We start from the raw sequence: 56,363 nt of genomic DNA, 5'->3' as shown, positions 1-56,363 counted from the left end.
CAGGCGGTTAACAAACAAAAAGGGCCCCGATAAAAATCGGGGCCCTGAATTCTTTTTCAAATACACAGACGATTAATTATTTGCCAACCTGGTGGCCGATAATCCCGCCGACTGCCGCGCCGCCCAGCGTCCCCAGGGTGCTGCCGTCAGTTAATACTGCACCGCCCAGTGCGCCTGCGCCAGCGCCAATAGCTGTGTTACGATCGCGTTTGGACCAGTTTGAACATGCGCTCAGTGACATTACTAAAGTGGCAGCGATTACTGCTGCAGTGATTTTTTTGTTCATTGAAGTCATCGTATTTTCTCCTGAATATTCGATTCACGGAAAAAGCCTATTTAAATTATAGCCGCTGGCCAGAGATAAAAACGGCTTATGTCGTGAAGCATGTTGCGCAGGTTGTAGAACTGTTACTTAGTCACGCAAGTGATAGTTACTTCCTGTTATATCGCTAACATTAATTCTACGTTTTTATCGTATATTCGACAGGTAAAAAGTCCTAATTGGACACTAGGAAAAATCTCATAGCGGAGTGAGGAGCGCAATACGAGGAATGGATGTTTTGTGGGAGAAAGAGTCCTCACACTAACCCTCTCCCATAGGGAGAGGGAACCGACTGAGCCTGTTTCAATATGTGTGCGGTTTACTCCCTCTCCCTGTGGGAGAGGGTCGGGGTGAGAGGCCCCTACGACCTCTTAACAATATCCACCTTCAGCCCGGATCGCTCAAGTTGAGTCTGCTGTTCTGCCGCCAGCCCATCATCGGTGATCACCCGGCTAAACTTCGTCATCGGCCCAAGCGGATATGCATGAGTAACGCCAAACTTGCTGCTGTCACTCAATGCAATCGCTTCACACTGTTTTTCCAGAACGGCATTCACCACGTCAGCACGCATCATGTCGCGGCCCGTAAAGCCCGTTGCAGCCTGCCAGCCGTCAATACCGATAAACGCTTTACTGAAATGAACCTGCTGGATGTACTGGCGCGTCAGTGGGCCTACCATGCTTTCGCTTTTCTTCTGATAGATACCGCCAAGCAGGATAACTTCCGCCGGCATCTCTTTCAGCAGGTGAGCAATATAACTGCTTACAGTAATAATCGTGATATCCGATTGCTCTGCCAGCGTCCGCGCCAGCAGGGCATTACTGCTGCCATTTTCGATGAACACGGTTTCGCCTGGCAGCACCAGTGAGGCGGCAAAGCTTGCCAGCTCGCGCTTAAGCGCAAAGTTATTCATCATGCGGGTTTCTACGTCTTCGCTGTCCAGCGGAACCGCAAAGCCGTGGGTGCGGCGCAGATAGCTCTCTTTCTCGAGCAGGTTCAAATCCTGACGGATGGTGACCTCAGAGACGCCGGTCATTTTAGCCAGGTCGGCGACGCTCATACGGCCTTTATCGATAACCATCTGCAGGATGGATTGTTGTCGGGCATTCATAATTAATTACGTATCAAAAGTCGGGGCGAAAACGCGCTGGCGCCTTTACGCGAAGTGAGCGGTGTCAGATTTCCCACGGGGATTTTGGCTGACCTGTTTGTGTAGCTTGTTGATCGGCAATTTGTGCCAGCAGTTCAGCTTTAAGAATTTCCAGGTTATTGATTGCAGAGTGGTAATCACCCGCCACCAGGATATCGAGAACGGTATCAATACGTTGAGCAACCTGATGCGCATCAAGATTAGACATGGTGTAACCCTGTTTAGAAATTTGAATGAAATCAATGATGCTAAAAATAGCGGCAAAAGAGAAGAGAAAAAAATGGCAGACGATACAACATTAAGTGAAAAGCGGCTTCGTTTAACGAAACCGCTTTTTTATCAGGCTTAAACCGCCGGACGGGCGATAACGCTGCGGGTTTCCATGCGCACTTCTGCGATGGTCACATCGATAACGTCAGTCACTTTGTAAGCGACTTCGCCTTTGATCTGTACGGTACCGTTTTCCTGGCTGCAAACCATTTCGTCACGCACGGCGTGGAGGAACGGCGCCGGAATAAAGGCCACGGCACCATTGTCGACCAGACGCACGCGCATACCGCCACGGCTGATATCGATAATTTCTGCCGCGAAACGTGTCTCTTTACCCGCCTGCGGGTTCAGATAGCGCGCATACAGCCAGTCTGCGACGTCACGTTCCGCCATGCGGTTCAGGCGACGGCGTTCTGCCATTTGGACTGTAACATCATCCTGCGGGCGCGCAGCATTTTCACCTTTGATGATCGCTTTCAGCAGGCGATGGTTAAGCATGTCGCCGTACTTACGAATCGGTGAAGTCCAGGTCGCGTAGGCTTCAAGCCCCAGGCCAAAGTGCGGGCCGGGTTCGATGCTGATCTCAGCGAAAGACTGGAAGCGACGGATGCGGCTATCCAGAAAACCTGACGGCTGTGCATCCAGCTCACGACGCAGCTTACAGAAGCCATTCAGGGTCAGAACTTCTTCCGGATCCACATGAACGTCGTGCGTTTTCAGCAATGCTGCCAGCGCTTCCGTATTTGCCGGATCAAAACCGGTATGCACGTTATAAATACCGAAACCAAGCTTGTCGCGAAGCACGCGTGCCGCGCAGATGTTAGCCGCAATCATTGACTCTTCAACGATACGGTTAGCGATACGGCGTGGTTCGGCAACGATATCCAGCACTTCGCCTTTTTCACCCAGCACAAAGCGGTAGTCCGGGCGGTCTTTAAACACCAGCGCGTGGGTTTTCCGCCATTCGCTGCGCAGTTGACACACACGTTCCAACAACGTGATTTGACGCGCGATATTCTCGCTGTCAGGTTTCCAGTCGCCGGTTTTTTCCAGCCAGTTGGAAACATCGTCGTAGGCCAGCTTAGCTTTCGATTCAATGGTAGCCGCGAAGAACTCGATATTATCTTCAATCGCACCATCGTCGGCCAGCGTCATACGGCAGGCGAGAACCGGGCGAACCACATTGGCACGCAGCGAGCAGAGGTCGTCGGACAGTTCACGCGGCAGCATCGGGATGTTAAAGCCCGGCAGATAGTTGGTAAACGCGCGCACTTTGGCGATGTTATCAAGCTTGCTGCCTGCGACAATCCATGCGGTTGGGTCGGCAATCGCCACGGTTAAATTCAGCTTGCCGTCGGCGGCCTCTTCCACATACAGCGCATCATCCATATCTTCGGTGCTGGCGCTATCGATGGTGACAAAGTCGAGGGCGGTAAGGTCGCGACGTTCCAGCCCTTCATCCTGCATCTCCGTTGCCACGCCGTCCGGCGCTTCTTTTTCCAGATTATGACGGGCGAGAGTCACCCACCACGGCACGAAGTGATCGTCGCCGAAGGTGATGAACTGGGTCAGTTCTGCGTAGAAGGTGCGATCGCCTTTCAGCGGGTGGCGGCGCATTTCTGCCACGGCCCAGTCGCCTTCTTTGAAATCGTGATCCACGCCGCGCTCGGCGCGACAAGGAATGGAATCTTTGATTAAAGGATGATCGGGAACGATAGAGAGGCGATCGTCTTTACGGTGCACACGTCCGACAAAGCGGGTCAGGAATGGCTCAACCAGTTCTTCCGGTTCGGCGCTTTCTTTATCTTTTTCAGAATGAATCACAGCGATAATACGATCGCCATGCATCACTTTTTTCATCTGCGGCGGCGGAATAAAGTAGCTTTTCTGCGCATCGACCTCGAGGAAACCGAAACCTTTTTCCGTGCCTTTGACAACCCCTTCCGCACGCGGCGTCTGGGAGTGAAGTTGCTGTTTTAGCTGCGCGAGCAGCGGGTTATCCTGAAGCATAATGATGTATTTTCTTGGCCAAAAGAGCGGCTGACAGTTTTACGCGATTCTCACTGTTGCGGCAAGCGCTCTTTCATCCTTTTACGCAGGTTGCCGCTCGCTTCTCAGCGCGATTCGTAAGCGATTTAACCAGCCAAATAGCGCGCTCCAGGCGAGTAGCGTCGTACTCTCTTGCGCACTCAAGCCGTTTTCCGTGAGTGACGCAAATTGCGCGGGGCTAAAACGGTCCGGCGCGCGGGTCAACAGACCAATAGCCTGGGTCACGGCCTGTTCGCGCGGATACTGATGGCACCATGCTTGCACAGCGCGATCGCCATTACGGATAGCCTCGGGGAGACCGCTGGCACCTTGCCATTGTGCGCTGTAGTAATTAAAGCAGCTCACGCTGCCGTTAATGCGGGCAGGCACCAGCGCCGCTAGAGTTTGCAGGGGCGGATTTACCGGGAGCGTTGCGATCAACTGTCCAAGACCATCCAGTATCGTTTCCTCGTGTGCTAACAGCGGGGTTAATGCGGCGAGTGTCGGTTGGGACTGCCAGCGCAGCAGCGATTGCGCCTGGGTTTTAGTTGCATAACGCGCATCGACGGGGGGCAAATCGCTCAGCCATTCACTCTCGGTCGCCACGAACACTTCTGCGGCGGCATCTTCTTGTGTCGGCATGCCGGGAATCCAGCGTACCGGCTGCCCCAGTTGCGCCTGGAAAATCGCCACTACGCGTGCCTGGAAGCCGACAAAACCCACAATCTGATTAATCAAAATAATGTCATAGGAGGTTAACCCGACATCGTCGAGCTGCTGTCGTGCCAGAGGGGTTATTACGGAGGGAGAACTGGCAAGCTGGCGAGCGTACTGGGTAATTTGAGCAAGACGATGGTTACTTTCGCGCGAGGAATCAGGGCCAGGAAGGGGGGCCAGACGGGCGGCATAGTGATTACAGAGCCGTTGTACACCGCACACCTGTGCGACCGTTAGCGCGCTACTCAGACGGTCGTAGGCACTGAATGTCCGTAAGCGGCTGATGGCGACTTCATCCGGAAACAGTGCTCGTGCCAGATTACGGCAGGCGCTTAGCCATGACGAACAGTCGTGTTGCAGCGATTCAGGCAGCGATAACCCCAGTAAAAAGCGATCTTCAACGTGGGCGGCTTCAGGCACAAGGGGCAGAACATCACTGTGTTGCGATCGGGACTGGGTCTCATGATACCAGTGGCTTTTACCGTAAGCGCGGCGTTGCTCCATGGGCATTCCTTGAAAGGTAAGTGGCGAACCGATGCAAGAATGAGAGGCAACACCGGATCGTTATGGATAAATATCCTGGCGTAAGCGCGCGATAGGAGAAAATACTGTTCGGTGCTAATTAATAACTTACTGGAATAACAGAAGGAAAAACGGGGGAGGGAATACCCTTCCGCGAGCGCGGAAGGGCAAAGAACTTATTTCAGTTCCAGTTCGTTCATTGCAGCGATGCTGAAGCCGCCATCAACGTGAACCACTTCACCGGAGATACCGGCAGAGAGGTTGGAGCACAGGAATGCAGCAGAGTTACCCACATCTTCAATGGTAACGGTACGACGAATCGGGGTAACCGCTTCGCAGTGCGCCAGCATTTTACGGAAATCTTTGATACCGGATGCGGCCAGCGTACGGATCGGGCCCGCAGAGATGGCGTTAACACGGATACCTTCCGGGCCCATAGCGTTAGCCATGTAGCGGACGTTAGCTTCCAGAGACGCTTTAGCCAGACCCATCACGTTGTAGTTAGGAATCGCGCGCTCTGCACCCAGGTAGGAGAGGGTCAGCAGGGCAGAGTCCGGGTTCAGCATGCTGCGGCAGGCTTTCGCCATTGCAACGAAGCTGTATGCGCTGATGTCGTGCGCAATTTTGAAGCCTTCGCGGGTCACCGCGTTCACATAGTCGCCGTCTAACTGGTCTGCCGGCGCGAAGCCGATGGAGTGAACGAAACCGTCAAATTTCGGCCATACTTTCGCCAGTTCAGTGAACAGGGATTCGATGCTTTCATCTTCAGCCACGTCACACGGCAGCACGATGCTGGAGTTCAGTTGTGCGGCAAACTCTTCTACGCGGCCTTTCAGTTTCTCGTTCTGATAGGTGAACGCCAGTTCAGCCCCTTCACGGTGCATCGCTTGCGCAATACCGTATGCGATGGACAGTTTGCTGGCAACGCCAGTGACCAGAATGCGCTTACCGGAAAGAAAACCCATAGCTTTTAATCCTTATATTCATTGTTATGGCGACCTGCCTGAAAACGGCGAGCCGTCGTTAAATCGCGGCGATTCTAGCATGAGTCGCCGGGAGAGTTAATCCGACCACTTCATCTCTGTCGGATTGGACATGAAATCTTTGCTAACGGCGGTGAACAATTATCTGTCTTTACGCCACGCGTCTGCTGTTAATGCCTCACCAAAATGGCCCGCAATCAAACGTTTAGTCAGATCATGCAGCGGTGCCGCCAGCACATCAGCAGTACTGCCGCGTTCGACCACTTCACCCTGATGCATGACCAGCACCTGGTCGCTGATATGCTTCATCATGCCCAAATGCTGAGTGACATAGATATACGAAATACCCTGTTTCTCCTGCAATTCCAGCATCAGGTTGACCAGCTGTGAGCGCATCGACATATCGAGTGACGCCAGCGCTTCATCGCAAACAATCACTTTGGGACGCAGAATCAACGCGCGCGCAAGCCCAAGACGTTGCTTCTGACCGGGTGCCAGCATATGCGGATAATAGCTGACGTGATCTGGCAGCAGCCCGACCATACGCAGCGTTTCGATAATCCGTTTTTGCCGCTCCTCCGCTTCAAGCTCTGTATTCAGGCGCAGCGGAAAATCGAGAATTTGCGAGATTCGTTGACGCGGATTCAGCGACGTTGACGGATCCTGAAAAATCATACGAATACGCTGGCTACGGAACGAGTAATCGCCATAGTGAAGAGGATGATCGTCAATCAACAGCTCACCCGTGGTCGGTTCAATCATACCTGCAAGCATTTTGGCCAGCGTTGATTTCCCAGAACCGTTTTCACCGATGATCGCCAGCGTCTGTTTTTCACGCAATGTAAAGCTGAGCGGTTTGACCGCCTGAAGCGTCTGACGGTGAAACCAGCCAGTACGATAGCGGAACGTTTTACTCAGATTGCGCACTTCAAGTAATGTCTCGACCACGTCACTCTCTCTCCATATTCAGCGGAAAATGACAGGCGAAAAGATGGTTTTTCGCGCCGGTCAAACGCGGCGTTTCAATGCATTCTCGCTGTGCATAAGGGCAACGCGGCCCAAGACGGCAACCAATCGGTAACTGCTCCAGCAGGGGAATCGCGCCTGGCATGGTGTTCAGGCGGCTTTTATGCGGCATAGGGCTTCCAAAATCAGGGATCGCGCGAATTAACGCCTGCGTATACGGATGATGAGGAATGGTCACCAGATCTTCGCTCGGTGCCGTTTCTACCGTTTGCCCGCAGTACATAACGTTGATTTTATCCGCCCATTTGGTGAGCATCTGCAAATCATGTGAAATCAACAGAATGGTGGTGTTGTTGTTCTGGTTGAGGCGCGTCAGCAGACGGAAAATCTGTGCCTGGGTGGTCGGTTCCATGGCGTTCGTTGGCTCATCGGCAATCAACAAACGCGGCTGGTTCGCCAGGGCGATGGCAATCATCACTTTCTGGCATTCACCTTCCGTAAGTTCATACGGGAAACTGCGCATCGCATCTTTATGATCTTTAATTCCCACACGGTGCAGCAGTTCGATGACACGGCGCTTGCGCCAGCCAAAACGCTGCCACCAACGGCCTTTGTAGGTCCAGCCGGGGATGTTCTGCTTCAACTGCTTGCCAACGCGTTCTGACGGATCAAGACAGGATTGCGGTTCCTGGAAAATCATCGACACGTTATGGCCGACCAGCTTGCGACGCTCTCGGTTAGAGAGGCGCAGCAGGTCGATATCATCAAAGCGCATGCGGTCTGCGGTGACGCGCCAGTTATCTTTATTGACGCCACAAATGGCTTTAGCGATCAGGCTTTTCCCTGAACCGGATTCGCCAACCAGCCCACGAATTTCACCTTCAGCGAGCGTCATGCTGACGCGGTCGACGGCCTTTACCCAGCCTTCGTTGGTTTTCAGTTCAATGGTTAAATTACGAATATCCAGTAATGGCATTACTCCACCCCCGCGTTAATGGCACGACGAATACCGTCGCCAAGCAGGTTAACCAGCAGCACGCTAATCATTATCGCAGCACCTGGCAGCATCACCGTCCACGGCGCAACGTAGATCAGTTCCAGCGCATCGCCAAGCATCGCGCCCCATTCCGGAGACGGCAACTGTGCGCCAAGGTCAAGAAAACCAAGCGCGGCAATATCCAGAATCGCCATCGACAGCGCGCGGGTGATTTCCGTTACCAGCCCCGCTGCGATATTCGGCAAAATAGCGAACCACAAAATATTCAGTGTTGATGCGCCATCCAGACGGGCAGCTACCACATAATCACGCTCGAGTTCATCATGCACCATACTGTAAATAGAACGTACCATGCGCGGCAGCAATGCCAGCCAGACGGCAAACATCGCATGCGATAGATGCGGGCCGGCGAAGGCGACGACGATGATCGCCAGCAGCAGCGACGGAATTGAGAGCAGGGTGTCGAGAATGTGGTTCAGCATGGCGGAACGCAGGCCATGCGTCGACCCGGCGAGAACGCCGAGTACCAGCCCGCACAGTGTGGCAGCTAATGTCACCACAAAGGCACCGCCCACGGTCGGCGCAGCACCGCTCAGCAAGCGGCTTAGCACGTCGCGGCCGAGATCGTCCGTGCCAAGGAAGAAGGAGACTTCACCATAGCGCGACCACGACGGTGGCAGCAGTTGATAACCGAGAAATTGCTGATCGATACCATAGGGCGCGAACCAGCTTCCGAATACGCACAGCAGCACCAGCCCGCCACAGCCATAAAGACCAATCATCGCGGTGGTGTCACCGTAGAATTTACGCCACACGGTGCGCAACGCACCGGGCGGGCGCTTCTCGATGTAGACGCTATCGTAAGGCATACCATTCCTTATGTTTCAGAGGGTTAGCCATTGCACCCAAAATATCAGAGACGACGTTTACCATAATGACCAGCGAGCCAATGACCATCACACCCGCAGAAATCGCCGCGTAATCTTGCTGGCGGATAGCGTTAATCATCCAGCGTCCCAGCCCCGGCCAGCTAAAGACCATTTCGGTGATCATCGCAAGCGTTAGCATAGTGGAAAACTGTAGCCCTAAACGCGGGATCACCGGCGGCAGTGCGTTATGCAGAACATGGCGACGCAAGATTGTTAAGCGGGAGACACCGCGCGTCGCGGCCGCTTTCACGTAGTTGGAATCAAACACCGCAATGGTGCTTAAACGCATCAGACGCACGACCTCGGTGGTGGGCGCGACGGCCAGAGTCAGTACCGGCAGTACCATATGACGCAGCGCGCTGGCAATCATCTCTTCGCGCCATGGCGAATCAGAGAGCCAGGCGTCAATCAGCGCGAACCCGGTCACGCTTTTGACCTGATAAAGCAGATCAAAACGTCCGGATACGGGCAGCCATCCGAGTGTCAGCGAGAAGAAAAGCGTGAACAGCAGGGCAAGCCAGAACACCGGCACAGAGAAACCGACCAACGCCAACGCGCTGATTAATTTGTCCTGCCATTTATTGCGCGTGATGCCGGCGACCATCCCAACGGGAATACCCACCAGAAGAGCAAAGCCAAAGGCGAGAAGGCACAACTCCATCGTTGCCGGGAAAACATCTTTTAATTGCTCGGAGATAAGCTGGCCGTTGATGCTGGAAACGCCGAAATCCCAGTGCAGCACGCCGTTAAACCAGAACACCAGCGCATTCCAGAACGATGCGCCCTGCAATGGCGCATGCGGCGTGAAGTAGCTGAGGCTAAAACCCACCAGCCCAAGAAAGAAGAGCGTCACCAGCAAAAGCAGTAAACGACGAAGGGTAAAAATGATCATGGCTTTTTCACCTTATCTTCTTTCTCGCGCGATACCCCAGCAAACGAGGCGTTGCCGAACGGGCTCAGCACCAGGCCTTTAATATCATAGCGATAGGCCTGTAAACGCAGTGATGAGGCCAGCGGTAACACAGGCAATTCGCGTGCCAGAATCTGCTGGGCTTCGTCGTAGGCATCGATGCGCGATGCCAACTGTTGTGAGGCCAGCGCTTTACGCAGCACGTCATCGAATTCGCGGTTACACCAATGGGCAAAGTTGGTTTGCGAGGAGATGGCCGCGCAGCTCAATAACGGGCGGAAGAAACTGTCTGGATCGTTACTGTCCGTCGCCCAACCGGACAACGTCAGATCATGATTCATATCCATCAGGCGCGCCTCCTGGAAACGGCCTTCAACCGGCACTATCACCACTTTAACGCCAACCTGCGCCATATCCGCCTGAATCAGTTCGGCGGTTTTTAACGGACTCGGGTTCCATGCCTGCGAACTGGTCGGCACCCACAACTGAAGCGTGAGGTTTTCTGCGCCCAGGGATTTCAGCAACTGACGTGATTTTTCTGGATTGTATTCGGTAATTTTAGCCTCGTTATCATAAGCCCAGGAGGCGCGAGGCAAAATGGAAGCCGCTGTTTCCGCAGTACCGTAATAGATAGACTGCATCAGACGCTGGTTATTAATCGACAGGGCCAGCGCGTGGCGAATCTCAGGATTATTCAACGGCGGTTTATCGGTATTGAACGCCAGATAAGCGATGTTCATCCCCGGACGCAGCGTCAGGCGCAAGCGTGGATCGTCACGTAAGATGGTTAACTGGCTGGCGGCAGGCCAGGCCAGAACATCACACTCACCGGTCAGGAGTTTTGATAAGCGACCGGTTCCACCGGAGCCTAAGTCAACAACAACCTGAGGCATCAAGGGTTTACCGTGCCAGAATTTTTCGTGACGTTGTAACCGAATGTATTGTCCGGTGCGATATTCATCGAGCAGAAATGGCCCTGTGCCCACTGGCTGGCGATCGAGCAGTTCTTCGTGATCCTGCTTCGCCAGTTGGTTGGCATACTCCGACGACATGACGGAGGCGTAGTGGGTCGCCAGGTGCCAGAGGAAGGAGGCGTCCGGGTGATTCAGGCGAAATTCTACCGTGTGGCTGTCGAGTTTGCGCACGCTCTGAACCGTATCAGCGAATTGCAAACTGTCGAAATAGGGGAAGTTGCCGCCGTTGACGTTATGCCATGGATGATTCCGATCAAAGATACGCGCGAAGGTGAAGACGACATCGTCCGCGTTGAGGTTTCTGGACGGCTTAAACCAGCGCGTGGTCTGGAACTGCACGTCGTTGCGCAGATGGAAGCGGTAGGTTGCACCGTTATCCAGCACCTCCCAGCGTTCAGCCAGTTCCGGTACCAGACGATAAGTATAGGGGTCGACATCCAGCAGCCGGTCATAAAGCTGGGCCGCCAGCGTGTCGACAATCAGACCGCTACCTGCTTTTTGCGGGTTAAACGTGTTGACCTGCCCGCTGACACAGTAGACAAAGCCGCTATCGCGAATGTCGGCATTGGCGGGCAGGGAAGCGGGCGGCGCGGCAATCGCCTGACCACAAACTAACCCTAACCCTGCCAGGAGTGATGACAAATTCAGGCGCATAATTCTTTTTTGATGTGAGATAGTATGGCTATCTTATTAATAGTTAATGACATTTGTCATATCCGTGTGTCCAGGAGAAAGTGGGTGCTTCACCGGTCGCATCGTTCGATACGGACAGCGTGGGCATTTTCAGATTCCCCATAGATTATACCCTGTAAATCAACTCTCCGTCCTGAAGCTCCACTTTCCCTTGTCGTGCTCAAAGGGCGCCCGCTATGCGCAAGAGGAGCAAAATGACGGAACATGCTCAGAGTACGCTGATATTATTTGATTAAAAAATTATCAATAGAGAGAAAAGTCTCCATCGCCTTGAAGTATGGTATCTTTTTATCGATAACATCTCCAGTTAGCCTTCTTATTCCTCTGATTAATGCTTGCTGACCTGCCGACAATGAACGCTGTGCAGACGATTGCAAAAGTGACCAGAGCGGTTGTAAAAACATAATCTTAACAAGATGATGCAACCGCACTGCTGAAAAGGATGCGCAATAAAAAAAACAAGTCATTGATTTTATGAGCAAAAAAAGGCAGCGACTTTTTGGGCTCCTTTTTGACGGGAGAGTTTTTGCATTTGGAATTTATGCCCAATCCGATAAACGGCATGGAGGGCATTGACCGGAATTGTTACATTTACATTTTCTCTATGGCCAATATTGACATCGCAGGGTTATTTCATCCTGTATAAATGTGACACATGATTTCCAGCACAATACCATCATGCCTGGTAAGCCTTCTGTAATGCGTTACATTTATCTGGCCAGGTTGATGAATCAGGATTGTGATTATGCGTTATGAAAGTATTGTTAGTGATATGGCCGCGTGGATTGAAAACAATAAATATCATAATCTTAAGATAGAAGAGATCACTGAAAAATCAGGATTTTCCAGAAGACACCTACAGCGTTTTTTTAAACAAAAAACGGCATTGAGTATCGGCACATATAGTCGTCTTAGGCGACTCTCAGGCGCTGCTATTGCGCTACGAATTACCGGGCACGCTGTTAAGGATATCGCACGATGGTTCGGCTTTGATTCTGCCGCATCCTTTATTGCAGCCTTTCGTCGTCAGTTTGGTGTCACTCCGATTGTATTTCGTAAACGCGATGAATGGCCCTTTGAGGATATGATACCTCGTTATGATTACCTGGCTCGTGTAGCGAAACTGGATTGCCGACTAATACGATGCAGCATTGGTAAACCTATCATGAGTAGCGTTAATATTGCTGAAGTCACGCAGAATATTCAGCCAGCAGGATTATATTCAATGCTTATTACGAATGTGAAATATGATGAGGAGTTTATCACAAACAGTGATGTTATGCTGTCTTACGCATTATGCATAGAAGAAAACCAAACCAGTGATAAGCTGGATTGGATTTCAATTACACTTAATGAAAATATTGATAACTTAACTCACATCCAAAAAGTGATCTACGCGGGTTTGCTGCCATCTATTGGCATAACACGTCTTCGTGCACCGGATGTTTTAAAGATTAAATCTAATCAGTTGGGTGAGGTTATCATTACTGAATACCGGGTGCCTTGCGTACCACATACCACAAATTTTTGACCAAACTCGACTTATGCGATCATCATAGAGGGTGTAGTGAATAGTGTTCTTTTTTAAAAATAATAAAACCAAACAATGTGTGATGCCTGAAGTCGTTGATGAGATTCCTTTACAGGAAAAGAGAAGGCTTTATCTTCTTGAAAATGGCGTAAAGAATTTTTCGGGGGGTGTCACCAGTTTGCATGACAGAATCGATGAGATGCTCCGCAACGATTGTACCGATACTGAAATGCTTCGCACATTGCTTAGCGATCTTTCTATCTATCTCCGTGATTTACAGGTAGTGGGGAAACTTAAGCCTGATTAATGCATTTTACAATTTCCATAGCCTGTCAATAAAGCGGGGTAGGCTGGTTTCATCCAATGTTGTCGACACAGATAAAAACTCAGATGCCGTTGCGTTAGGAATCGCTTTATTCCATTTTTTAAAGGGAATGCCCTGGTCGCTAAGATAGTCCTCAATCTCATTCTCACAAAACCTTACGTCATGTATCAATCCACAACGGTAAAGGCAGTTTGCCAGTAATGTCACCTTATCTATTGGCATGCTCATGACCTGCTTCTAGTATTCATGTATGATCGGCAGTGGGACAGGGTAGTTATTTCTCAGTCCGAGTAACTGGCAGCGTACAAATTTTTGTTGATCCTGATACCAAAAAATAAAGCTACCACTATTACGATCATAAATCATTTGATCAAGATTAGCGAACTCAAATATCGATTTGGAACCATCGATCATATGACCTCCCCCCGTTTCAAACTCATCCTTTCCCCATCGCTCCTGAGTGTGAAGATAATGGTGTAGGATAACCTCAATGTTTCCGCGTAGCGGACACTGAAGTGATATATATGCGTCGTCTATGTTAATGGCCCAGGTGAGTGGTGTGGCAAACAGTAAATGCAATACCAAAATGACCTTTCTCATACTATATCTCTATGAATAAAACTAAAATGATAAAATGCCGAATACGTTCAGAAACTCATCGTGTAATGGTGTTTTTACCGTTCTCCTTAGAGAGGTAGAGCAATTTATCAACGGCTTCTAACGCTTCTAATCCGGTCTTATTATCAAATGACACAACGCCACCACTTACTGTTGTTCTAAGATTACTTTCACGATATTTCATGGCCGCTATGTCCATGCGTAACGCTTCGATAATAGAGTTCGCAACATTGATATTGATGCCGTCAAACAGCGCCGCAATCTCTTCTCCACCGTAGCGATAGAATTTAATGTGTTCGGTTTCATATTTTCGGGCCAGTTTGGCAATGGTCTTGAGTACCAGATCGCCTTTAGTGTGGCCAAATTTATCGTTTATGGCCTTAAAATCATCTATATCAATGAGTGCAAGGCAAGAGTCAGATTTGTAGCTAAATGTCTCAAGTTGTTGATCAAAAGCTCTGCGGTTGAGCAATCTGGTAAGGCCATCGGTTGCTGCCTTTGAAGAGATGTCTTCTAACCGCGAAATATTGTTTTCAATTTCAAACGCTAAAATTTTTGAAGAGTCTTCTCCATCAAATCGGCCGTATCGAATACTTGATGCAATATTCGTTAAGGTGGTGTTCATTACTGAAATGATCGCCCACCAGGCGAAGCAGATAATCAGAATGGAAAGCATGATGAAATAATAAATTTTGGTGTTCATTTCAATCATGGTACTATTCATGGTTTGCTGTGTAACTTTATAAAAAACGACCCATGAGGGATTATCCATTTTCTTGTAAAAATAGTATGAATCATCTTCCTGATTGTAAAATGAACCACTCTTCCATATTGTTTGCCTCAACAATTGCATGTTCTTTTTGATATTTGTCATGATGACTTTATCTGTGATTTGCTCACCATTATCTGTCAAAATGAAGTTATTGCCAGGCATTGGTGGATCAATACTACTTAATGCCTGGTTAACAAACGATAAATCAATATCAAAAGCGACGACACCATTCGTTAATTCGTCACTTTCAAAGAAAGGTAGTGAAACAGATACGATTCTTTTAGTTGAAATGTAGTCGTTGTAAGGCTGTGTGAAAGAAGTTTGTTCTGAATAACTGGTGGCTATCTGATACCATGGGCGTGACTGAGGAACGAACCCTTTGATGAGTTTATTGTTTTCGCTCAGCATAGGGATCCGTGTGTAATGATTATGTGCATCGAGAATGTTCAGGCCCGTTATATTAGGCATGATGTATAGCTGACTACTTAGCCATTTATTGAATCTGCGAGAGCTGATTTCTGAGTGATCACATATTGTTTCTGTGATGAGTTTCAGGGATGTTTCACTATTAGTAAGCTTTTCGTTGATAATATTTTCCAAAACCGATACATATTTTTTTGAAAATGAGACGCACGATTTTTTTATATCTATCCACTGATGATAAGCGATCATACCGCTGGCGATAATTAACGTAAACAATAAGCTGGAAAAAACAATATTTAAGGATTTGGTGAAGGAGATTTTTTTCTTTAATTTCATACTTTCAATGGACGCGTGTTTTTACAGCTATGATGCTAAATAATTCTGTGCGATGTGTCAAAAATTGGATATGGTATTTGTGCCAAATTGCCCGTTACTAATAAAGTATGGCGTTGATCGAACAGTGCCTGATTTAATTTCAGGCACTTGTAATGGCGATCTGGAATCAATTTTAACGATTTTTTTGGCGTGAGCGGGGCCGATTAAACCAGGACATCACACCGGAAAAAAGCAGGACTACCCACACACATTCGTGCAAAAACACGCCGATGTAGACGCGATTGAAGATGAAAAGCAGGTACAGGATCAACACACTGCAAAAAATCGAGAAGCTATAGCGGAAGGTTTTAGCGCGCATAATGGGATTTCGATTGAGAAAGGTGCGTGATTATACGATCACAATCAATTGCAGATGTAGTGAGTTTTTTCGAACAAGAGATTCGACCTCATCAACGACTAACTGACCTAAACTTTACCTAACCCCTTTTTCATCTTATCGACGATGTCGGGAGGTGACAATGAGCCTCTATCAACGCATTCATGGCGACCTCTGGCGCAATATTTGGGTGGTGGGCGATCTGCACGGCTGCTACGCGTTATTGATGCAACATCTTGAGCGCATTGCATTTCAGCCTATGCAAGATCTGCTGATTTCGGTGGGGGATTTAATCGATCGGGGAAGCGAAGATGTTGAATGCCTGATGATGCTCAATCAGCCCTGGTTCCGGGCGGTGCGCGGCAATCATGAAGAGATGATGCTGGACGCGCTGGAGGGAAACGGTCACACAAATCTGTGGGTGGCAAACGGGGGCGGATGGTATTTTGACCTCAACGTGAACGAGCAACATCGCGTGAAAGCGCTGCTGTATCGTATTGCAGAGTTACCGTTGATTATCGAAGTGGTGACCGGGGATAAAAAAATGGTTATCTGCCATGCGGACTACCCGGACGACCATTATGCCTTCAACAAACCGGTTGACCCTTTTCAGGTGGTGTGGAACCGCCAGCGTATTAATCGCGCCCAGCGCGGCTCCATGTGTTTGATAGGTGGGGCCGATCAGTTTTTCTTCGGCCACACGCCTGTGTCTAAACCTTTTAAATCCGCCAATCAGCTCTACATTGATACGGGCGCCGTGTTTTGCGGCAATCTGACGCTGGTTCAGCTTCAACATCGTGTTAAAGCTGGTGCTTCTTCAGCAACGCCCGTAGCTGATGGTAGGTAAGCCCAAGCAATTCCGCCGCCTGCTTCTGATTAAACCGCGCCTGCTGCAAACTCTTTTGCAGGAGATCTTTTTCCTGATCCAACTGAAACTGGCGTAAATCCATCGGTAGTTTTGGCTCGTTTGGGCTACTTTTTTCCGCTGTTTCTGGCTCACTTTGCCGTTGGAATGGATCGATAATAATGTCGTCCAGCGGAATATCACTGCTGCCATGCCGATAAACGGAACGCTCCACGACGTTCTTCAATTCTCGAATATTCCCAGGCCAACGGTAGCCCATCAATGTTTCACGGGCGTGCTCGGTGAAACCTGGAAACAGCGGCATCCCAAGTTCACGGCACATCTGAATAGCGAAGTGGTTTGCCATAAGCATGATATCGCTTTGGCGCTCACGCAGCGGCGGGAGCTGTACGACATCAAAGGCTAACCGGTCAAGCAGGTCGGCGCGGAACGTACCGTCTTCTACCATCTGGGGTAAATCAGCATTAGTGGCGCACACCAGCCGAACGTTTACCTGCAACGGCTGGCTGCCGCCGACGCGTTCCAGTTCGCCATATTCAATCACGCGCAGCAGTTTTTCCTGCACCAGCATGGGCGCGGTCGCCAGCTCATCGAGGAATAATGTCCCGCCATCGGCGCGTTCAAAACGCCCCGGATGGCGCTTTTGCGCGCCGGTAAATGCACCTGCTTCATGGCCGAATAATTCCGAATCGAGCAGGTTTTCATTGAGCGCCGCGCAGTTAAGCGAAATAAACGGCCCCTGCCAGCAGGAGGAGAGATAATGCAGACGGTTCGCAATCAGCTCTTTACCCGTACCGCGTTCGCCGATGATCAACACCGGCTTATCCAGTGGCGCAAGGCGTGAAACCTGCTCCAGGACTTCCAGAAAGCGGTTGGCTTCGCCGAGAAGATTGTCTTTATATTCTGCCATGATGAAATTCACCATTTGTTAGTGTAATTCGCTAATTCACTCTACGTCGAAAGCGGGTAAATTTCAATCACCTTAAGCAGAATCAATAAGATACAAAGTTGGCACGCGAATTGTATTACTCATACAGCAGGCTAATGCCTAAAACAGAAATTATGAGGACTATATTATGGGTATCTTTTCTCGTTTTGCCGACATCGTGAATGCCAACATCAACTCCCTGCTGGAGAAAGCGGAAGACCCGCAAAAGCTGGTGCGTCTGATGATTCAGGAAATGGAAGACACGCTGGTGGAAGTGCGTTCTACGTCGGCGCGTGCGCTGGCGGAGAAAAAAGATCTGACGCGTCGCGTCGAGAAAGCCTTTGCTCAGCAGGCTGAATGGCAGGAAAAAGCTGAACTGGCGTTGCGTAAAGAGAAAGAAGATCTGGCGCGTGCAGCGTTGATCGAAAAGCAGAAGTTGACCGATTTAATCACCACCCTGGAGCACGAAATTACTCTGGTGGATGAAACGCTGGCGCGTATGAAGAAAGAGATTGGTGAGCTGGAAAATAAACTGAGTGAAACGCGGGCTCGCCAACAGGCGTTGGCGCTGCGTCATCAGGCGGCGAACTCTTCCCGCGATGTGCGCCGCCAGCTAGACAGCGGTAAAATCGATCAAGCGATGGCGCGTTTTGAATCTTTTGAGCGCCGCATCGACCATATGGAAGCGGAAGCTGAGAGCCACCGTTTCGGTAAACAACCGACTCTGGATCAGCAATTTGCCGAGCTTAAAGCGGATGATGAAATCAGCGAACAGCTGGCACAGCTGAAAGCCAAAATGAAGCAGGACAACCAATAATTATTCTGGCGGCACGCGGCGTGCCGCTGCTCATCATTGTAAGGAGTACCTATGAGCGCGCTTTTTCTTGCCATTCCGCTGACACTGTTTGTGCTGTTTGTCCTGCCGGTATGGATTTGGCTGCACTACAGCAACCGCTCGCGCAGCAGTGGATTAACGCAAAATGAGCAGCAGCGTTTGTTACAGCTCACCGATGACGCTCAGCGTATGCGCGAACGCATTCAGGCGCTGGAAGCCATTCTGGATGCAGAGCACCCGAACTGGAGGGATAAATAATGGCCTTAGATTTTAATAAAAAATTGTGGCGGATTCCCCAGCAGGGCATGGTGAAAGGGGTTTGCGCAGGTATCGCGCACTACCTGGACGTGCCGGTAAAACTGGTACGAATTATCACCGTGCTGGCGATGTTATTTGGCCTGTTTTTCTTTGTGGTCGTCGCCTACATTATTCTGACTTTCGCGCTCGACCCGATGCCGGAAGGCGCGATGGGTGAGGCGAACAGCCCCACCAGCAGTGAACTGCTGGATGCGGTGGACGCGCAACTTGCCGCGGGCGAACAACGTCTGCGGGAGATGGAACGTTACGTGACGTCGGATACTTTTTCGCTACGTAGTCGTTTTCGTCAACTCTAATTGAGGATACTCATGAATACTCGCTGGCAACGTGCCGGGCAACAGGTAAAACCCGGTTTAAAAATCGCAGGTAAGCTGGTGCTTCTGACCGCGTTACGTTACGGCCCGGCAGGGTTTGCTGGCTGGGCGGTAAAATCCGTCGCTCGACGTCCGTTGAAGATGCTGCTGGCGGTGGCGTTGGAGCCTTTGCTGAGCCGCGCGGCGGCGAAATTGTCGAAACGGTATAACCGACAGTAAAATAAACGAAGTGGCGCAACAGGGGTTGCGCCTCAGATTGCCGACAAAGTGCGCTATGTTCTTGCCGGATGCGGCGTAAACGCCTTTTCCATCCTGAAAAACATTGCAAATTCAATATATTGCGGAAACGTTGTAGGCCTGATAAGCATAGCGCATCTGGCAATGTTGCGTTTGTCATCCGTCTCCGGCACAACAGGGGGCCCATTGTAATCTCTGAGCTTTTACATCTTTCCTTATCACCCTCATGTAATATCTACCTCATACGTTTTTCCTTCAGGGCATAATGGAACCGCTATGAAGCGACTTAAAAATGAATTCAATGCGTTGGTTAACCGGGGTGTCGACCGACATCTGCGTCTCGCCGTTACCGGCCTGAGCCGCAGCGGGAAAACGGCGTTTATCACCGCGATGGTGAACCAACTGTTAAGCCTGCACGCCGGGGCGCGTTTGCCGCTGTTGAGCGCAGTGCGCGAAGAGCGTCTGATTGGCGTGAAGCGCGTGCCGCAGCGGGATATGGGCATTCCGCGTTTTACTTACGATGAAGGGCTGGCGCAGCTTTACGGGCAACCGCCAACCTGGCCGACGCCAACCCGTGGCGTGAGTGAGATTCGTCTGGCGCTGCGTTTTCGCTCCAATGAATCGCTATTACGCCACTTTAAAGACACCTCAACGCTGTATCTGGAAATTGTCGACTACCCCGGTGAATGGCTACTGGATTTGCCGATGCTGGCGCAGGATTACCTGAGCTGGTCGCGGCAGATGACCGGCCTGCTGCAGGGGCAACGCCTCGAGTGGTCTGCACAGTGGCGTAAGTTATGCGAAGGGCTCGATCCGCTGGCGCCCGCCGATGAAAACCGTCTGGCGGCGATTGCTCAGGCGTGGACTGATTATCTTCATACCTGTAAGCAGGAAGGCCTGCACTTTATTCAGCCGGGGCGCTTTGTGCTGCCGGGTGATATGGCAGGCGCGCCTGCGTTGCAGTTCTTCCCCTGGCCGGATGTCGATGGTATCGGCGAGGCCAAACTGGCGCAGGCTGATAAACACACCAATGCGGGCATGCTGCGCGAGCGTTTTAACTACTATTGTGAAAAAGTGGTGAAAGGCTTCTATAAAGAGCATTTTCTGCGCTTTGATCGCCAGATTGTGTTAGTCGATTGCCTGCAACCGCTTAACAGCGGGCCACAGGCCTTCAATGATATGCGCCTGGCCTTAACGCAGTTAATGCACAGTTTTCACTACGGCCAGCGCACGCTGTTTCGTCGGCTGTTCGCGCCCGTTATTGATAAGTTGCTGTTTGCCGCTACGAAAGCGGATCACGTTACCGTCGATCAGCACAGCAATATGGTGTCACTGCTACAGCAACTGATTCAGGATGCCTGGCAGAATGCGGCCTTTGAAGGCATCACCATGGATTGCCTGGGGCTGGCCTCCGTGCAGGCGACGCAGAGCGGGCTGATTGACGTCGATGGAGAGAAAATCCCGGCGCTGCGCGGTCATCGGCTCAGCGATGGACGGCCGCTCACGGTTTACCCGGGCGAAGTTCCCGCGCGGTTGCCGGGGCAGGCGTTCTGGGATAAACAGGGTTTTCAGTTTGAGGCGTTTCGTCCGCAGGTAATGGATGTTGACCAGCCGCTTCCGCATATTCGTCTTGATGCGGCGCTGGAATTTTTGATTGGAGATAAATTGCGATGAACGAACCGTTAAAACCGCGCATCGATTTCGACGGCCCGCTGGAAGCGGAAAAAAGCGAACAATTCCGGCAGTCGCAAACCTTCGCTGATGATATCGCAGACAAGTTTGCACCTGCGGTAATTGATGAAACCCTGCCGGAAGAGGGGCAGGCGGAAGCGGTTGTGGAATCGGTGCTGCGTCCTAAACGTAGCCTGTGGCGCAAGATGGTCACCGCGGGCCTCACTATCTTTGGCATCAGCGTGGTGGCGCAGGGCGTACAGTGGACGATGAATGCCTGGCAAACCCAGGACTGGGTGGCGCTGGGCGGTTGCGCTGCCGGGGCGCTGATTGTTGGCGCGGGTGTGGGGTCGGTGGCAACGGAATGGCGGCGCTTGTGGCGTTTACGCCAGCGCGCGCAGGAGCGGGACGAAGCCAAAGAACTCATGCAGAGCCACGGCGTCGGTAAAGCCCGTGCATTTTGTGAAAAACTGGCACAGCAGGCGGGTATCGACCAGGCGCATCCGGCGCTGCAACGCTGGTATGCGGCCATCCACGAAACCCAAAACGATCGTGAAGTGGTCAGCCTATACGCGCATCTGGTGCAACCTGCGCTGGATGCGCAGGCGCGTCGGGAAATCAGTCGCTCGGCGGCAGAATCTGCCATGATGATAGCCGTCAGCCCGCTGGCGCTGGTGGATATGGCGTTCATCGCCTGGCGCAATTTGCGTTTAATTAATCGTATCGCCACGCTTTACGGCATTGAACTGGGCTATTACAGCCGCCTGCGCCTGTTCAAACTGGTGCTGCTCAATATCGCGTTTGCCGGGGCCAGCGAACTGGTGCGCGAAATTGGCATGGACTGGATGTCGCAGGATCTGGCCGCGCGCCTTTCCGCACGCGCCGCGCAGGGGATTGGTGCCGGGTTGCTGACTGCACGCCTGGGCATTAAGGCGATGGAACTGTGTCGCCCACTGCCGTGGATCGATAACGACAAACCCAGGCTCGGCGATTTCCGGCGCGAGCTGATTGGTCAACTTAAAGGCGTCGTCCAGAAGGGCGGCGCGAAGTGATCTTCTTCAGGCCGACCCTGTGTCGGCCTGTGCGCATTTATCCCCTGAACGAAAATCTTTACGGCGCAATGGCGTTTTTTCCGCCATACTGTCAATAATTGTTGACAGCCTGCTTCCCGCCGAACGATAAGTGTCTTATTATTCATGGGTCTTTGGCTTATAAGGGTGAAAATTCCCATGCGTCTTGAAGTCTTTTGTGAGGACCGCCTCGGTCTGACACGTGAATTACTCGATTTGTTGGTGCTGCGCGGCATTGATTTGCGCGGGATCGACATTGACCCTATTGGCCGAATCTACCTCAATTTTGCCGAGCTGGAGTTCACCAGCTTTAGCACCTTAATGGCGGAGATCCGCCGCATCGCGGGCGTGACCGACGTGCGTACCGTGCCGTGGATGCCTTCTGAACGTGAGCATCTGGCATTAAGCGCACTGCTCGAAGCGATGCCGGAGCCGGTACTCTCGCTCGACACCCGCAGTAAAATCGAACGCACCAACCCGGCGAGCTGTCAGTTGTTTGGCATGAGCGCCGACAAAATGCGCAACCATAACGCCAGCCAGCTCATCAGCGGTTTTAACTTCCAGCGCTGGCTGGAAAGCGAGCCGGTGGAAACACAGGCGGAACACGTGGTGATCAACGGGCAAAACTTTTTGCTCGAAATCACCCCGGTATACATGAGCGGCGAGCACGAACAGCGTATCCTTGCAGGAGCCGTTGTGATGCTTCGCTCGACTGTTCGGATGGGCCGTCAGCTTCAGACTCAGACTCCCCAGGATGTGAGCGCATTCAGCCAGATCGTCGCCGTGAGCCCGAAAATGCGCCATGTGGTCGATCAGGCACGCAAACTGGCGCTGCTGACCGCACCGCTGTTGATTGTCGGCGAAACAGGCACCGGTAAAGATCTGCTGGCGCATGCCTGCCACCTGGCGAGTCCACGCGCGGCAAAACCGTATCTGGCGCTGAACTGCGCCTCGATTCCGGAAGATGCGGTTGAGAGCGAACTTTTTGGCCACGCGCCTGAAGGTAAGAAAGGGTTCTTTGAGCAGGCGAACGGCGGTTCGGTGCTGCTGGACGAGATTGGCGAGATGTCGCCGCGCATGCAAACCAAACTGCTGCGTTTCCTGAACGATGGTACATTCCGCCGCGTGGGGGAGGATCATGAAGTGCACGTTGATGTGCGCGTGATTTGCGCCACCCAGAAAAACCTGGTGGAACTGGTTCAGAAAGGGTTGTTCCGGGAAGACCTCTATTATCGCCTGAACGTTCTGACGCTGAATTTGCCGCCGCTGCGCGATCGTCCGCAGGACGTGATGCCGCTGACGGAACTGTTCGTGGCGCGCTTTGCCGATGAGCAGGGCATTTCGCGCCCGAAACTCTCGGCCGATCTCAGTAATGTGTTAACCCGCTACGGCTGGCCGGGTAACGTTCGCCAACTGAAAAACGCCGTCTATCGCGCGTTAACGCAGCTGGAAGGTTATGAATTGCGTCCAAATGATGTGCTGCTGCCGGATTATGACGTCACCACTACGGCGGTGGGAGAAGAGGCGATGGAAGGTTCGCTGGATGAGATCACCCGCCGCTTTGAACGTTCGGTGCTGACGCAGCTATATCGTAGCTTCCCGAGTACGCGTAAGCTGGCGAAACGTCTTGGTGTGTCGCATACGGCGATTGCGAATAAACTGCGTGAATACGGTTTAAGCAATAAGAAGAGTGAAGAGTAAACAAAATAGCCTCCATCTGGAGGCTATTTTTTCATGCGTAACGAGTTTGCAAACTTACGCTTTCAGCGCAGCCAGCGCGGCATCGTAGTCTGGCTCGTTGGTGATTTCGTCAACCAGTTGGCTGTAAACCACGTTGTCGTTTTCATCAATAACGACAACCGCGCGCGCCGCCAGGCCTTTCAGCGCGCCATCAGCGATACCCACGCCGTAGGTTTGCAGGAATTCTGGCGCACGCAGGGTAGACAGAGTCACCACGTTGCTCAGGCCTTCCGCGCCGCAGAAGCGAGACTGGGCGAACGGCAGGTCAGCAGACACGCACAGCACGACGGTGTTGTTCAGCTCGGAAGCCAGCTGGTTGAATTTACGAACCGATGCGGCGCAAACGCCGGTATCGATGCTCGGGAAAATATTCAGCACTTTGCGTTTGCCCGCATACTGGCTGAGTGCGACGTCAGAGAGGTCTTTCGCGGTCAGCGTGAAAGGCTGAGCTTTATCGCCGGCCTGCGGAATAGCGCCTTGAACAGAAACGGGGTTGCCCTGGAAATGTACAGTTTGTGACATGATAATCTTCCTGTTTACATATAATTAACGTCGAAACTAGTGTATGTCATCAGGTGTTAACACGGCAAATCCTATTTGTAGGATTACAAGGAGCAGGGGATGAGAAATGTAAGAGTTTTTGAAGAGGCGTGGCCGTTACATACACCGTTTGTTATCGCCCGCGGTAGCCGCAGCGAGGCGAAAGTCGTGGTGGTTGAGCTGGAGCAGGACGGCGTCAAAGGTGTTGGCGAATGTACGCCTTATCCACGCTACGGTGAAAGCATCGCCTCGGTCATGGCGCAAATTGTGTCGATTGGCGAGCAACTGGAGCGGGGGCTCACGCGCGACGCGCTTGCAGAATTGCTTCCCGCGGGTGCGGCGCGCAACGCCGTGGATTGTGCATTGTGGGAGCTTGAAGCGGGTCTGGCAAACGCGACGATCCCCGCCATGTTACATCAGACGCTGGCAAAAACGATAACCACGGCGCAAACCGTAGTGATTGGCACGCCGGAGCAGATGGCAGCCAGCGCCAAAGCGTTGTTTGAAGGGGGCGCTCGTTTGTTAAAAGTGAAACTCGACGATCGCCTGATTGCTGAACGCATGGTCGCTATCCGCGCCGCCGCGCCGGAAGCAACATTGATAGTGGATGCGAATGAGTCCTGGCACGGTGAAGGTTTGGCGGCGCGTTGTCAGTTGCTGGCCGATCTCAATGTCGCGATGCTTGAGCAGCCCCTGCCCGCCACAGATGACAGCGCGCTCGAAAACTTCATTCACCCGCTGCCGATCTGTGCTGACGAAAGCTGTCATACGCGCGAAAGCCTGCCAGCGCTGCATGGGCGATATGACATGGTCAATATTAAGCTGGATAAAACCGGCGGCTTAACCGAAGCGCTGGCGCTGGCTCAGGAGGCGCGTGCGCAAGGCTTCGCCCTGATGCTGGGTTGCATGCTTTGCACCTCTCGCGCAATTTCTGCAGCGTTACCGCTGACGCCGCAGGTTACATTCGCGGATCTCGACGGCCCAACCTGGTTAGCGGTAGATGCAGAGCCTGCATTACATTTTACCACCGGGCAGCTTCATCTCTGAGCCGCAGAACGCCAGCGTAGCAATGCAGTCATCGCACCGAGGTATTTCTCGCTCGCTTCATCCGATGAGATGGGCGGGAACTCGGCGGTGATGCAGTGCAGACCAATGTCATTGCACCAACTGCCAAACGAGCCTGGCGTTTCGTATCCCACACTGCCTACCAGCGGTAGCGTAAACGCGTCTGCCAGCCAGCGGCCCAGTTCACTGTGACGCGGATCCTCAATGCAGGCCAGCGGATCGTGGAAAGAGACGACCCAGGCCGGGTGGATTTGGTGAATCAACTGGCAAAGCGCCTCGCTTTCCGGCTCGGAACCGGGGGCATCGCCGGTAAGTAACACCACATCGCGGCTTTCCGCCGAACTGTTCCAGCGATAGACCGTTTCACCTGCTTTCCAGTTCGCTGACGGGAAATTACGATTTAAATCCACACCGTTCGCATTGGCGCGTAACCCCAACTGACAGCCATCCGGATTCACCGTTAACACCACATGATGCCGCCGTAACTCGGGTGACAGCGTTCGCAGCGCACATGAGAGGGTGACAATCGAGGCGTTTTCGTCGCCATGCGTCCCGGCAATAATTAACCCACTGGTATGATCGGCGAGCGGGGCGGGAAACCAGATAAGCGGCGCGCCCAAAAGTGAACGACCATAGTGTTGCGTACCGGGCGGAAAAGCGCCCCGCAGGGCGCGAGGACGAGTGGCGGACATAGAGAATCCTGATTATGAGTACTGATATAAGCAGTGTTGTGCAAAATTCACCGTGAATCAAATGGTTTCCGTGTCAGAAAACATTCGTTATATCAATTTTATGTGATAAGCCGTTTGCATTTAAGACGCCTGAAACAAATAATATTTTCATCAAGTTGGCTTATTAAGGGGATGTCATGAAGTATCCTTTCACGTTGTCGTGCTGTGCGTTATGGCTCAGTAGTCTGAGTTCTGTTGCCCTGGCGGCAGAAGTACCCGCCGGGACGGCGCTGGCAGCGAAGCAGGAGCTGGTTCGTCATATTAAAGATGAGCCCGCCTCTCTGGACCCGGCAAAAGCGGTAGGTCTGCCGGAAATCCAGGTGATCCGTGACCTCTTCGAAGGGCTGGTTAACCAGGATGATAAAGGGAATATTGTGCCTGGCGTCGCGACGCGCTGGCAGAGTAATGACAATAAAATCTGGACATTTACGTTACGAAATGACGCCAAATGGTCTGACGGTACGCCGGTTACCGCGGAAGACTTTGTCTATAGCTGGCAGCGTCTGGTTGACCCCAAAACCACCTCACCGTTTGCCTGGTTTGCGGCACTCGCCGGTATAAATAACGCGCAGGCCATTATCGATGGTAAAGCGAAGCCGGACACCCTGGGCGTGACGGCAGTTGATCCGCATACCTTACGTATTCAACTGGATAAACCGTTGCCGTGGTTTGTGAACCTGACGGCCAATTTCTCGCTTTATCCGGTGCAAAAAGCCAATGTTGAAAGCGATAAAAACTGGACGCGCCCTGGCAAGCTGATTGGCAATGGTGCTTACGTGCTGGCCGACCGCGTGGTGAATGAAAAGTTGGTGGCAACACCGAATGTTCACTACTGGGATAACGCTAAGACCGTGATTAAAAAAGTGACTTTCTTACCGATAAACCAGGAGTCGTCGGCGACGAAACGTTATCTGGCCGGGGATATCGATATTACCGAGTCCTTCCCGAAAAATCTGTATAAGAAACTACTGAAAGATATTCCGGGGCAGGTGTATACCCCGGCTCAACTCGGTACCTATTATTACGCCTTCAATACCCAGAAAGGGCCTACAGCGGATGCGCGCGTTCGTTTAGCGCTGAGCATGACGATTGATCGCCGCATTATCGCGGAGAAAGTGCTGGGTACCGGTGAAAAACCAGCATGGCACTTTACACCCGATGTCACCGCAGGGTTTAAAGCTGAGCCAACGCAAATGGAGCAGAGCAGTCAGGAAGAACTGAATGCTCAGGCGAAAACCTTGTTGCAGGCGGCGGGTTATGGCCCGAATCGGCCGTTGAAATTGACGCTGCTGTATAACACCTCGGAAAACCACCAGAAGATTGCGATTGCTGTGGCCTCTATGTGGAAGAAAAACCTCGGTGTAGATGTGAAGCTGCAAAACCAGGAGTGGAAAACGTATATCGACAGTCGTAATACCGGAAATTTCGATGTGATCCGCGCATCCTGGGTGGGCGACTATAACGAACCGTCAACCTTCCTGTCGCTTCTCACCTCAAGCAACACCGGGAATATTTCGCGCTTTAGCAATCCGGCATATGACAAAGTCGTCAATCAGGCAACGCTTGAGAACACCGAAAAAGCACGCAATGCTGATTACAACGAGGCAGAGAAAATTCTCGCTGAGAAAGCGCCTATTGCGCCGATTTACCAGTATACCAATGGTCGCTTAATTAAACCGTGGCTGAAGGGGTATCCTATAGAGAACCCGGAAGACGTGGCGTATACGCGGACGATGTATATTGTGAAGCACTGAGTTGCTTAGAAAGCCCTGACGCGTTATTGCACGTCAGGGCTTTTTTACGCATGCTTTACCATGTTCCGTCGAATAGGAATAGGCGGCGCGACGCTGCTCGTGGTGGTGATATTAAACGGCATTCGACTTAATGCGGCGTCAATATCCTGTGGCGGTAATGGCTCGGAGAAGAACGAGCCCTGCAGGGCATCGCACCCCAGTTGTGTCAACAAACGCTGTTGATCTTCCGTTTCAACCCCTTCCGCGACCACATTCATATTCATCGAATGCGCGATATGAATAATTGATGAGACAATTTTCACATTTTTGCTGTCATCACGCATATCCTTCATAAAGCTGCGGTCAATTTTCAGCTCACGCGCGGGCAGATTCTGCAACAATAACATATTGGAATAACCGGTACCAAAGTTATCGATGGAGACGGTCAGGCCAATACGATTGAAGTCATGGAATATTTGTAAACTGCGATCGAGGCCGCGCATGGCTGTCGTTTCGGTTAATTCAATCGTTAATCGAAGCGGTGAAAGATGATATCGCGAAAGCGTATTACACAGTAATTCGTAGATATTCTGCTGCTCGAACTGATTAGCCGAAATATTTATCGAGAGTGTCCAGTCATCATGACCCTCTTTACTCCACTGGCGCAATTGCTTGCAGGCCTGGTCGATAGCCCAGTTACCGACAGGAAGAATTAAACCGGTATTTTGCAAGGTAGGTAAAAACACATCTGGCAGTAAAATGCCTTTTTTAGGATGACGCCAGCGCAGTAACGCTTCAAAACCGTAAATGCGATTTTCCTGAACGTGATATTTTGGCTGATACCACAGTTCAAATTGGTTACGTTCCAGCGCCTGGGTGAGATCCTGCAAAAGATGCGCGCCTTGCCAGGAAGTATCCAGCATGGCATCGCCATATACCGCCCAACCGTTACGGCCATTGCGTTTAACATGGTACATCGCTGTGTCAGCACACAGTTTAAGTTCCTGTGGAGAGTCGCCATCTGCGGGATACATACTGATACCCGCGCTCAGAGAGATTTGCAGAATTTGGCCGGAGTGATAAAAGGGCCGACGAATAGACTCGACCATACGGTTACACAGCTCCGCCAGCTCGGCCTCCGTGCTATGAGGGGCGAGCAAAATAAACTCATCGCCACCGATGCGGGCGAGAGTCATTTTGGGTGGGAGGCAGGCGCTTAGCCGATTGGCAACGGAAACCAGCAGATTGTCGCCGACGTGATGTCCCCAGGCATCGTTGATTAACTTGAAACGGTCGAGATCCATCAGAACTAAACCAAACTCAGCGCCGGTAAGCCGCGCCTGTTGCAGGCAGGCAAGTAGCCGCATATCAATCTGGCTACGGTTCGCTAACCCGGTCAGCCCGTCATAGCGTGCCTGTTGTTCGAGTTGTTTATTGAGCCGTTGCAGGTTTTCGGTCAGGCGGCTGGTACGCATTTGCGAATCGACCATCGAAATCACCAGCATAGTACCCAATAACAGTAGCGTAAGGGCAGAAACCCAAACCGAAAGCCCTTCCTCGCCAATCTGATGAACGTGGTTGAGCATCATATGGGCATGGCCTGAAAAGGTGGCCGCGCTCATACCAGTGTAGTGCATCGCGGCGATGGCAATGCCCATCGCTAATGCGGAGGCTATACGGCAGAGCAGAACGCGCTTGCTGTTCAAACGTAGGCTGAAAGCCAGCCATAAACCCACACCCGAAGCCAGAAGCGCAATCACGACTGACAGAATAATCCGCGGGATATTCCAGACAATGCCATTATGTACCATCAGCGCCGCCATGCCGACGTAGTGCATGGTTACAACGCCGCTACTAAGCAATATGGTGGCGATTGTCAGCCGCTTAGGTGATAGCGTCGGCCCGGCGACGGCTATGTTAATCGCCAGCGTGGCAGCAAGAATGGCAGCCAGCAGTGAGACGAGCGTTAATTCCATGTGATAGCTCATCTCCATCGGCATTCTCATCGCCAGCATGCCAATAAAATGCATAGACCAAATGCCGATGCCTAAGGTTGCGCCCCCCGAAACGCGCCAGAACATTGCCGCTCTTTTATTGGACGCGGCAATTTTCGCCGCGCTATCAAGGGCAACGAAAGATGCGATAAAGGCCACCAAAAATGAAATGCCAACCAGAACCGGGTCCCACGAAACATGCAGCATCATGTCATCCACATTTCTTAGATTTTGGAATTAATCTATCAGGAATAATCTGAAATAAGCTACAGAAATAACATGACAGATCACGGTTTTTTAACGGATTGACGGTATTTAACTGAAATAGGTATTGCTGAATCGCGTTAAACTAAAAGGAGGCTAATAGTCTATTTTAAAATACCCATGATAATGGTGTTGTTTAATTCGGTATAGGGATTTTAATTTTATTGGAAATGTGATCTTAATAGAATTATGCAAGAATATATTCTTGCGCGTTTGTTAATGCTGAGCATTGACGTCGTTTTCATTCATCAAAATACTTCCTTGCATAATAATAGCTGAATTTATGAGCAATTTCAGGGTGATGGGAACGAGAGTGATTGCGTAACCGGAGCAGATGGCTAGACTAGCAAAAGGGTAAGCTGTCAGTGGAGGTAAAGTGGAAGCCATAAAGGGATCGGATCTTAACGTACCGGATGCAGTGTTCGCGTGGATACTGGATGGCAAGGGTGGGGTAAAACCGCTCGAAGAGAGCGATGTGATCACCAAAGACAACCCATGCTGGCTCCATCTGAATTACACCAACCCGGATAGCGCGCAATGGCTGGCGTCGACGCCCCTGCTGCCGAATACCGTGCGCGATGCGCTCTCCGGTGAAAGCTTGCGCCCGCGCGTGAGCCGGATGGGGGAAGGTACGTTGATTACGCTGCGCTGCATTAATGGCAGCACCGATGAACGCCCCGATCAACTGGTGGCGATGCGCCTGTATATGGATGAGCGGCTGATTGTTTCGACGCGTCAACGCAAGGTGCTGGCGCTGGATGATGTGATTAGCGATCTTGAAGAAGGCAGCGGGCCGGCAGACTGCGGCGGTTGGCTGGTGGATGTCTGCGATGCGTTGACCGATCACGCCAGCGAATTTATCGAGCAACTGCATGATAAAATTATCGATCTGGAAGATAACCTGCTGGAGCAACAAATTCCCCCGCGCGGCTTTCTGGCACTGCTGCGTAAACAACTCATTGTGATGCGTCGCTACATGGCGCCTCAGCGCGATGTTTACGCGCGGCTTGCCAGCGAACGTCTGCCATGGATGACTGACGACCATCGCCGTCGCATGCAGGATATTGCCGATCGCCTGGGACGTGGGCTGGACGAAATTGACGCCTGTATCGCGCGAACCGCAGTGATGACCGATGAAATCGCTCAGGTGATGCAGGAATCTCTCTCTCGTCGAACCTATACCATGTCGCTGATGGCGATGGTGTTTTTACCCACCACGTTTTTAACCGGTTTGTTCGGTGTCAACCTGGGAGGAATACCCGGCGGTGAATGGCATTTAGGCTTCTACTCCTTTTGTGTGATGCTGCTGGTACTCATCGGTGGTGTTACCTGGTGGTTACATCGCAGTAAATGGCTGTAAAAATTAACCTTTTTAACAGTAATTGAACACAAAAACGGCAATTAAATTGAGCGAGGTCAATAAACGATACCCCCATTCAGGGCAATATCTCTCTCGCAGGTGAATGCAACGTCAAGCGATGGGCGTTGCGCTCCATATTGTCTTACTTCCTTTTTTTGAATTACTGCATAGCACAATTGATTCGTACGACGCCGACTTCAATAGTCGGCTTTTTTTTTGCCTGAATGCCTGCGCCATCTACCCTTAAAGAACCAACCTGAATTTATAAGGGGAAGATGATGTACCAGGTATTACGACTCGACGCTTACCTTAACATTCATTCGATTCCGACCGATCCCATTCCGGTAGAGCCGCCTCCGGGGCGAGATCCCATCCCGCGTCCGCAGCCCATGCCGGACCCGCCACCGGACGAAGAACCGATTAAATTGTCGCATCAGACGCGCAGATCTGCGAGGATACGCGCCTGCTGACGATAGCCTTTTACCGCGAGAAAATATTGTGACCGCTTTTTCAACATTGAATGCACTGCCCGCCGCCCAGATCGAGAACTTGAACGATCTGGGCTACCTCTCCATGACGCCTGTTCAGGAAGCTGCGCTACCCGCGGTGCTTGCCGGGAAAGATGTCCGCGTACAGGCGAAAACCGGGAGTGGCAAGACGGCAGCGTTCGGTTTGGGGCTGTTACAACGTATTGATGCCACGCGTTTTCAGACGCAGTCGCTGGTGCTGTGCCCAACGCGTGAATTAGCCGATCAGGTCGCGGGTGAAATTCGTCGTTTGGCTCGTTATCTGCCGAACATCAAAGTGCTGACGCTGTGTGGTGGTCAGCCGTTTGGTGCACAGCGTGACTCTCTTCAGCATGCGCCGCACATTATTGTTGCGACCCCGGGCCGCCTGCTGGATCACCTGCAAAAGGCGACGGTCTCGCTGGAGAGCCTGCAAACGCTGGTAATGGATGAAGCTGACCGTATGCTGGACATGGGCTTTAGCGATGCGATTGATGAAGTGATCCGTTTCGCGCCAGCCAGCCGCCAGACGCTGTTGTTTTCCGCCACCTGGCCGGAAGCCATCGCCGCTATCAGTGGCCGTGTTCAGCGTGATCCGGTGACCATTGAAATCGACAGCGTGGATGCGCTGCCGGCCATTGAACAGCAGTTTTTCGATGTTCCGCGCCATGGCAAAATTGCCCTGCTGCAAAAATTGCTTACCCAACATCAGCCTGCGTCATGCGTGGTGTTCTGCAACACGAAAAAAGATTGTCAGGCGGTATTTGAAGAACTCAACGCCGCAGGGCAGAGCACACTGGCGTTGCACGGTGATCTCGAGCAGCGCGACCGCGATCAAACGCTGGTGCGTTTTGCTAACGGCAGCGCGCGCGTACTGGTGGCAACCGATGTCGCCGCACGTGGTCTGGATATTAAATCGCTTGAGCTGGTAGTGAACTACGAGCTGGCCTGGGATCCTGAAGTGCATGTACACCGTATTGGTCGTACGGCGCGTGCAGGGAACAGCGGCCTCGCGATCAGCTTCTGCGCGCCTGAAGAAGCACAGCGCGCGAATATTCTGGCCGAAATGCTGCAACTGAAGCTGAACTGGATGCCAGAACCGTCTCAAAGCCGCATCGCGCCGCTGACCTCGGCAATGGTAACTCTCTGCATCGACGGCGGTAAAAAAGCCAAAATGCGCGCAGGAGACGTGCTGGGCGCGTTGACGGGCGATATGGGCTTAGTGGGTGCAGATATCGGTAAGATTGATGTACATCCGGCGCATGTCTACGTTGCCGTGCGTGAGAACGTCGCTCACCAGGCATGGAAGCAGCTGCAGAAAGGGAAGATTAAAGGGAAGGCGTGTCGCGTCAGACTGCTGAAGTAAAGCTTTAGTCAGGCCGACCAGTATGTCGGCCTGACGCACGTTTATTTCACTTCAACCACATTCAGACGCAGTTCATCAAGCTGAGCATCGTCTTCTTCTGGCTGCCAACCCGCTGGTTGTAACGGCATCTCTTCGCGATCAAACGCCAGATCGCCGCCATTCACTACTTCAGAACCGTGTGTGATTCCTTTGAAATCGAACAGTTCAGTATCGCACAGGTGTGATGGCACCACGTTTTGCATGGCGCTGAACATGGTCTCAATGCGGCCCGGATAGCGCTTATCCCAGTCGCGCAGCATATCGCCGATAACCTGACGTTGCAGGTTTGGCTGCGAGCCGCACAGGTTGCAAGGAATGATCGGGAAGGCTTTGGCTTCAGAGAAACGCTCAATGTCTTTCTCACGGCAGTAAGCCAGCGGACGGATGACAATATGTTTGCCATCGTCGCTCATCAGTTTCGGCGGCATCCCTTTCATTTTCCCGCCATAGAACATGTTCAGGAACAGCGTCTGCAAAATATCGTCACGATGATGGCCGAGGGCGATTTTGGTCGCACCCAGTTCAGTTGCCGTACGGTAAAGGATCCCACGACGCAGGCGTGAGCAAAGCGAGCAAGTGGTTTTCCCTTCCGGGATCTTCTCTTTTACGATGCCGTAAGTATTTTCTTCAACAATTTTGTACTCGACGCCCAGTTTCTCCAGATACTCCGGCAGAATATGCTCCGGGAATCCCGGCTGTTTCTGATCCAGGTTTACCGCCACAAGGCTAAAACGAATCGGCGCGCTTTGCTGCAGATTGCGCAGAATTTCCAGCATGGTATAGCTGTCTTTGCCGCCGGAGAGGCAAACCATAATGCGGTCGCCATCTTCAATCATGTTGAAGTCAGCAATGGCTTCACCGACGTTGCGACGCAGGCGCTTTTGCAATTTGTTGAGGTTGTATTGCTCTTTCTTGTTAACTTCTTGATTTTGTTGCATTATTTACTTTCTCAGAAATCAAAAGGGGCATATAAGGGGCAAAACATTTTACGCAAGCATCGCGTTTAACATCTTCACCTGGTCGCCGTTCAGCTCTTTAATCCACGCGCCATACGTCTCATACACCATTTTAGCGTCTTCATGCCCCATCTGGCTCGCTATGAATGACGGGTTAGCGCCTGCCGACAGCAGCCAGCAGGCGAACGTGTGGCGTGTATGGTACGGATTACGGCGACGAATGCCAGCATGTTTTGCAGGAGTGGGGGAAACCTCGCGCCCCTGCGAGGCTTTCTCGGGTATACGTTAGATAGCCATCTCGATTTCTTTAATCGGCGTAAAAATATTTTCTGAATGCAATAACGTATTGTCTTTAGACCAATAAAATCGTGTTTGATTATTCAAATCAACAACCCATTTAAAGACGCCGGCTTGCGCGAGTTCATTATAGAATTGTTCATAATTCGATTTGCCCGAGAATATGCGATTGGCAGCAAGGCGCGTTAATTCCGGGCAAGATCTTGAATTCACTTTCACTAAGCGTCTATGACATCTTAATGAGATATAAGAATCCGCATGCGTAATAAGTTTAATATTTCCTGTTGCAACAAAGTAAATATAATGAGAAATGTTGTTGCGTTGCAGTGCTGCTGTGAGAGCAACGAAATCGAGGTTATCCCTGACCTGTGCGAAAAAACCGCTAATCTCATCGTGTAATTCCATTAAAATCCTCGGGTTATGCCATGCATTGCTAATGATTATATATAGAAAAGTAATACAAAAAGCTTAAAAAGCGCAAAAAATAGAAAATAATATTCATTTAGTGTATAGGTTGAAAGTAATGTGGAACAGTATTTCAATTGTTACCTTTTATTACTGTGCGGAAGCACTATGGGAAAGGTTTATAGTCATGAACCTGTTTTCCTGGAGCAGTAACTTTATAAATTCCTAAAATCATACAAAAATCCGATTTATTTAAACGACTTAGCCGGAAGCCATGGTAATGTTCGTTTTTTATCGAGATGGAATTCATAAAATGAAGAAAATTTTTCTTTGTGTATTAGGGGCATTAGCTCTCTCTGGCTGTGCCACTAAACAATATCCTCAGGTTCCCTCCGTCACGTCTGAAGAGTCGAGTCTGATGACCTGCGATGATGTTAAGCTGGAGATAGCCAAAACCCGTAGCCTGCAGCGCGAGATTGAGATCACGGGTGATTTTGATGAGCGAACGATCCTTGGTGCGATTGGCGATCTGGGAATTGGTAACGGTATAGCGAAAAGTGATGCCCAGGAGAAAGTTGCGCGCCGTCTGCAACAGTTGCAGTCACTTGAAACGGTAAAATGTCACTCGCTCATTAACTACTAGTAGCGATTATCCTGCCCAACCTGCGCTAAGCCGATGCGCAGGTTCAAACCTCCTGATCCTGTCTTTCGTAATAGGTCGCCCAGTTAGCTGTTGCTTTTGCGATGAACGAGGTTAATGCATTCGTTCCGAGCACGGGTAAATTAACGATTAATTTATACAATGTTTATAAAATGTTTCGATATCGCATTGATTATCTGAAATTTGGCTTATACTGTTACAGGCTAAGACAAAACGTTAACAGGAGAGTATGCGATGAAAAAAGTATTGTTAGGGACAATGGCTGCGTTATCTATGGTGGCATTTAGTACTTCTGCAGCAGATCTGATCTCCAAGGATGAAGCCCATCACTTTAAGCTGGAATACATTGGTAACGTTTCAGTAGGGGCAACCAATGGACAGGTTTCTTCTCCGTCCGATCTGCACAAAAAGCTGTCCGAACTGGCGGATAAAAAAGGCGGAAAATATTACGTGATCATCGCGGCACGTGAGCATGGCCCTAACTTTGAAGCCGTTGCTGAAGTCTTTAAGTAAAAACTAAAGCACTCGTTATTGATAAGGCTCGCTTCGGCGGGTCTTTTTTGTATTTTAAGGCGGTTAACGCAATATGCATGTAACTGGATGTTGTCGAGTGGGCCGTGTCGCCGCATAATAACGCCGACCTCCGCAGGTGCGGGGTTAAGTTCGAGCTTTTACTCGCGACTGAAGGAATTGTAATGGAACGGCGTAATTTTCTAAAAAGCGCAGCCGCACTCTCCACGCTGGGTCTTGTCAGCCCGGTCTTCTCCGAAAGCAAACAGGTTGCTCAACCTGCCGTTATCTCCTCTGGCAAAGCCCGTCGTTTTGTGATGACGCAAACCTATAGCCTTAAAGCGCCGAAAGGATCTGAAGGGGTGGTTAATTTGTGGATCCCGGTGCCAGAAGATACCGCCTTCCAGCAGTTACTCGATCTCTCCTTCAGTGGTAATTATCAGAAAGCAACACTCAATGCCAACAACCGCTACGGCGCGAAAATGTTGTTTGTGACCTGGGCTGATTCTAAAGGCGCGCTGGATATTAAGGTCGAAATGACCATTGAAACCCGCGACTGGGAAGTGCTTAAAGAGAATAAACTGGCAGACTGGCAGTTGCCTGAAAGCGATGCGGTTATTCCGGATGAAATTAAGCCATTCCTGCAGGCGACGGCCCATATTCCGGTGGATGGTCTGGTGAAAGAGACTGCGTTGAAAATTATCGGTGAGGAAAAAGCACCGATAAAACAGGCTCGCCTGATCCACGATTGGGTCAGCACCCATATGCATCGTGACGATGCGGTGATCGGCTGCGGTACCGGCGATGTCGGTGAAATTCTGAAAACCAATAAACTGGGCGGGAAATGTACGGATATTAACTCCGTGTTTGTCGCGCTGTGCCGCTCGGTCGGTATTCCGGCGCGTGAGATGTTTGGTATTCGTCTGGGGTCGAGCGTGAAGCTCGATAACTATTCGAAAAAAGCCTTCGGTAGCGCTGATGCTCAGGGCGTAGCGAAAGTAAGCGGGGGGCAGCACTGCCGCGCCATGTTCTGGCTGGCAGGCTTCGGTTGGGTACCCGCAGATCCGGCTGATGTGACCAAAATGCGTCTTACCGAGAAAAAAGAGAATGGTGACCCGGCGGTAAAAGCGGTTAACGATTATCTGTTCGGCAACTGGGAGATGAATTGGGTTGGCTTTAACCACGCCCGCGATTTCGCGCTATTCCCGGCGTCTGAACAAGGTGACATCAACAACCTTGGCTACCCGTATGCGGAAGTGGACGGCGACCCGCTGAACTTCTACGACCCTGCGCTTTTCAGCTATGACTATGTCAGCGTCGAACAGCATTAAGGGCGGGCTGGTTACGCTTCTGGCGGCGGTTATCGCCGCCGGAGCGTCAACGCTGTGCTGCATCGGGCCGCTGTTGTATCTGGTTTTTGGCATTTCGGCTGCCGGGTTGATAGGCATTCCCGGCGCAACCTGGCTTCAGATCCCTATGCTGCTGCTGTCGCTCGGCCTGATGGCGCGTGGTTTCTGGCGTTTATATCTGTCCCCGAAGCCTATCTGCGTAAGCGTAGTCAGCCGTCGGGTGCTGGTGTGGCTGTACTGGTTGTCGGTGCCGTTGGTACTGGCTTTGCTCACGTATCCGTATGTGCTGCCCTGGATTTGGGAGATGATGGAATGAAAAAGTTACTGTGCATCGCGCTGTTACTGGCCGCGCCCGTAAGCTGGGCGGGAGATAAGCTGGTAACCATCGATGTGGGTGAAATGAATTGTTCGCTGTGCGTGATTTCCATTAATCAGGCATTACGTAGCACCGACGGTGTGATTAAAGCGAAAGCCTCGTTGAAAACGCGTCAGGCGCTGGTGACGGTGCCTGATAACTTCGATAATCAGCGACTGCTCGCGGCGATAGCGAAAACCGGTTTTAAAGGCGAAATAAATAACGTCGCTGAAGTGCAATAAAACTGGCTGGCGAGCCGGATCATAACGGGCTCGCCACGATAACGCTGATTTCATTTGTTTACTGAATATATTCTATTTTTGACTTACCGGTGCCATGATCTCTTTTAGGCGTTCATAGCGTTGCTCTGGCGTTAAATAGAATACCAAAAAATAATGTTTAATTTTTGGTTCCTGTAGCCATCGCTTTTTCATAATCTGTAGGTATGATTCGACGGTTTTCATCTTGTCCCTCCTGTCGTGTTATAAAAAATATAACCGGCAAAAAGGTGAAGAAAAACTGACGGGTTGAAATGAAATGTTCCGGGTTTAGAAAATACCCGCCGTTTCCAGCGGGTAAATATTATCAGAACTGATACACCAGGCCGACACCGACCACGTCGTCGGTAGAGATACCGTTGCTGGTGTAGAACGCGTCGTCTTCATCCAGCAGGTTGATTTTATAATCAACGTAGGTAGACATGTTTTTGTTGAAGAAGTAGGTCATACCCACATCGGCGTATTTGACCAGATCTTTATCACCCACGCCGTTGGTGGTTTGCAGGTCTTTCCCTTTAGACATCAGGAAGGAAACGGCCGGGCGCAGACCGAAGTCGAACTGGTACTGCGCGGTCACTTCGAAGTTCTGCGTTTTGTCTGCAATACCGCCGCTTTTATCGCTGCCGTATGGGGTCATGTTACGGGTTTCAGAATACATGGTCGCCAGATAGATATTGTTGGCGTCATATTTCATACCCACCGTCCACGCGTCGGCTTTATCGCCGCCAGCATAGGCGCTATTTGCCGGGTTGCCTGCGTTAACCTGGTCATTGGTACGGTCAGAAGAGGCGTAGGCGGCACCAACGCTAAAGCCCATGCCCATATTGTAGGTAGATGCCAGACCCCAGCCGTCGCCGTTCTCGTTACGGATGTTGCGGCCATTTCTGTTGCCTGTTCCTTCCTGGCTACATCCGTTTTCATTACAGTTATTGCCTTCGTTATTGCCCTGATACTGCAGCGCAAAGTTCAGGCCATCAACCAGACCAAAGAAGTCGCTGTTGCGGTAAGTGGCCACGCCATTGGCGCGGTTGGTCATAAAGTTATCCGCTTTCGAATAGGAGTCGCCGCCAAATTCCGGCAGCATATCTGTCCAGCCTTCAATGTCGTACAGGACACCGTAGTTACGGCCATAATCGAAGGAACCGTATTCACCAAACTTCAGGCCCGCGAAGGCCAGACGCGTCCAGGACTGATCGCTGCTGGACTCAGTATTGTTCGCCTGAACGTTATATTCCCATTGACCATAGCCGGTCAGCATATCGTTAATCTGTGTTTCGCCTTTGAAACCCAGACGCACATAGCTCATATCACCATCGCTGTTGGAGTCATCAGAGAAATAATGCAGACCATCCACTTTGCCATAAAGATCTAATTTATTGCCATCTTTGTTATAAATTTCTGCTGCGTGAGCGGCGCCTGCGCAAAGAAGTGCAGGGATGACAAGGGCCAGTACTTTTCTTTTCATTTAATTATTCCTTTAGATTGTTTTTATACACTCGATTCCCATCAGGGAACTTACGCATGCTAATTGAGTCAAAGAAGAGATGGTAAAAAACAATTGTTACGGAATAAGTAAAATCTCAAGAATATAATTCCCAGGAAACAGTGATAATTACCATGAATATATTCATCTAATAAATACATAATAAAAATTATACACGTTGGTATTTTCGCGGTAAGATGCCGACGTTATATGCCTTTATTGTCACACACTGATTTAGTGTCGTGTGTCGTTTTTATTTTTCGTCTTAATAAAAGACAAGCCCGAATAACTATTCGGGCTTTTTTTTAGCATTGGGCAGGCGCTTATTCCCCGGTCGCCGGCTTCTCTGCTTTACCCGCCAGCATCGCCAGGAAGTCATAGCGTTTTTGCAGATCGTCTGCCGCGTCCTTCCAGAGCTGTTCTGCCACTTCCGGTTGCTGCGTGTTAAGACGACGGAAGCGCTGCTCATTCATCAGCGTTTCATCCAGCGCGGCTGATGGCGGGCGAGAATCGAGCATCAGCGGGATTTTCCCTTCATCGGCACGACGCGGGTCGAACCGGAACAGCGGCCAGAAGCCAGATGCGGTTAACTGACGCATCTGATCGTGACTCAGTGCCAGGTCGTAACCATGCTCTTCACACGGGCTGTAGGCGATAATCAACGATGGGCCAGGATACGACTCCGCTTCCTGGATGGCTTTCACCGTCTGGTTAAGCTGCGCGCCCAGCGAAATCTGCGCGACATAAACGTGACCGTACATCATCATGCTGACGCCAAGGTCTTTGCGTGCTTTGCGCTTCCCGTGCTCGCCAAATTTCGTGACTGCGCCGAGCGGGGTGGCTTTCGATGCCTGACCGCCGGTGTTGGAGTAACATTGGGTATCCAGCACCAAAATATTGACGTTTTCGGTCAGGCTCATCACGTGATCCAGACCGCCAAAGCCAATATCGTACGCCCAGCCGTCGCCGCCAATCAGCCACACCGATTTCTCGACCAGCGCATCGGCATCCGTCAGCAACTCTTGCGCGCCATCGACATTGGCCAGTGCCGCGCGAAGCTGTGCGACCTGTTCCCGGCGGATTTCCGGCGTGGCATCGGAGTGCAGCGCCGCATTCAATTCTGCCGGAATGTGCTCTGCAAAGCCGTCCAGCAGACGCATCACGCGCTGGCGATGTTGATCGACCGTCAGGCGGAAGCCAAGACCGAATTCGGCGTTATCCTCAAACAGTGAGTTCGCCCATGCCGGGCCGCGACCATTAATATCGGTGGTATACGGCGTAGAGGGCAGGTTCCCGCCGTAAATGGAAGAACACCCGGTGGCGTTGGCAATCAGCATACGGTCGCCATACAGTTGGGTGAGTAACTTAATATACGGCGTCTCACCGCAGCCGGAACAGGCACCGGAGTATTCGAACAGCGGGGTGATCAACTGTGACGTACGGATATCGATACGTTCCAGTTTACTACGGTCTATTTCTGGCAAGCCGAGGAAGAAGTCGTAGTTCACTTTCTCTTCTTCCACATGTTCCAGACGCGACATCATATTGATAGCTTTGATGTCCGGGTTCTGACGGTCTTTGGCCGGGCACACTTCGACGCACAGATTACAGCCGGTGCAATCTTCCGGCGCAACCTGCAGAACATACTTCTGACCGCGCATATCGCGGGATTTCACATCTAGCGAGTGCAGGGAGGCAGGGGCGTTTTCCATTGCGTCCGGGGAGACCACTTTGGCGCGGATTGCCGAGTGAGGGCAGGCGGCGACGCAGTGGTTGCACTGGGTACAGAGTTCCTCTTTCCAGATTGGGATCTCTTCGGCAATGTTGCGTTTCTCCCATTTCGTTGTGCCTACCGGCCAGGTGCCATCCGGCGGCAGCGCAGAGACGGGCAGGGCATCGCCCAGCCCCGCCAGCATCGCGGCGGTGACGGTTTTCACAAAATCAGGCGCGGCGTCGGAAACGACCGGTGGGCGGTTCGGACTGCTGGCGACAACTGGCTCCAGCGGCACCGCAAACAGCGATTCGCGGGCCAGCGCCAGCGCCTGCCAGTTGCGCTCAACCAGATCCTGGCCTTTGCTGCTGTAGCTTTTGGCAATCGCGCCCTGCAATTCCATAAGCGCGCTATCGCCCGGCAGGATTTGTGTCAGATGGAAGAACGCCATCTGCATCACCGTGTTAATACGCGCGGCCAGGCCGCATTCACGGGCGATTTTCGCAGCGTTAATCACGTAAAAACGTGCTTTTTTCTGATTCAGCACCGCCTGTACTTCCTGCGGCAGCCGCGCCCATACTTCATCCGCCTGATACGGTGTATTGAGCAGGAAAATACCGCCAGGTTTGAGGCGTTCCGCCATCTGGTACTTATCAATAAACTGGAGCTGGTGGCAGCCGACAAAATCGGCCTGAGCGACCAGATAAGCTGAACGAATCGGTTCCTCGCTGACGCGCAAATGTGACACGGTCAGGCCGCCCGCTTTTTTCGAGTCGTAGACGAAATAACCCTGCGCGAACCACGGCGTCGAGTTGCCGATAATCTTGATATTGTTTTTCGTCGCCGACACGCTACCGTCGCTGCCGAGACCATAGAAAAGGGCTTCCAGCTTCGCGCGCGACGGCAGACTGTTTTCTGGCAGCGCCAGAGACAGATTAGTCACGTCATCATAAATCCCGACGGTGAAGCGTGGTTTCGGTTTCGCCTGGCTGAGCTCGCTGAATATAGCCAGCACGCATTCCGGGCCAAACTCTTTCGAGGAAAGGCCGTAGCGGCCACCGATGACGCGCGGCAGCGTTTCGCGCTCGCCCTGATTAAAGGCTTCCGCCAGCGCGGTCATTACGTCGAGATAGAGCGGTTCGGCCTGTGCGCCGGGCTCTTTCGTGCGATCGAGCACTGCCACGCTGCGTGCGCTTTCCGGCAGAGCCTGTAACAGGTGTCGCGCGGAAAAAGGACGGTAGAGGCGCACCTTGAGCACGCCCACTTTCTCACCGCGCGTCAGCAGTTCATCGACCACCTCTTCGCAGGTGCCGATGGCGGAACCCATAATCACAATGACGCGTTCCGCCTGCGGGTGGCCGTAGTATTCAAACGGTTTGTACTCGCGTCCGGTCGCCTCGGCGAAATCGCGCATGGCTTGCTCGACGTGCTCATAAACAGCGTTGTACCACGGGTTAGTGGCTTCGCGAGACTGGAAATAGGTGTCCGGGTTGGCCGATGTACCACGGATAACCGGATGTTCCGGGTTCAGCGCCCGGGCGCGGTGCGCGGCAATTTCTTCCTCTGGCATCAGCCCACGGATGGTGTCATCGGCCAGCGGCACGATTTTGTTAATTTCGTGCGACGTCCGGAATCCATCGAAGAAATGAATAAACGGAATGCGGCTCTTCAGGGTGGCAATATGGGAAATCAGCGCGAAATCCTGCGCTTCCTGTACGCTACCGGCGCACAGCATGGCGCACCCGGTCTGGCGAACGGCCATCACGTCAGAGTGATCGCCAAAAATAGAGAGCGCGTGAGTGGCGACGGTACGCGCGGCGACGTGCAGTACAAACGGCGTTAACTGCCCGGCCAGTTTGTACAACGTTGGAATCATCAACAGTAATCCCTGCGATGACGTGAAAGAGGTGGAAAGAGCACCGGTTTGTAATGCACCGTGCACCGCGCCGATGGCCCCGGCTTCCGACTGCATCTCTACCACACGAGGCGTATCGCCCCATACGTTTTTCAGGCCGTTGCCTGCCCAGGCGTCAGCCTGCTCAGCCATCGTGGAACTGGGTGTAATGGGGTAAATCGCGATAACTTCGCTGGTGCGAAACGCGACGCTCGCTACTGCGCCATTACCATCAACTGTGATCATTGAGAACACCTTACATTGCGCAAAAAGACGCTCGGGGAAAAATCCGCGAACCTGATAAACATCATTCTGAACGTCGTAAAGCCAACAAAAATCCGCGACGTTACTGGGGATGATTTCTTATAAAGTCTAGCAAACGTCAGGCTGAATCATTTTTGCTTTTGTGTCCTTGATGCGGGTCAGTGACCCACATCAGATGATTCTGGTCATAAAAATTGACAGAAAATGTTTCTGGAGCGCATAAATGCGCGTTCCCTCTCTCGACGGGCCGGCGTGTGATGCCTATTATGCATAGGTTTGCTAATTATTTTGTTACGGAGAGAGACACATGCGAGCAGCGTTTTTCGTGGGGTGTGCGGCCTTATTATTGTCGGCGTGCAGCAGTGAGCCCGTTCAGCAGGCTACCGCCGCACACGTTTCACCAGGGATGAGAGCGGCAATGTCCAATTCTGGGCAGGCTAATTGCGCCATGATTGGCGGGTCACTTTCTGTGGCAAGACAGCTCGACGGTTCCAGTATCGGCATGTGCGCATTACCTAACGGTAAACGTTGCAGCGAGCAATCCCTCGCCGTCGGAAGCTGTGGAAATTACTAACCCGGTTAATTCACCAGGTCAGACAGTTTATAAATCAGCGTGTGCTGCGCCGTGGCCAGGGTCAATTGCGACTCGGTCAAATCAACCTGTGCGCCTTGTGAAAGCATGGTGCTGATCGTTTTATCCAGTTCATTAAGCTCGGGGTCGGTGCAGAGCTTGCGTGTCATCGCCAGTTCTTTCACTTTCAACTCACCACCGTCGGACACGCGTCCCGTGCCGTTGAACTGGTTACACATATTGCCGGAAACGTGCAGTTGATGGATGATGGCCGTTTCCTGGCCGAAACTGAGTTCCAGCGGCGTTTTAACGTTGGTTAAGGCTTTACCATCCACGCTTTCCAGAACGAAACGGTGGTGCTGAAGCTGTTCTGCGCTTGTTGAGACTTTGCTGTTGTAGACACATCCCGCCAGCAGTGCAACGGCTGCTGCCAGGCAGACCTTTCTTTTCATTAGTATCCCCGAGAGATTATTCACACTATCAATGTTTCTTGAGTGTAACTTTACAACCAACAGCGTCTGTGGGGATTATCTGAAAGTGCTTAGGGGAAATCTTATGCGAGCATCGTTAATATCTGATACTCGCATCGAAATGCCTTAACGTTCTGCGACTCTTTTCCCCAGTGCATCAAAGAGATGTAGATGTGATTCCTGCACGGTTAGCGACAAGCTGGTACCCGGTGCGAAGCTCAACTGCTGGAATGATTTCAGACAAAGTGAATGTCCGTTAAGATCCATCCACACCAGGGTAGAGTCGCCCTGAAGCTCACAAAGTCGTGTTTTTGCCGTTATGGCGAAATCACCTTCCTGCTGATACTGAATGTGTTCCGGGCGAATGGCGACGAATACTTTATCGCCGTCGCTCATGCCTGCCAGTGGGCGGGAGAGGGGGAAAGTCAGCGCGTCGGCAATATGCAGCGCGCCAGCCCGCCAGACCGCAGGCAAGATATTGATTTTCGGCGTGCCGATAAACTCCGCGACAAACAGGTTTGCCGGATGATTGTAGAGTTCCAGCGGCGTGCCCACCTGCTCAATTTTTCCCTTATATAACACCACAATCCTGTCGGCGAGAGTCATCGCTTCGACCTGATCGTGCGTCACATAGATCATGGTGTTTTTCAGCGTGTTATGCAGTTGCTGGATCTCTTGTCGCATCTCAACGCGCAGGGCGGCATCCAGGTTAGAAAGCGGTTCATCAAACAGAAACAGTTCAGGCTGCTGGACAATTGAGCGGCCAATTGCCACGCGCTGGCGCTGGCCGCCGGACAAATTTTGCGGTAAACGGTCGAGCATTTCATCGAGCTTAAGCATAGTCGCCGCATGGGTGATGCGCTTGTCGATTTCATCGGCTGGCGTGCGTAAGTTGCGTAACCCAAACGAGAGGTTTTCCTTCACAGTCATGTGCGGATAAAGCGCGTAGGACTGAAATACCATCGACAGATTTCGCTTCCCGGCAGCCACTTCAGTGACATCGCGATCGCCCATTTTTAGCGTACCGCCATCCGGCGATTCCAGCCCGGCAATCATGCGCAGAAGGGTGGATTTCCCACATCCCGACGGCCCCACCAGAACGATGAATTCCCCGGAAGCGATCTCCAGAGAAAGGTTCTCAATAATGGTGCTCTTATCATAAACCTTGTGAATGTTTTTAAGACTCAGCGCGGTCATTGGCTCTCCTTAACTTTTCCATATGCGGCAATCAACGTGAGAAGTTCGTCTGTTTTATCAGCCAGTAAGACGCCATCCGCGCGCGTTTCCACATTCAGTCGCAGCAACGGCTCGGTATTCGATGCACGTAAATTAAAGCGCCAGTTGGCGAAATCGAGGCTCAGACCGTCGCAGTCGTCGTGCTGCGCGGCTTGAGATTGGTAATGCGCAGCCACGCAGGCCATCACATATTCCGGATCGGTAACAGTCATGTTCAGCTCGCCGGAAACCGGAAAACGCGCCTGCGCCAGCGTCACTAAAGAGGAAAGGGAGCACGTATCCCGGCCGATAATTTGTAACATCAGCAGCAACGGGATCATGCCGCTGTCGCAGTAGCCAAAATCACGGAAATAGTGATGGCCGCTCATCTCGCCGCCATAGATGGCATCTTCCTCGCGCATACGCGCTTTGATAAAGGCATGACCGGTTTTGCTGATAATCGGTTTTCCGCCACGCTGCGTGACCATTTCCAGGGTATTCCAGGTCAGACGCGGATCGAGAAGGATGGTGCCTCCCGACGCCTGCTGGAGAAAATGTTCGGCGAACAAGCCCACCAGGTAGTAGCTCTCAACAAATTCTCCGCGCTCGTCAAAGAAGAAGCAGCGGTCAAAATCACCGTCCCAGGCGACGCCAAAATCAGCGCGATGGTTGATGACGGCCTGGCAGGTCACCTCGCGGTTTTCAGCCAGCATCGGGTTAGGAATACCCGCCGGGAAGGTGCCATCGGGCTGATGGTGGATGCGGATAAACTCCACGTTGATACCGCGCGATTTCAACCCAGTATCCAGCGCATCTAACGCCGGGCCAGCGGTACCGTGCCCCGCATTCACCACAATGCGTAATGGGCGAACCGGCGCATGGTGCATAAAGCGCAGCAGACAGGCGACCCATGCCGGGCGATTATCGTAGTGAATCACCTGGCCGCGATGAACGGTGGGGGGAAAGTGATTCTGTTCGGCGAGGGCTTTAACGTCCAGCAGGCCATTATCATTGCTGACCGGACGCGCCTCTTCGCGCACCAGCTTCATGCCGTTATAGTGAGCCGGGTTGTGGCTGGCGGTGACCTGTATACCGCCGTCGGCACGGAGTTCGCGGGTGGCGAAGTAGATTTCCTCGGTGCCGCTCAGACCAATATCAATAACATCAACGCCGCTGGCTGTGAGCCCGTCGATCAGTGCGCTTTTCAGGCTTTCAGAGCTCAGGCGGATATCGGCGCCAACAACCACTCGCCGTGGATGTAGCCACGCGGCCCAGGCGCGACCAATGCGAAAGGCGATATCCGGGGTCAGGTTGACGCCCACTTCGCCACGAATGTCATAGGCTTTAAAACACGTTAGTTCGTCCATAATCTACTCTTCGGTTTAACTAAAATTTCAGGCCGATTCCCGGATAACGAGCTGCCTTGGCAGTTCATGGTGGGTGACGGGCCCGGTGCTCAAAAGCAGTTCCACGGCGATTTCGCCTTTACGCTCGGCATCCTGCGCGATAGTGGTAAGCCCTACGCCATCGACATTGACCGCCAGGTTATCGAAGCCGGTAACGGCGACCTGATCTGGCACCGCCAACCCGGCCCGGTGGCAATAGCGAATCGCGCCGACGGCAAAACGGTCTGAAAGGCAAATCAGTGCGGTGATATCGGGGTGGGTGGTCAGCAGCGCCTGGGCGGCGGCTTCGCCGTGCTCCTCATCGTGGCGGGTTTCATACAGCCAACAGCGATCGACATCGATGCCATGAGCGAGAAAGGCGTCACGGCACGCATTAACGCGAGTGAGCATCAGGGTGTTATCACCGATAACGGCTTCACTGAGCGATCGCATTCCGAGGGTATCGGCCTGCGAGGCGAAGGCGATAATGCCAAAGCGCCGATGCCCTTTGCTTAACAGATAGTTGGCGATGTCGTGCATCGCGCCTGCGTTATCGATGGAGACGCTGCTGTAGCCTGGAAACTGGAAATCGAGTGTCACCACGCGCTGACCGCGAGCCAGAATTTGCTGGATAACATCCGCGCCGTTGTGGGTGGCATTGAGGATATAGCCATCGACCAGCGCCGTGAGCGGCGTTGTTCCGGTTTGTCGCGGTTTGCGCAGGGGAATCAACGCCAGATTGACGTCCTGCGCTTCGCAGCGCGAGGCAATGCCGCGCATCAACGCAATATCATGGGGATCGATAAACACATAGCTCATTGAATCGTTAAAAATCACACCAATGGTGTTGGCTTTCCCGGTACGCAGTGCGCGCGCCAGTTTGTCCGGCCCCTGAAAACCTATTTCGCTGGCATAACGTAAAATATGATCGCGTAATTCTGGCGACAGCTTTTCCGGGTTATTCCATGCATTAGAGACGGTGGTGTGCGACACGCCTAATATTGTCGCCAAAGATTTAATCGTAATGCGTGGTGTCACTGTATTATCACGTGAATTTATTTTCATTTAATAATCTATATTTCTTGTTTATATATTCTTGCGTTCTATGTATTTGTCTTTTTTAAATGCAACTGGCGCTGAGTTTAACGTTAAACAAAAATCGTTTTGTGATGTGTTTAACGTTAAACAGAAAAACAGAGTGCTAATTTACGCCTCATTCAAAATCAGCTTTTACGATTTAATTGTCCTTTCTAGGGAAGAGGAGAGATATTGTGAAGACCGCGATGATGGCTAAATTAACGGCGTCAGCATTGCTGATGTTGTCATTATCTGGCTGTGGGCCAGATGAAAAACCAGCGGAAGAATCAGCGAAAACCCCGATTAAAATGTGGGTGGCACCGAATGAAAATGAAGAAGCATTCTGGAATACGATGGTAAAAGAGTGGAATAAAGATCCGGCTCATACTCCTGTCGAGTTTACAACTATTCCTGCGGCAAATAGTTCCGAAGAAGCCATTATGAATGCGTTGGCTTCAGGAACGGAACCCGATTTATCCAGCAATATATTTATCGGTTTTGCCAGCCAGCTTGATGAAATTGGTCAAACGGAAGACCTGTCAAAAATGCCGGGCTATGAAGAGCTCATCAAAAATCGTCAAATGACGAATATTCTTCCGGCTTGGAAACTCAACGGCAAACAGACGGTACTGCCGATTTACGTCAACCCGATTGTCTGGTGGTGGCGTGGCGATTTGCTCAAGCAGTATGGTTTTGACCATGTGCCAACCCGCTACGACGAACTCTATCAACTGGCGGAAAAACGCGCGCAGGATAACCACGGCTACACCATTCAACTCACTGCCGGTAAAAACTGGTGGGAACGCTGGTTCGATCTCATCCCGCTGTACTATGCGCAAAGCAATGGGCAATCTTATATTATTGATAATAAAGCCCAGTTTAACGATCCCTCCGGGTTGTCCGTGCTGACGTTTATGGGCAAAGTCTTCAACAGCAAATGGAGTAGCTACGATTTCACCTCAGCCGACGATCCGCTGGCAAGCGGGCAGGTACTGGCTTCTGCGCGTGGCCCGTGGGATCTCGCGCGCTACCGTAAACAGTACCCGGAAGTCCTCAAATCCATTCAGATTGGCCCGATGTTGACGGAAAAAGGCACTGAGCATCCGCATACCTTCGGCGACAGTAAAGGGATGGTTATCTTCAATTCCAGTAAGCATAAAGCAGAAGCCTGGGCGTTTATGCAGTGGGTGTTCAGCAATGCCGAGCACGATCGTACCTGGCTTGAACTGACCGGGATGCCGCCGGCTCGCGCCGACCTGCTCAGCAATCCGACTTTTGTCAGCTACTTCGACAAAAATCCGCTGGAAAAAGAGATTGCGTCCTATGTGGATGTTGCGCTACCGCCGGTTGCCACCACGCAAACCACCGAAGTTCAGCGCAGCATGACGCAGATGCTGGAACAGGTTATTTTCGAAAATACCGATCCCGTTAAAGCACTCGAACAATCATCCCAGGAAATTAACACCCTGCTGGCGAAATAAGGGGAAGTCATGGCTGGATATGATTCCCGCACCGGAGGCCTCCTGGCCTCCACCTGGGTTGGATATTCGCTGTTATTCTGGTTTTATCCGCTGGGCTGGCTGGCGGTTCTCAGCGTGACCCAGTGGCAATTTATTGGTACGCCGAAATTTATTGGTCTGCAAAATCTCTTTGGTGTGATGCAGGATAAATTATTTTGGCAATCGATGTGGAACGTCTGTCGTTTCCTGATGTGGTATCTGCCGATTGTATTTATCTCTTCCATGCTTTTCGCCGCCGGGTTGAAGAGAATTAAATATGGCAAATCATTTATTGCCCTGAGCTTTTTGTTGGCAAATATCTCATCGGGTGTGGCTTACTCCATCGTTTTTTCTAAATTGTTTAGTGAATACGGCCCGGTAAATCAATTTTTACGTGAATGGGCGGGCGTCTCGGTTCCGTGGTTTACCAACCCGGATTGCGCGATGTTATCTATTGCGCTGATCGTGACCTGGAAATTTGTCGGCTACTACGGGCTTATTCTTTATTCCGGCATGCTGGCAATTCCAAAAGATATTTACAGTGCGGCACTGTTAGATAAAACCGGAAAATTTAAACAGAGTTGGGCAATTACGTTACCGATGATGAATGCGCAAATTGTGATGGTCGTGGTGCTCGCCATGACCGTCGCCTTCGCCATTTTTACCGAACCCTACCTGATTACCGGTGGCGGGCCGCTTAACAGCACCACCAGCCCGATGGTAGTGATGTACGAAGTGGCGTTCCAGAAGATGAAGCCCACCTGGGCGGCGACCATGTCGATTATCGTGGCGGCGTGCAGCTTCCTGGCGATATGGCTCTTCCGCAAACTGTACGAAAAAAATATTGAGATTGTGTGAATGAAAAAGCTCACGCCTTTGAGTCTTGTAATCCACGCCGTGATGTTTCTGCTGGCGCTTACCTGGCTCTATCCATTTGTCTGGATGGTCATTTCGTCGCTGAAACCGACGGCGGAAATCTATACCACCGGGCTGTTCTCCGGCCATTTAACGCTGGAAAATTACACCTTTCTGTTTGATAACAGCAATCGTGCGGATAAGCCGTTCTTACGCACGTTATGCAACTCGCTGTTCGTCTCAATAACCATTACCGCCTGCGTGACAATCACCTCCATGCTGGTGGGCTATGCGGTGGCGAAAACCGAGTTTCCTGGCAAAAATGCGTTCCGTAACCTGTTGATTGTACAGATGGTGTTCCCGGTCTTTATGTTCATCATCCCGCAGTTTGTGCTGATGCGGGAACTGGGCCTTATCAACAGCTATAGCGCGATGATCCTGCCTTACGCCATGAGCGCGTGGGGGATTTTCATGGTGTCGCAAAGCTTTAAAGGGACGCCGAACGATTATCTCTATGCCGCACGCCTTGACCACGCCAGCCTGTGGGGGATCCTGCGTCACGTGATGATGCCGCTGAACAAATCCATTCTGGCGATCGTTGCGTTGTTCACTTTTTCCAGCTCGTGGGACAACTTCCTGTGGCCACTTATCGTGATGCGCGAAGTGGACAAAATGCCGTTCTCCGTGCTGCTGGCAACATTCAGTAAATCGTATGGTGTTTACCTCGGCCCGGTGCTCGCGGGGTCGGTCGTGCAAATGTTGCCTGTCGTCATTCTGTTTATTGTGTTTCGCAAATACTTCCTCGAAGGAATGTCGTTGTCACTGAAATAGGGCAGATGCTATGGAAAGTAAACCCTGGTGGCAGGCTGCCACCTGCTATCAAATCTATTTGCCGTCCTTCTGTGACGGTAATGGCGATGGCCTGGGAGATTTCCCCGGCCTTATCTCAAAACTTGATTATCTCCAGTCGCTAGGCATAGGTGCGGTGTGGATTACGCCGTTCTATCCATCACCGCTGGTGGATAACGGCTACGATATCAGCGACTACTGCGCGGTCGATGAACGTTTTGGCAATATGGACGATTTTCGCCAGTTGGTGGCTGGCTGCCATGCGCGGGGAATTCGCGTCATTATTGACCTGGTGGTGAACCACGTTTCGTCTGAACATCCGTGGTTTAAGGATGCGTGGAATAACCCGGCGAGCCGCTATCGCGATTACTTTATTTTTCGCGACCAGCCTAATAACTGGCAGTCGTTTTTCTCGGGAAGCGCGTGGACTGCTGAGCCCGATACCGGCCAGTACTATTACCATAAATTCGCCCCGCAGCAGGTTGACCTGAATTGGGCGAATCCGCAGGTTGAGAAGGAGATTCATCGGGTTATTGATTACTGGATAGCGCAGGGCGTCGATGGTTTTCGCTTCGACGTGATTAACTTCCTGACCACTGACGGTGTGCTGGCTGATAACCCGCAAGTAAAGGGTGAACAGAAACACGCATTCGACATCAACCAACCCGGCATTATCGCCACCCTTGAACGGCTTTGTGGTTATATTCGCCAGCAGGGGGAATTTTTCCTGATTGGTGAGATTGGCAGCGACGACCTGACCGTACTGAAGCGTTATCAATGCCCGACGCTTATGGACGTGGTGTTTAACTTCAACATCGGCAGCCAGAAAACCTTCAATGTCGCCAATCTCTATGCGGCGCTGAAATCCACACTCGAGCAGCAATCCGGCCTGCCCACACTCTTTTTTTCCAGCCATGATATGTCACGCATGATCAGTCGCTTTGGTGAAAACGAGCGCGATACCGCGCGGGCACTGGCCGTACTGGCGCTTCAACTGACCGTTAGCGGCGTGCCCTTTATTTTCCAGGGGGAGGAGCTTGGGCTTACGGATTATCGTGCGCAACGCGCCGATCAATTGTTTGATATCCAGGGGATCACCCATTATCAGACTGCGCTGGACGCGGGAAAATCACCCGAAACGGCGTTAACGCTGGCGCTTGAGCACTCCCGTGACGGATCACGTGCCCCCATTCCCTGGCGGGATGCGCCATTTGGCGGTTTCTCAACGGTTGCGCCGTGGATGCCCGTCAACGGCGATATCGCGCTGCTGAATGCCCGGTCTCAGCAAATGGACGAGGCATCACTTTGGCACCGCTATCAGCATCTCATCACCCTTCGCCGCCAAACTGAGGCGTTAATCCACGGTCAGCAGGGGCCGCTCGCGCTGACCAATGCGTGTATCTGGTTTACACGCCGCAGCGCCAGCGAACAGGTATGGGTCGCCATTAATTTTGGTGAGCCAGTCCCTAACCCCTGGCATTCCGTTGCCGCCGATGTCCTGTATGGCGATGACGCCCCCGAAATTGGGAAGAATCACTGTTTAATTAAAAGGAGAGTTTATGAACAGGCACAGTAATAACCCGCTGATTACCCCGGCCGACATCGTGCCCTCGCAGCCGGGCAGAAAGGTAGAATGTGTGTTCAATACCGGCGTGACCGAATTTGGCGATGAAATCATTTTGCTGTTACGCGTTGCGGAAAGCGTGATTAGCCAGGATCCCAATCTGATAGTCGTTCCGTTGCTGGAAAAAACAGACGCGGGCTGGGTGGAATCGACCACCGCATTTGACAGACGCGACGAGCGTTATGACTTCAGCGACCCACGAACCATTGTGCTGAAAAGCGACAGGGCGCAGGTTTGGCTGACGTCTATGTCGCATTTGCGTCTGGCGCGTAGCCATGATGGCGTGAATTTCACTATCGACGATCATCCTTTTATTATCGCCAACACGCAGTATGAAGAATTTGGCTGCGAGGATGCGCGTATCACTGAAATCGAAGGCACCTGGTATATTAATTATTCTGCGGTTTCATCGCTTGGGATTTCTACCGCGCTGGCGACAACGCGCGATTTTATCACCGTTGAGAAGAAAGGGCTGATCCTGTGCCCGGATAACCGCGACGTCTGTTTCTTCCCGGAAAAAGTGAACGGTCGTTATATGGCGTTGACCCGCCCGGCACCGTGTCACTTTGGTCACCCGGAAATCTGGATCTGTGAATCCCCGGATATGCTGCACTGGGGCAATCATCGCCACCTGCTTGGGCGCTCCGGTGATGAGTGGGATGCGCGCAAATCCGGTGGCGGCGCGCCGCTTATAAAAACCGAACGCGGCTGGCTGGAAATTTATCACGGTGTAGATGCAGACCAGCGCTACTGCCTCGGTGCGCTGCTGCTCGATCTAAACGATCCCACCAAAATTCTGGCGAAATCACCGGTGCCCTTGCTGGAGCCCGCCGCGCCGTACGAGCTGGAAGGCTTTTTTGGTAATGTGGTGTTCACCTGCGGGGCACTGATTCGTGACGATGTGTTGCACGTGTGGTATGGCGCAGCGGATGAGTGCACCGCGCTGGCGACCTGGCCGCTGGATGCATTGTGGCGTCATCTGAGGCTGGCGTAATGGTTGCCCGCGTCAGCTGCCTCTATCAGCGCTATCTCGCGCAACGAACGCCGCGAAAATGTGGAAAAATTCGCTTTCATGGTGTGAAAGGCATGGATGTCTATAATCCCTCCGTGCCGTTTTGCGACGCGGATCGGTGGATGATTGCCGCACGTGTGGAAGCGCGCACGAGCGAAATGTCGCAGGTCTGTTTCTTCACGTGGGATGGTCATAGCGACGCATCATTGCTGGAGGATGCGCCACGCTTTGCGCTTCAGGATCCCTTTGTAGCCTGGGTAGACAACCAGCGCGTAATGGGCGGAGTGGAAGTGGAATTTGATACATCTCACCAGCCTGTACGCTGGCGAACGCAGTTCTGGGCCGGGCCGTCAATCTCCCAAATGCATCTGATAGCAACGGGGCCATGGGGAATGAAAGATATCCGGCTTCTCTCGTTACCCGGCGGACGTGTACTGGTGTTCACCCGGCCTCAGGGGGCGATCGGCGGCCGCGGGACGATTGGCTGGACGATCGTGGCGTCACTCAACGATCTCAATGAGGCGTCAATCACGAAAGCCACATTGCTGCACCATGTCGAGAGTCTGGACTGGTGCGGGGTGAACAGCGCCCGGTTACTGCCAGATGGGCGAGTAGAGGTGCTGGCGCACGTAGCGCATTTTGATTCGGAACTGAACCGCCACTACTACGCGGCCAGGTTTATCTTTGATTATCGCAATGGGGAAAGTTCGCCAATCGAGATCATTGCCTGTCGCGATGATTTCCTGCAGGGGGAGAGCAAGCGCGACGACTTACGTGATGTGGTGTTTCCTGCGGGATGGCTACAGATGCCGGAGCGAAGTCTGCTTTTTTGCGGAACAAGCGACTGCGAAGTGCAGTGGCTGGCGTATTGAATTGCCGTCTGCTCTTACGTAGGCCCGACAAGCGTAGCGCATCGGGCCTTGTACAAGGCTGCCGGATGCGGCGGTGCCTTATCCGGCCTACAAGCGTTCTCTTCGTTTGCCGGGCAAACGCTACCCGGCAAACCGTGCGCACTTACGCCAGGGCGTTCGGGCAATCTGTGCCTTTGTCGATCTGGCGCAGGTTTTCCAGCGTGGTTTCAGAAATGCTGGTCAGTGCTTCGGCGGTCAGGAAAGCCTGGTGGCCGGTAAACAGCACGTTATGGCAGGCAGACAAGCGACGGAACACGTCATCCTGAATCACGTCGTTAGACTTATCTTCGAAGAACAGATCGCGTTCGTTTTCGTACACGTCCATCCCCAGCGAGCCAATTTTCTGGTTTTTCAGCGCATCAATCGCGGCCTGAGAATCAATCAGCGCACCACGGCTGGTGTTGACAATCATCACACCGTCTTTCATCTGGGCAAACGCATCGGCGTTCAGCAGATGATAGTTTTCCGGCGTCAGCGGGCAGTGCAGGGAGATGACGTCCGACTGGGAAAACAGCGTTGCCAGGTCGACATATTCAACGCCCAGTTCCAGTGCAGCAGCGCTCGGATACGGGTCGAACGCCAGCAGACGCATGCCGAAACCTTTAAGAATGCGCAGCGCCGCAATACCGATTTTCCCGGTACCAATCACCCCAGCGGTTTTACCGTACATGGTGAATCCGGTTAATCCTTCCAGCGAGAAGTTGGCGTCACGGGTACGCTGATACGCGCGGTGAATACGGCGGTTCAGCGTCATCATCATGCCGATGGCGTGTTCAGCTACCGCTTCCGGTGAATAGGCCGGAACGCGCACCACGCGCAGGCCAAGCTCTTTAGCCGCATCGAGATCGACGTTGTTAAAGCCCGCACAGCGCAGGGCGATGTACTTAACGCCATTTTTCTTCAACTCTTCCAGCACCGGGCGGCTGCCGTCATCATTGACGAAAATACACACCGCTTCGCAGCCGTGGGCCGTTTTGGCGGTTTTTTCCGTTAACAGAAAGTCGAAAAATTCAAGCTCAAAGCCATAAGCCTCATTCACATTTTGCAGGTACTTTTTGTCGTACTGCTTTGTGCTATATACGGCGATTTTCATAAGACTTTTCTCCGGTGATTTTTGAGCCAGATTAGCATGGCTAAAATTATCTTACAATTTATGAAAAATAGTTGATAACCAGTCTGATAGAGACAATCCTGAAGGTCAGTATAAGACCTTTATTCTTTTCCGTATCAAATAATAATCTCCGGTTCTGATTCGGTTTGCATTTGATAAAAACGCTTCTCTCTATATGTGGCTAAAGGGGTAAGTTTCAACTT

General features: G+C 51.9%; 56 protein-coding genes and 1 pseudogene (1 of these 57 only partly in view). 29 read left to right on the top strand and 28 right to left on the bottom strand.

Features of this window, described 5'->3' with window-relative positions; all coding sequences use genetic code 11:
- Positions 1 to 11: the final stretch of a stress response translation initiation inhibitor YciH gene (yciH, locus tag ACOXYR_RS11325; RefSeq protein WP_350435418.1), read on the top strand. Its footprint begins 316 nt before the window's first position; only the last 11 of its 327 coding nucleotides appear in the window; its start codon lies off the left edge, out of view; its stop codon occupies positions 9 to 11.
- 65 nt (positions 12 to 76) lie between these two features.
- On the opposite strand, the gene osmB is transcribed toward yciH, so the two are convergent.
- The 3 genes from osmB to ACOXYR_RS11310 all read right to left on the bottom strand — a co-directional run bounded on the left by osmB (position 77) and on the right by ACOXYR_RS11310 (position 1,680).
- On the bottom strand, positions 77 to 295 hold the full coding sequence (gene osmB / locus ACOXYR_RS11320) for an osmotically-inducible lipoprotein OsmB (RefSeq protein WP_015964634.1): 219 nt from the start codon (positions 293 to 295) through the stop codon (positions 77 to 79).
- Positions 296 to 683: 388 nt separating this feature from the next.
- Positions 684 to 1,433, bottom strand: a complete 750-nt coding sequence (yciT, locus tag ACOXYR_RS11315; RefSeq protein WP_421355180.1) for a DNA-binding transcriptional regulator YciT — start codon at positions 1,431 to 1,433, stop codon at positions 684 to 686.
- A 64-nt stretch (positions 1,434 to 1,497) separates the two neighbouring features.
- Positions 1,498 to 1,680 (bottom strand): YciZ family protein, encoded by a 183-nt coding sequence (locus ACOXYR_RS11310; protein ID WP_113856780.1) that lies wholly within the window; start codon positions 1,678 to 1,680, stop codon positions 1,498 to 1,500.
- Between ACOXYR_RS11310 and ACOXYR_RS11305 the strand changes: the two genes are divergently transcribed.
- Entirely contained in the window at positions 1,660 to 1,821 is a 162-nt protein-coding gene (locus ACOXYR_RS11305) for a hypothetical protein (RefSeq protein ID WP_158529122.1), read from the top strand. The genes ACOXYR_RS11310 and ACOXYR_RS11305 overlap by 21 nt on opposite strands.
- On the opposite strand, the gene ACOXYR_RS11300 is transcribed toward ACOXYR_RS11305, so the two are convergent.
- From ACOXYR_RS11300 to sapA, 8 genes are all read right to left on the bottom strand, one after another.
- On the bottom strand, positions 1,818 to 3,752 hold the full coding sequence (locus ACOXYR_RS11300; RefSeq protein WP_113856781.1) for an exoribonuclease II: 1,935 nt from the start codon (positions 3,750 to 3,752) through the stop codon (positions 1,818 to 1,820). The genes ACOXYR_RS11305 and ACOXYR_RS11300 overlap by 4 nt on opposite strands.
- Positions 3,753 to 3,833: 81 nt before the next feature.
- Positions 3,834 to 4,991 carry a CMD domain-containing protein gene (locus ACOXYR_RS11295; protein WP_421355179.1) on the bottom strand — a complete coding sequence of 386 codons (1,158 nt, stop codon included), beginning with the start codon at positions 4,989 to 4,991 and terminating at the stop codon, positions 3,834 to 3,836.
- A 194-nt stretch (positions 4,992 to 5,185) separates the two neighbouring features.
- On the bottom strand, positions 5,186 to 5,974 hold the full coding sequence (fabI, locus tag ACOXYR_RS11290; RefSeq protein WP_108475605.1) for an enoyl-ACP reductase FabI: 789 nt from the start codon (positions 5,972 to 5,974) through the stop codon (positions 5,186 to 5,188).
- A 159-nt stretch (positions 5,975 to 6,133) separates the two neighbouring features.
- Entirely contained in the window at positions 6,134 to 6,940 is an 807-nt protein-coding gene (gene sapF, locus ACOXYR_RS11285) for a putrescine export ABC transporter ATP-binding protein SapF (RefSeq protein WP_108475604.1), read from the bottom strand.
- A gap of 1 nt (position 6,941) precedes the next feature.
- Entirely contained in the window at positions 6,942 to 7,934 is a 993-nt protein-coding gene (gene sapD / locus ACOXYR_RS11280; RefSeq protein WP_108475603.1) for a putrescine export ABC transporter ATP-binding protein SapD, read from the bottom strand.
- The gene (gene sapC, locus ACOXYR_RS11275; protein ID WP_015964626.1) at positions 7,934 to 8,824 is read right to left on the bottom strand and encodes a putrescine export ABC transporter permease SapC; all 891 of its coding nucleotides are present in this window, start codon (positions 8,822 to 8,824) and stop codon (positions 7,934 to 7,936) included. Before sapC ends, sapD begins: the two co-directional genes overlap by 1 nt.
- Entirely contained in the window at positions 8,811 to 9,776 is a 966-nt protein-coding gene (gene sapB, locus ACOXYR_RS11270; protein ID WP_108475602.1) for a putrescine export ABC transporter permease SapB, read from the bottom strand. The genes sapC and sapB overlap by 14 nt, the downstream gene beginning before the upstream one ends.
- On the bottom strand, positions 9,773 to 11,422 hold the full coding sequence (gene sapA, locus ACOXYR_RS11265) for an ABC transporter substrate-binding protein SapA (protein WP_421355178.1): 1,650 nt from the start codon (positions 11,420 to 11,422) through the stop codon (positions 9,773 to 9,775). The genes sapB and sapA overlap by 4 nt, the downstream gene beginning before the upstream one ends.
- Before the next feature lie 784 nt (positions 11,423 to 12,206).
- Here sapA and ACOXYR_RS11260 point away from each other — a divergent pair.
- Positions 12,207 to 12,992: a helix-turn-helix domain-containing protein gene (locus ACOXYR_RS11260; protein ID WP_421355177.1), complete on the top strand. Its 786-nt coding sequence runs from the start codon at positions 12,207 to 12,209 to the stop codon at positions 12,990 to 12,992.
- Between the two features lie 43 nt (positions 12,993 to 13,035).
- The gene (locus tag ACOXYR_RS11255; protein ID WP_189623237.1) at positions 13,036 to 13,299 is read left to right on the top strand and encodes a hypothetical protein; all 264 of its coding nucleotides are present in this window, start codon (positions 13,036 to 13,038) and stop codon (positions 13,297 to 13,299) included.
- Positions 13,300 to 13,554: 255 nt separating this feature from the next.
- Here the strand turns inward: ACOXYR_RS11255 and ACOXYR_RS11250 are convergent, their stop codons facing one another.
- Together ACOXYR_RS11250 and ACOXYR_RS11245 are read right to left on the bottom strand one after the other, a co-directional pair.
- Positions 13,555 to 13,917 (bottom strand): hypothetical protein, encoded by a 363-nt coding sequence (locus tag ACOXYR_RS11250; RefSeq protein WP_113856785.1) that lies wholly within the window; start codon positions 13,915 to 13,917, stop codon positions 13,555 to 13,557.
- Between the two features lie 55 nt (positions 13,918 to 13,972).
- Complete coding sequence (locus tag ACOXYR_RS11245; protein WP_407732684.1) at positions 13,973 to 15,466, bottom strand: sensor domain-containing diguanylate cyclase; 1,494 nt, start codon at positions 15,464 to 15,466, stop codon at positions 13,973 to 13,975.
- Positions 15,467 to 15,984: 518 nt separating this feature from the next.
- On the opposite strand from ACOXYR_RS11245, the gene ACOXYR_RS11240 reads away from it, so the two are divergent.
- Positions 15,985 to 16,689 carry a metallophosphoesterase gene (locus tag ACOXYR_RS11240; protein WP_421355176.1) on the top strand — a complete coding sequence of 235 codons (705 nt, stop codon included), beginning with the start codon at positions 15,985 to 15,987 and terminating at the stop codon, positions 16,687 to 16,689.
- On the opposite strand, the gene pspF is transcribed toward ACOXYR_RS11240, so the two are convergent.
- Entirely contained in the window at positions 16,643 to 17,632 is a 990-nt protein-coding gene (gene pspF, locus ACOXYR_RS11235) for a phage shock protein operon transcriptional activator (protein ID WP_189623234.1), read from the bottom strand. The genes ACOXYR_RS11240 and pspF overlap by 47 nt on opposite strands.
- A 151-nt stretch (positions 17,633 to 17,783) precedes the next feature.
- Between pspF and pspA the strand changes: the two genes are divergently transcribed.
- The 7 genes from pspA (at position 17,784) to tyrR (ending at position 23,781) form a co-directional block, all read left to right on the top strand.
- Positions 17,784 to 18,452 carry a phage shock protein PspA gene (gene pspA, locus ACOXYR_RS11230; protein ID WP_108475593.1) on the top strand — a complete coding sequence of 223 codons (669 nt, stop codon included), beginning with the start codon at positions 17,784 to 17,786 and terminating at the stop codon, positions 18,450 to 18,452.
- Positions 18,453 to 18,503: 51 nt separating this feature from the next.
- Positions 18,504 to 18,728, top strand: a complete 225-nt coding sequence (gene pspB / locus ACOXYR_RS11225) for an envelope stress response membrane protein PspB (protein ID WP_108475592.1) — start codon at positions 18,504 to 18,506, stop codon at positions 18,726 to 18,728.
- Positions 18,725 to 19,084: an envelope stress response membrane protein PspC gene (gene pspC, locus ACOXYR_RS11220; RefSeq protein WP_108475591.1), complete on the top strand. Its 360-nt coding sequence runs from the start codon at positions 18,725 to 18,727 to the stop codon at positions 19,082 to 19,084. Before pspB ends, pspC begins: the two co-directional genes overlap by 4 nt.
- Positions 19,085 to 19,096: 12 nt before the next feature.
- Complete coding sequence (pspD, locus tag ACOXYR_RS11215) at positions 19,097 to 19,321, top strand: phage shock protein PspD (protein ID WP_421355175.1); 225 nt, start codon at positions 19,097 to 19,099, stop codon at positions 19,319 to 19,321.
- 294 nt (positions 19,322 to 19,615) lie between these two features.
- A complete protein-coding gene (locus ACOXYR_RS11210) occupies positions 19,616 to 21,013 on the top strand; it encodes a YcjX family GTP-binding protein (RefSeq protein ID WP_421355174.1) in 1,398 nt (465 codons plus the stop codon).
- Positions 21,010 to 22,062: a TIGR01620 family protein gene (locus ACOXYR_RS11205; protein ID WP_421355173.1), complete on the top strand. Its 1,053-nt coding sequence runs from the start codon at positions 21,010 to 21,012 to the stop codon at positions 22,060 to 22,062. Before ACOXYR_RS11210 ends, ACOXYR_RS11205 begins: the two co-directional genes overlap by 4 nt.
- A gap of 177 nt (positions 22,063 to 22,239) precedes the next feature.
- On the top strand, positions 22,240 to 23,781 hold the full coding sequence (tyrR, locus tag ACOXYR_RS11200; protein ID WP_108475588.1) for a transcriptional regulator TyrR: 1,542 nt from the start codon (positions 22,240 to 22,242) through the stop codon (positions 23,779 to 23,781).
- 54 nt (positions 23,782 to 23,835) lie between these two features.
- On the opposite strand, the gene tpx is transcribed toward tyrR, so the two are convergent.
- Positions 23,836 to 24,342, bottom strand: a complete 507-nt coding sequence (tpx, locus tag ACOXYR_RS11195) for a thiol peroxidase (protein WP_015964609.1) — start codon at positions 24,340 to 24,342, stop codon at positions 23,836 to 23,838.
- Positions 24,343 to 24,441: 99 nt separating this feature from the next.
- Here tpx and ycjG point away from each other — a divergent pair, with 99 nt between their 5' ends.
- Complete coding sequence (gene ycjG / locus ACOXYR_RS11190) at positions 24,442 to 25,407, top strand: L-Ala-D/L-Glu epimerase (protein WP_108474111.1); 966 nt, start codon at positions 24,442 to 24,444, stop codon at positions 25,405 to 25,407.
- Here the strand turns inward: ycjG and mpaA are convergent.
- A complete protein-coding gene (gene mpaA / locus ACOXYR_RS11185) occupies positions 25,398 to 26,117 on the bottom strand; it encodes a murein tripeptide amidase MpaA (protein WP_108474112.1) in 720 nt (239 codons plus the stop codon). The genes ycjG and mpaA overlap by 10 nt on opposite strands.
- A gap of 176 nt (positions 26,118 to 26,293) precedes the next feature.
- Here mpaA and ACOXYR_RS11180 point away from each other — a divergent pair, with 176 nt between their 5' ends.
- Positions 26,294 to 27,910: a peptide ABC transporter substrate-binding protein gene (locus ACOXYR_RS11180; protein ID WP_113856792.1), complete on the top strand. Its 1,617-nt coding sequence runs from the start codon at positions 26,294 to 26,296 to the stop codon at positions 27,908 to 27,910.
- 44 nt (positions 27,911 to 27,954) lie between these two features.
- Here the strand turns inward: ACOXYR_RS11180 and ACOXYR_RS11175 are convergent, their stop codons facing one another.
- The gene (locus tag ACOXYR_RS11175) at positions 27,955 to 30,090 is read right to left on the bottom strand and encodes a putative bifunctional diguanylate cyclase/phosphodiesterase (RefSeq protein ID WP_421355250.1); all 2,136 of its coding nucleotides are present in this window, start codon (positions 30,088 to 30,090) and stop codon (positions 27,955 to 27,957) included.
- Between the two features lie 433 nt (positions 30,091 to 30,523).
- Here ACOXYR_RS11175 and zntB point away from each other — a divergent pair, with 433 nt between their 5' ends.
- From zntB to dbpA, 3 genes are all read left to right on the top strand, one after another.
- Positions 30,524 to 31,507: a zinc transporter ZntB gene (gene zntB, locus ACOXYR_RS11170; RefSeq protein WP_108474115.1), complete on the top strand. Its 984-nt coding sequence runs from the start codon at positions 30,524 to 30,526 to the stop codon at positions 31,505 to 31,507.
- Positions 31,508 to 31,785: 278 nt separating this feature from the next.
- Complete coding sequence (ynaL, locus tag ACOXYR_RS11165) at positions 31,786 to 31,977, top strand: proline-rich small protein YnaL (RefSeq protein WP_071843514.1); 192 nt, start codon at positions 31,786 to 31,788, stop codon at positions 31,975 to 31,977.
- A 28-nt stretch (positions 31,978 to 32,005) separates the two neighbouring features.
- Positions 32,006 to 33,379, top strand: a complete 1,374-nt coding sequence (gene dbpA / locus ACOXYR_RS11160) for an ATP-dependent RNA helicase DbpA (protein ID WP_421355172.1) — start codon at positions 32,006 to 32,008, stop codon at positions 33,377 to 33,379.
- Positions 33,380 to 33,420: 41 nt separating this feature from the next.
- Here dbpA and ttcA read toward each other — a convergent pair whose 3' ends face one another.
- The 3 genes and pseudogenes from ttcA to ACOXYR_RS11145 all read right to left on the bottom strand — a co-directional run bounded on the left by ttcA (position 33,421) and on the right by ACOXYR_RS11145 (position 35,076).
- Entirely contained in the window at positions 33,421 to 34,356 is a 936-nt protein-coding gene (gene ttcA, locus ACOXYR_RS11155; protein ID WP_421355171.1) for a tRNA 2-thiocytidine(32) synthetase TtcA, read from the bottom strand.
- A gap of 48 nt (positions 34,357 to 34,404) precedes the next feature.
- A pseudogene (locus ACOXYR_RS11150) lies at positions 34,405 to 34,608 on the bottom strand (tyrosine-type recombinase/integrase); the annotation flags it as partial.
- A 51-nt stretch (positions 34,609 to 34,659) separates the two neighbouring features.
- On the bottom strand, positions 34,660 to 35,076 hold the full coding sequence (locus ACOXYR_RS11145; RefSeq protein ID WP_108474118.1) for a DUF1398 family protein: 417 nt from the start codon (positions 35,074 to 35,076) through the stop codon (positions 34,660 to 34,662).
- A 313-nt stretch (positions 35,077 to 35,389) separates the two neighbouring features.
- On the opposite strand from ACOXYR_RS11145, the gene ACOXYR_RS11140 reads away from it, so the two are divergent.
- From ACOXYR_RS11140 to ACOXYR_RS11120, 5 genes are all read left to right on the top strand, one after another.
- Positions 35,390 to 35,719 carry a hypothetical protein gene (locus tag ACOXYR_RS11140; protein WP_108474397.1) on the top strand — a complete coding sequence of 110 codons (330 nt, stop codon included), beginning with the start codon at positions 35,390 to 35,392 and terminating at the stop codon, positions 35,717 to 35,719.
- Between the two features lie 252 nt (positions 35,720 to 35,971).
- The gene (locus ACOXYR_RS11135) at positions 35,972 to 36,250 is read left to right on the top strand and encodes a YdgH/BhsA/McbA family protein (RefSeq protein ID WP_015964590.1); all 279 of its coding nucleotides are present in this window, start codon (positions 35,972 to 35,974) and stop codon (positions 36,248 to 36,250) included.
- 182 nt (positions 36,251 to 36,432) lie between these two features.
- Positions 36,433 to 37,578, top strand: a complete 1,146-nt coding sequence (locus ACOXYR_RS11130) for a transglutaminase-like domain-containing protein (RefSeq protein WP_108474119.1) — start codon at positions 36,433 to 36,435, stop codon at positions 37,576 to 37,578.
- Positions 37,556 to 37,912 (top strand): hypothetical protein, encoded by a 357-nt coding sequence (locus ACOXYR_RS11125; RefSeq protein ID WP_229837647.1) that lies wholly within the window; start codon positions 37,556 to 37,558, stop codon positions 37,910 to 37,912. The genes ACOXYR_RS11130 and ACOXYR_RS11125 overlap by 23 nt, the downstream gene beginning before the upstream one ends.
- The gene (locus tag ACOXYR_RS11120) at positions 37,909 to 38,193 is read left to right on the top strand and encodes a heavy-metal-associated domain-containing protein (protein WP_108474121.1); all 285 of its coding nucleotides are present in this window, start codon (positions 37,909 to 37,911) and stop codon (positions 38,191 to 38,193) included. Before ACOXYR_RS11125 ends, ACOXYR_RS11120 begins: the two co-directional genes overlap by 4 nt.
- Before the next feature lie 72 nt (positions 38,194 to 38,265).
- On the opposite strand, the gene ACOXYR_RS11115 is transcribed toward ACOXYR_RS11120, so the two are convergent.
- From ACOXYR_RS11115 to nifJ, 3 genes are all read right to left on the bottom strand, one after another.
- Positions 38,266 to 38,415: a hypothetical protein gene (locus ACOXYR_RS11115; protein WP_189623226.1), complete on the bottom strand. Its 150-nt coding sequence runs from the start codon at positions 38,413 to 38,415 to the stop codon at positions 38,266 to 38,268.
- Between the two features lie 121 nt (positions 38,416 to 38,536).
- Positions 38,537 to 39,694: a porin OmpC gene (gene ompC / locus ACOXYR_RS11110; protein WP_421355170.1), complete on the bottom strand. Its 1,158-nt coding sequence runs from the start codon at positions 39,692 to 39,694 to the stop codon at positions 38,537 to 38,539.
- A 341-nt stretch (positions 39,695 to 40,035) separates the two neighbouring features.
- Entirely contained in the window at positions 40,036 to 43,563 is a 3,528-nt protein-coding gene (gene nifJ, locus ACOXYR_RS11105) for a pyruvate:ferredoxin (flavodoxin) oxidoreductase (RefSeq protein WP_189623224.1), read from the bottom strand.
- Positions 43,564 to 43,888: 325 nt separating this feature from the next.
- On the opposite strand from nifJ, the gene ACOXYR_RS11100 reads away from it, so the two are divergent.
- On the top strand, positions 43,889 to 44,155 hold the full coding sequence (locus ACOXYR_RS11100) for a putative hemolysin (protein WP_015964583.1): 267 nt from the start codon (positions 43,889 to 43,891) through the stop codon (positions 44,153 to 44,155).
- A 5-nt stretch (positions 44,156 to 44,160) separates the two neighbouring features.
- On the opposite strand, the gene hslJ is transcribed toward ACOXYR_RS11100, so the two are convergent.
- The 4 genes from hslJ to ACOXYR_RS11080 all read right to left on the bottom strand — a co-directional run bounded on the left by hslJ (position 44,161) and on the right by ACOXYR_RS11080 (position 48,287).
- Entirely contained in the window at positions 44,161 to 44,604 is a 444-nt protein-coding gene (hslJ, locus tag ACOXYR_RS11095) for a heat shock protein HslJ (protein ID WP_421355169.1), read from the bottom strand.
- A 144-nt stretch (positions 44,605 to 44,748) separates the two neighbouring features.
- Complete coding sequence (locus tag ACOXYR_RS11090; RefSeq protein ID WP_350436196.1) at positions 44,749 to 45,819, bottom strand: ABC transporter ATP-binding protein; 1,071 nt, start codon at positions 45,817 to 45,819, stop codon at positions 44,749 to 44,751.
- On the bottom strand, positions 45,816 to 47,204 hold the full coding sequence (locus tag ACOXYR_RS11085) for a phosphohexomutase domain-containing protein (protein WP_421355168.1): 1,389 nt from the start codon (positions 47,202 to 47,204) through the stop codon (positions 45,816 to 45,818). The genes ACOXYR_RS11090 and ACOXYR_RS11085 overlap by 4 nt, the downstream gene beginning before the upstream one ends.
- Positions 47,205 to 47,231: 27 nt before the next feature.
- Positions 47,232 to 48,287: a LacI family DNA-binding transcriptional regulator gene (locus tag ACOXYR_RS11080; RefSeq protein ID WP_421355167.1), complete on the bottom strand. Its 1,056-nt coding sequence runs from the start codon at positions 48,285 to 48,287 to the stop codon at positions 47,232 to 47,234.
- A 218-nt stretch (positions 48,288 to 48,505) separates the two neighbouring features.
- Here ACOXYR_RS11080 and ACOXYR_RS11075 point away from each other — a divergent pair, with 218 nt between their 5' ends.
- The 6 genes from ACOXYR_RS11075 to ACOXYR_RS11050 are packed head-to-tail and all read left to right on the top strand — an operon-like array spanning position 48,506 to position 55,010.
- The gene (locus ACOXYR_RS11075) at positions 48,506 to 49,780 is read left to right on the top strand and encodes an ABC transporter substrate-binding protein (protein WP_421355249.1); all 1,275 of its coding nucleotides are present in this window, start codon (positions 48,506 to 48,508) and stop codon (positions 49,778 to 49,780) included.
- A 9-nt stretch (positions 49,781 to 49,789) separates the two neighbouring features.
- Positions 49,790 to 50,656, top strand: coding sequence for a carbohydrate ABC transporter permease (locus tag ACOXYR_RS11070; RefSeq protein WP_421355166.1), 867 nt, complete (start codon positions 49,790 to 49,792; stop codon positions 50,654 to 50,656).
- Positions 50,657 to 51,484, top strand: coding sequence for a carbohydrate ABC transporter permease (locus ACOXYR_RS11065; protein WP_421355165.1), 828 nt, complete (start codon positions 50,657 to 50,659; stop codon positions 51,482 to 51,484).
- A gap of 10 nt (positions 51,485 to 51,494) precedes the next feature.
- Complete coding sequence (locus ACOXYR_RS11060; protein ID WP_421355164.1) at positions 51,495 to 53,078, top strand: alpha-glucosidase; 1,584 nt, start codon at positions 51,495 to 51,497, stop codon at positions 53,076 to 53,078.
- A complete protein-coding gene (locus ACOXYR_RS11055; RefSeq protein ID WP_421355163.1) occupies positions 53,062 to 54,120 on the top strand; it encodes a glycoside hydrolase family 130 protein in 1,059 nt (352 codons plus the stop codon). Before ACOXYR_RS11060 ends, ACOXYR_RS11055 begins: the two co-directional genes overlap by 17 nt.
- The gene (locus ACOXYR_RS11050; RefSeq protein WP_421355162.1) at positions 54,096 to 55,010 is read left to right on the top strand and encodes a DUF1861 family protein; all 915 of its coding nucleotides are present in this window, start codon (positions 54,096 to 54,098) and stop codon (positions 55,008 to 55,010) included. The genes ACOXYR_RS11055 and ACOXYR_RS11050 overlap by 25 nt, the downstream gene beginning before the upstream one ends.
- 142 nt (positions 55,011 to 55,152) lie before the next feature.
- On the opposite strand, the gene ACOXYR_RS11045 is transcribed toward ACOXYR_RS11050, so the two are convergent.
- Entirely contained in the window at positions 55,153 to 56,142 is a 990-nt protein-coding gene (locus tag ACOXYR_RS11045; RefSeq protein WP_108474133.1) for a 2-hydroxyacid dehydrogenase, read from the bottom strand.
- Positions 56,143 to 56,363: the final 221 nt, after the last annotated feature.

This window comes from Pseudocitrobacter faecalis, from assembly GCF_965231525.1.
Taxonomy (GTDB): Bacteria; Pseudomonadota; Gammaproteobacteria; order Enterobacterales; family Enterobacteriaceae; genus Pseudocitrobacter; species Pseudocitrobacter faecalis.
The sequence above is the reverse complement of the archived record's forward strand: the minus strand, read 5'-3'. Positions and strand labels throughout refer to the sequence as shown.

Excerpts from the sequence above, each read along its gene's own strand:
- ttcA (WP_421355171.1), bottom strand. The coding sequence starts at position 34,356 with ATGCAACAAAATCAAGAAGTTAACAAGAAAGAGCAATACAACCTCAAC.
- ACOXYR_RS11065 (WP_421355165.1), top strand. The coding sequence starts at position 50,657 with ATGAAAAAGCTCACGCCTTTGAGTCTTGTAATCCACGCCGTGATGTTT.
- ACOXYR_RS11145 (WP_108474118.1), bottom strand. The coding sequence starts at position 35,076 with ATGGAATTACACGATGAGATTAGCGGTTTTTTCGCACAGGTCAGGGAT.
- tpx (WP_015964609.1), bottom strand. The coding sequence starts at position 24,342 with ATGTCACAAACTGTACATTTCCAGGGCAACCCCGTTTCTGTTCAAGGC.
- ACOXYR_RS11085 (WP_421355168.1), bottom strand. The coding sequence starts at position 47,204 with ATGGACGAACTAACGTGTTTTAAAGCCTATGACATTCGTGGCGAAGTG.
- ACOXYR_RS11100 (WP_015964583.1), top strand. The coding sequence starts at position 43,889 with ATGCGAGCAGCGTTTTTCGTGGGGTGTGCGGCCTTATTATTGTCGGCG.
- ACOXYR_RS11300 (WP_113856781.1), bottom strand. The coding sequence starts at position 3,752 with ATGCTTCAGGATAACCCGCTGCTCGCGCAGCTAAAACAGCAACTTCAC.
- ACOXYR_RS11245 (WP_407732684.1), bottom strand. The coding sequence starts at position 15,466 with ATGAAATTAAAGAAAAAAATCTCCTTCACCAAATCCTTAAATATTGTT.
- ACOXYR_RS11295 (WP_421355179.1), bottom strand. The coding sequence starts at position 4,991 with ATGGAGCAACGCCGCGCTTACGGTAAAAGCCACTGGTATCATGAGACC.
- hslJ (WP_421355169.1), bottom strand. The coding sequence starts at position 44,604 with ATGAAAAGAAAGGTCTGCCTGGCAGCAGCCGTTGCACTGCTGGCGGGA.
- pspB (WP_108475592.1), top strand. The coding sequence starts at position 18,504 with ATGAGCGCGCTTTTTCTTGCCATTCCGCTGACACTGTTTGTGCTGTTT.
- ACOXYR_RS11125 (WP_229837647.1), top strand. The coding sequence starts at position 37,556 with ATGTCAGCGTCGAACAGCATTAAGGGCGGGCTGGTTACGCTTCTGGCG.
- ACOXYR_RS11250 (WP_113856785.1), bottom strand. The coding sequence starts at position 13,917 with ATGAGAAAGGTCATTTTGGTATTGCATTTACTGTTTGCCACACCACTC.
- ACOXYR_RS11140 (WP_108474397.1), top strand. The coding sequence starts at position 35,390 with ATGAAGAAAATTTTTCTTTGTGTATTAGGGGCATTAGCTCTCTCTGGC.
- pspA (WP_108475593.1), top strand. The coding sequence starts at position 17,784 with ATGGGTATCTTTTCTCGTTTTGCCGACATCGTGAATGCCAACATCAAC.
- ACOXYR_RS11130 (WP_108474119.1), top strand. The coding sequence starts at position 36,433 with ATGGAACGGCGTAATTTTCTAAAAAGCGCAGCCGCACTCTCCACGCTG.
- tyrR (WP_108475588.1), top strand. The coding sequence starts at position 22,240 with ATGCGTCTTGAAGTCTTTTGTGAGGACCGCCTCGGTCTGACACGTGAA.
- mpaA (WP_108474112.1), bottom strand. The coding sequence starts at position 26,117 with ATGTCCGCCACTCGTCCTCGCGCCCTGCGGGGCGCTTTTCCGCCCGGT.
- ACOXYR_RS11090 (WP_350436196.1), bottom strand. The coding sequence starts at position 45,819 with ATGACCGCGCTGAGTCTTAAAAACATTCACAAGGTTTATGATAAGAGC.
- sapD (WP_108475603.1), bottom strand. The coding sequence starts at position 7,934 with ATGCCATTACTGGATATTCGTAATTTAACCATTGAACTGAAAACCAAC.
- ACOXYR_RS11205 (WP_421355173.1), top strand. The coding sequence starts at position 21,010 with ATGAACGAACCGTTAAAACCGCGCATCGATTTCGACGGCCCGCTGGAA.
- nifJ (WP_189623224.1), bottom strand. The coding sequence starts at position 43,563 with ATGATCACAGTTGATGGTAATGGCGCAGTAGCGAGCGTCGCGTTTCGC.
- ycjG (WP_108474111.1), top strand. The coding sequence starts at position 24,442 with ATGAGAAATGTAAGAGTTTTTGAAGAGGCGTGGCCGTTACATACACCG.
- osmB (WP_015964634.1), bottom strand. The coding sequence starts at position 295 with ATGACTTCAATGAACAAAAAAATCACTGCAGCAGTAATCGCTGCCACT.
- sapB (WP_108475602.1), bottom strand. The coding sequence starts at position 9,776 with ATGATCATTTTTACCCTTCGTCGTTTACTGCTTTTGCTGGTGACGCTC.
- ACOXYR_RS11135 (WP_015964590.1), top strand. The coding sequence starts at position 35,972 with ATGAAAAAAGTATTGTTAGGGACAATGGCTGCGTTATCTATGGTGGCA.
- ACOXYR_RS11080 (WP_421355167.1), bottom strand. The coding sequence starts at position 48,287 with ATGAAAATAAATTCACGTGATAATACAGTGACACCACGCATTACGATT.
- ynaL (WP_071843514.1), top strand. The coding sequence starts at position 31,786 with ATGTACCAGGTATTACGACTCGACGCTTACCTTAACATTCATTCGATT.
- ACOXYR_RS11120 (WP_108474121.1), top strand. The coding sequence starts at position 37,909 with ATGAAAAAGTTACTGTGCATCGCGCTGTTACTGGCCGCGCCCGTAAGC.
- ACOXYR_RS11055 (WP_421355163.1), top strand. The coding sequence starts at position 53,062 with ATGAACAGGCACAGTAATAACCCGCTGATTACCCCGGCCGACATCGTG.
- ACOXYR_RS11240 (WP_421355176.1), top strand. The coding sequence starts at position 15,985 with ATGAGCCTCTATCAACGCATTCATGGCGACCTCTGGCGCAATATTTGG.
- ACOXYR_RS11075 (WP_421355249.1), top strand. The coding sequence starts at position 48,506 with ATGATGGCTAAATTAACGGCGTCAGCATTGCTGATGTTGTCATTATCT.
- ACOXYR_RS11260 (WP_421355177.1), top strand. The coding sequence starts at position 12,207 with ATGCGTTATGAAAGTATTGTTAGTGATATGGCCGCGTGGATTGAAAAC.
- ACOXYR_RS11310 (WP_113856780.1), bottom strand. The coding sequence starts at position 1,680 with ATGTCTAATCTTGATGCGCATCAGGTTGCTCAACGTATTGATACCGTT.
- pspD (WP_421355175.1), top strand. The coding sequence starts at position 19,097 with ATGAATACTCGCTGGCAACGTGCCGGGCAACAGGTAAAACCCGGTTTA.
- pspF (WP_189623234.1), bottom strand. The coding sequence starts at position 17,632 with ATGGTGAATTTCATCATGGCAGAATATAAAGACAATCTTCTCGGCGAA.
- ACOXYR_RS11070 (WP_421355166.1), top strand. The coding sequence starts at position 49,790 with ATGGCTGGATATGATTCCCGCACCGGAGGCCTCCTGGCCTCCACCTGG.
- ACOXYR_RS11175 (WP_421355250.1), bottom strand. The coding sequence starts at position 30,090 with ATGCTGCATGTTTCGTGGGACCCGGTTCTGGTTGGCATTTCATTTTTG.
- ompC (WP_421355170.1), bottom strand. The coding sequence starts at position 39,694 with ATGAAAAGAAAAGTACTGGCCCTTGTCATCCCTGCACTTCTTTGCGCA.
- ACOXYR_RS11210 (WP_421355174.1), top strand. The coding sequence starts at position 19,616 with ATGAAGCGACTTAAAAATGAATTCAATGCGTTGGTTAACCGGGGTGTC.
- sapC (WP_015964626.1), bottom strand. The coding sequence starts at position 8,824 with ATGCCTTACGATAGCGTCTACATCGAGAAGCGCCCGCCCGGTGCGTTG.
- ACOXYR_RS11305 (WP_158529122.1), top strand. The coding sequence starts at position 1,660 with ATGCGCATCAAGATTAGACATGGTGTAACCCTGTTTAGAAATTTGAAT.
- yciT (WP_421355180.1), bottom strand. The coding sequence starts at position 1,433 with ATGAATGCCCGACAACAATCCATCCTGCAGATGGTTATCGATAAAGGC.
- ACOXYR_RS11115 (WP_189623226.1), bottom strand. The coding sequence starts at position 38,415 with ATGAAAACCGTCGAATCATACCTACAGATTATGAAAAAGCGATGGCTA.
- ACOXYR_RS11045 (WP_108474133.1), bottom strand. The coding sequence starts at position 56,142 with ATGAAAATCGCCGTATATAGCACAAAGCAGTACGACAAAAAGTACCTG.
- fabI (WP_108475605.1), bottom strand. The coding sequence starts at position 5,974 with ATGGGTTTTCTTTCCGGTAAGCGCATTCTGGTCACTGGCGTTGCCAGC.
- ACOXYR_RS11180 (WP_113856792.1), top strand. The coding sequence starts at position 26,294 with ATGAAGTATCCTTTCACGTTGTCGTGCTGTGCGTTATGGCTCAGTAGT.
- sapA (WP_421355178.1), bottom strand. The coding sequence starts at position 11,422 with ATGCGCCTGAATTTGTCATCACTCCTGGCAGGGTTAGGGTTAGTTTGT.
- ACOXYR_RS11060 (WP_421355164.1), top strand. The coding sequence starts at position 51,495 with ATGGAAAGTAAACCCTGGTGGCAGGCTGCCACCTGCTATCAAATCTAT.